Raw genomic sequence first — 57,671 nt, 5'->3', positions numbered from 1 at the left:
GCACGGTCATCTCCGACGTGCCGGTCAGCTCGGCCAACTCGGCGACGCTCAGCCGGCCGACCTTCCAGACGGCCTCGGCGATCTGACGGTGTCGCTCCACGCCCCCTATTGAACACCGGATCGCACTTTCGAACAAGCATCGTGTTTGTTACGTTCGTTCGCGTGAACAGAACCCTGCGGGCCGCGCGCCTGGCCACGTTCGCCTACTTCGCGCTCAACGGCTTCGTGCTCGGTGTGTGGGTGGTGCACATCCCCGCCGTCGAGCAGCGCGTCGGCGTCGACCACGCCGTGCTCGGCTGGCTGTTGCTGCTGCTCGGCGGCGGGGCGTTCACCGGGATGCGGCTCGTCGGGCGGGTCGCCGACCGCTACGGCGCGCGGCGGGTCATGCCGCTCTGCGGAGTGGCGTGCGGCGCCGCGCTGGTGCTGCCGGCGTTCGCGGTCGACGCGTGGACGCTCGGCGCCGCGCTGCTCGTGCTCGGCATCGGGCTCGGCGCGCTCGACGTCGCCATGAACGCACACGCCGTCCAGGTCGAACGCGCCTACGGCCGGGCGATCATGTCCGCGTTCCACGCGGTCTTCTCCGTCGGCGGGGTGTTCGCCGCGCTGGTCTGCGCGCGCACGCTCGCCTGGGGCTGGAGCGCGCCGCTGACGCTCGGCCTCGTCGCGGCGCTCGGCGTGGCCGCCTCGGTGGCGTTCCTGCCGCTGCTGCTGCCACCGGCCGAGCGCTCCGCCTCGGCGGCCACCGCACGGCCACGCACCGCGCCGGCGCGGATCTGGGTGCTGGCCGCGCTGGCGTTCGCGCTGATGCTCAGCGAGGGGGTGGCCAACGACTGGAGCGCGCTTGTCATGCGCGACGTGCTCGACGCGCCGGCCGCGACGGCGGCGTTCGCCTACGGGGCGTTCTCGACGACGATGACCGTCGGGCGCTTCCTCGCCGACCGGATCGTCGGGCGGTTCGGGCCGGTGGCCGTGCTGCGCTGGGGCTCGGCGCTGGCGGCCCTCGCGCTGGTGGTGATCGTCGCGGCGCCGTCGGTGCCGGTGGCGCTGTTCGGGTGGGCGCTGTTCGGGGCCGGGCTCAGCGGCACGATCCCGCAGCTGTTCAGCGCGGCCGGGCACGCCGACCCGGAGGCCGCCGGCAACAACGTGTCCCGGGTCGCCGGGCTCGGCTATCTGGGGATGCTCGCCGGACCGGCGGTGATCGGGCCGCTGACCCATCTCATGCCGCTCAACCGGACGCTGGTGCTGCCCCTGGTGCTCTGCGTGGTGGCGGCGCTCGCGGCGCACAGCGTCCGGACCCCGGAAACCGGGGCCGGCGCGACGGACCAGGTGGAGGAAAGCGGGACGGCTACTGTCAGAAGGGTAGAAGGAAGCCGCCCCATGGCCTCCACGCCGAAACGCTAACCGGTCGCAAGCCGCCGCCGCAACGCCGTTCCGCGACCCGGGCGGACTGCTCGTAGACTCCCCGCTCGTGACCACACCCGCCGCCCCGGTCGAGACGGCCTTCGCACTGCTGCGCGAGGGCCGCCTGGTCGACGCGCAGGACCTCATGACCCGCGAACTCCAGGCCGTCACCGCCCGCCACGGCCGGGGCGGCCCCGAGTGGGCGGCGGCCCAGTGCGACCTCGGCAACGTGCTGCTCCACGCGGACCAGCTCGACCGCGCGATCGAGTGCTTCCGCCACGCCGCCTCGGTGCCCGGGCACGACCACGAGTCCCGCAAGGACCAGCTCACCTACCGGATGAACCTCGGCACGGCCCTGCGGGCCGCCGGCCGGCTGGAGGAGTCGGAGAAGGAGCTGCGCCAGGGGCTCGAGGAGCGGCTGGCGTTCTACGGCCGCGAGCATCCCGGATACGCGTTCGGGCTGGAGCCGCTGGCGGATCTCCTCCTGGCGCGGGGCGACGTGCGCCAGGCCCGCCGGATCGCCGACGAGGCGGTGCTCAACCTGTGGCGCAACGGGCACGAGCGGGTCGCCGCCGTGCTCGCCCTCCGCGCGGCCGCCATTCACGCCGCCGGCACGGACGAGCCGATGTTCGAGGGACTCGATCAGCTCCCGGACGCCATGGTCGAGCGCCTCTCGGCATACCTGATCGAACGTCTCGACCACCGCGACCCGGCCGCCAAAGGTCTGCTCACCGCGCTCGTGGCCGCCCTGGAGGAACGGCTCGGCGCCGACCACCAGGCGACCCTCAACGCCCTGTCGACCCTGGCGAACCTCGGCCGCGACCTCGGCGACCAGCACGGCCGCGTGGAAGTGATCACCCGCGTGCTCGCCTCCTACGACCGGCAGGGCCGCGACGAACCGGCGCTCATGGCGGCCCTGGCCCTGGCGATGGCGCAGCACGAGGCGGACGACGACGAGGCGGCCCTGCGCACCTACGAGTCGGCGAACGCCCGCGCGGAACGCATCGGCCGCCCCGAACTGCACAGCGAGGTGCTGCGCAACTGGGGCATCGCGCTCAAGGAGGCCGGCCGTCCGGAGCCCGCGGAGCGGCGGCTGAACGAGGCGTTGGCGCAGGCGCGTCGGGGCGCCGACTACGAGACGGTCGGGCGGGCGGGTGTCGCGCTCGGCCTGTTCCTGCAGCACGAGGGGCGGCTGCCGGAGGCCCGTCAGGTGCTGGAGGAGGGGCTGGCCGTCCTGAACCCGGCCCACCCGGACGCGATCGTCGGGCGCAGCCACCTCGGCGCCGTGCGGGAGGGGCGCACCTGCGGCTGCGGCGACCTGTCGGGCACCGTGGCCGACGCGTTCCGCGAGTTCGTGCTGACGCGGATACCGGCCGACCTGCTGGACCGGCTCGAGGTGAGCGTCGAGGACGGCAATTTCAAGGTCGGTGTGCACCTGCGTCGCGAGCCGGCCGAGGGAGAGCTGGAACGGCTCAACTACGTCATGCAGGCCGCGCACGCGGAGTTCCGCCGGCGGGTCGGGGAGCCGCGCTACGCGGGTTGACCCCGCACGTCGTCAGGACCCCAGCCGGTGCCGAACGGCGTCGGCGTCCGCGTGGCCGAGTTCCTCGAGGATCGCCAGTGCCTCGCGCCAGGCGCGCGCCGCGGCATCGGGGTCGCCGACCGCGGTGCGCAGGTCGCCGAGGTGGGTCAGGGTCTCGGCCTCCTGGTAGCGGTCGCCGAGCTGCCGGAACAGCACCAGCGACCGTTCGTAGCAGTCGACCGCCTGCTCGTGCTCGCCCAGGCTGTGGTGGATGCCGCCGAGGCTGTCCAGGGTGGCGGCCCGGCCGGCGGCGTCGTCGAGCCGTTCGTGCAGTCGCAGCGCCTCGGTGCAGTACGCGGCGGCCTCGCGGTGCCGGTTCAGTTGGGTGCTCTCCCAGCCGACCATGTTGAGCGCGTTCGCGCAGCCGGAGAGATGCTCCGCGGCCCGGTACAGGGCGAGGGCCTGCTGAGCGGCCTCCAGCGCGCGTTCGTGCTGACGCTGGCGGTCGAGGACGAAGGCCTCGTAGAGCCTGGTCTGCGCCTGCCCGACGACGTCCGACGACGCGGCGTACAGCCGCAACGCGTGCCCGAACTCGGTGTGCGCCCGGTCGAACTGGCCGAGCTGGGCGAGGCCGCGGCCGAGGCTGCGGTGCGCGCGGGCCTGGGCGGCGGTGTCGTCGAGGCGCCGCGCGGCCGCCACGGCGATCGTCTGGCACGTGACCCAGTCCTGCCAGCGGCCGGTGCGGTGCAGGTAGTCGGTGACCGTCCAGGCGAGCCGTTCGGCGTGCGGGTCCAGCCCCGCGTCGACGGCGCGGCGGATCGCGGCGAGGAGCACCGGATGTTCGGCGTCGAACCAGGCGCGGGCCTGATCGTGGCCGTCCGGGCGCTCCGGCGTCACGCCGGCGGCGGGTGCGGGCACCTGGATCGGGTTGCGGACCGGGTAGAGCTGCAGCGCCGCGGCGAACGCGGTGTGCAGGTAGTGATCGAGCAGCCGGCGCAGCGCCGCCGCGCGTTCCGCGGCGCTGTCCTCGGCCTCGCCGAGTTCGACGGCGTAGGCGAGCAGCAGGTCGTGCGAGGTGCCGCGGCCGGGGGCGGTCTCGACCATCAGGTGTGCCCGCAGCAGCTCGGCGACCAGGTCGTGCGCCTCGTCCGGTTCGACGACGGCGAGGCTGGCGACGGCCGCCACGCTGATGTCCGGACCGGGGTGCAGCCCCGTCAGCCGGAACAGCCGCGCGGCCGGCCGGCTGAGCGAGTGGTAGGACCAGGACAGCACCCGGCGCAGGTCGGTGGCGGCGTCGCCGCCGTCGGCCAACCGGGCCAGCGGATGCCGGCTCGTGCGCAGGTCGGCGGCCAGGCTCGCCAACGTCCAGGCCGGGCGGCCGGCGGCGCGGGCCGCGACGACCGCCAGCGCGAGCGGCAGCCGCGAGCAGAGCGCGATCAGCTCGTCGACGGCGTCCGGTTCGCGCTCGGCCCGCGGCCCGATGCGCCGCGCGAGGAACCGCCGCGCGTCGGCGCTCGGCAGCAGGTCGAGGCCGACCATCGTGGCCCCGCCGATGATCAGGCCGGTGAGCGCGCTGCGGCTGGTGACGACCGCCAGGCTGCCGGGCGCCCCGGGCAGCAGCGGGCGGGCGTGCTCGGCGTCGTGCGCGTTGTCCAGCACGATCAGGCGCCGGCGTCCGGCCTGCACCGACCGGTAGAGCGCCGTTGCGGTGGCCTCGTCGTCCGGGATCTGTTCCGGTGGAACGCCGAGCGAGCGCAGCACCTGCGCCAGGGCGTCGACCGGGCGCACCGGCAGGCCGGGCCCGTAACCGCGCAGGTCGACGTAGACGTTCCCGTCGGGGAACCGGTCGGCCACCCGGTGCGCCCAGTGCACGGCCAGCGCGGTCTTTCCCACGCCGGCGGTGCCGGTGATCGCCGCGACGACGACCGGCCCCGCCAGCGTCCCGCCGGCCGGCAGCAGGGCGTCGAGCGCACCGAGTTCGGGTTCCCGTCCGGTGAAGGTCGACGCGTCGGCGGGCAGTTGCCACGGCACCGGCCAGGGCGCGGCCGGTTGCGGCGCCGCCCGGGGCGCGGGAACGGCGGCGGCGGGGCTCTCGCCGTAGCCGCGCAACAACTGCCGGTGGGTCTCCTGGATCGTCGCCGCCGGCTCCAGCCCGAACTCCTCCACCCAGCGCCGGCGAAGATCCCGGTAGTACTCCAGCGCCTCGGTGGTGCGGCCGCAGGCGTCGAGCGCGCGCATCAGCAGGACGTGCGGCCCGTCCCGCGCCGGATGCTGCTCGGCCAGCCCGAACAGGCGCGCCACCAGGCCCTCGTCGGCACCGACGTCGAGCCAGGCGGCGCAGAGCAGTTCCACGGCGCCGGCGTGCAACTCGTCGAACTCCCGGCCGACGCGCAGCCGCGCGTGGTCGGAGAGCGCGTCGGCCAGCAGCGGGCCGCGCCACAGCCCGACGGTCTCCTCCAGCAGCGCCAACCGGGCCTTCGGGTCGGCCACCGTCGCCGCCCGTTCGACGGCCGACCGGAACCGGTGCGCGTCGACGGTGTCCGGATCGACCTTCAGCCGGTAGCCGAGCCCGTCGGCGACGAGCGCCTCACCGGCACCGCCGAGCTGACCGCGCAGCCGCGAGACGTTGACGCTCAGCTGACGGCGGGCTCCGGGCGGCGGATCGCCCTCCCACAGCAGCGACAACAGCCGGTCGGCCTGCACGGTGGCGCCCGCCGCGAGCAGCAGAAGTCCCAGCAGGCCGCGTTCCCGCCGCCGGCCGATGTCCAGGCGCCGCCCGTCGCCGTAGACCTCGAGCGGCCCGAGCACTCGGAAATCCACGTTCGTGATCATATCGCTGAGCTGCCCGTTAATCCGATGGCAACGGCACGGCAGGCGGTGCGGGCGACAGTGGTCGGGCCGGCGAAGGCAACCGGCTCGGGGGGTGAGCAGCATGTGTGCGGTCGAATCCTGGAACCTGCTCTGACGGCATGGGCGGCGCTATCCCGCCGAAGATGAGGCCAGAGGCTGACCGCATCCAGGCCTAGCGTGGTGGGCATGGATGACAACGCACCCGCCGGATACACCACCGTCGCCCCCTGGGTCGTCACCGACGACACCGGCGCCTTCCTCGACTTCGTCGCAGCCGCGTTCGACGGCGAGGAACTCGGCCGCGTCCCGCTGGAGGACGGCTCCATCGGCCACGCGGAGATCCGCGTCGGGGACACGGTCGTGCTGGCGTTCGACCGGCGGCCGGAGTGGCCCCGCATGCCGTCGCTGCTGCGGGTGTTCGTGCCCGACGCCGATGCCGCCATGGCGCGGGCGGTCGCGCACGGGGCCCGGGTCGTCACGGAGTCGGCGACGCACGCGTTCGGGATGCGGGGCGGCCGGGTGCGCGACCCGTTCGACAACATCTGGTGGGTGAGCGCGGTCGTGGAACGGGTCGATCACGCCGAGGGGATGCGGCGCCTCTCCGATCCCGTCTACGCCGAGGCGATGACGGTCGCGCAGGAGACCCTCGACCGGGAGCTGGGCGGGCATGGAATAGGTCCCGGGGCGCGGCCGTTGCCGATCACGTGAAGCTCGAGGTGTGGTCGGACGTCGTGTGCCCGTGGTGCTACATCGGGAAGCGGAGGCTGGAGACGGCGCTGTCGCGGTTCCCGCACGCGGATCAGGTGGAGGTGATCTGGCGGTCGTTCGAGCTGGATCCCGGCATCCCCGCCGATCGGACCGAGCCGACGCTCCCCCGCCTCGCCCGCAAGTACGGCGGTAGCGAGAAGCAGGTGCGCGGCATGATGGCCCACGTCGAGCAGCTGGCCGCCGCCGAGGGCCTCTCCTACGACCTGCCGAACGGCGTCAGCGGCAACACCCTCCGCGCCCACCAGCTGATCCACCTCGCCGCCGCGCACGACAGGGCCGGCGACATGAAGGAACGCCTCCTGCACGCCCACTTCGAGGAGCGCACCTCGGTCTTCGACGTCGACGCGCTCGTGGCGCTGGCGGCCGACGTGGGGCTCGACGGCGACGAGGCGCGTGCCGCGCTGGCCGACGGCCGCTACCTGCCCGAGGTGCGGGAGGACATCGCGACGGCCCGCGCGCTCGGCATCGACGCCGTGCCGTTCTTCGTGGTCGACCGCGCCTACGGGGCCGCCGGTGCGCAGCCCGCGGAGGTGCTCGTCCAGGTGCTCGAACGCGCCTGGGCCGACAGCCATCCGCTGCGCACCGTGCCGGCCGCGGAGGGGTGCACCGACGACAGCTGCGCGATCTAGGTTCTTGTGGGTCGCCGGCTTCCCGGTGCGGGAGGTGCCGTCCGCGTTGCCCACAGCGCGATGTCGATCCGGCTCCGCAGGTCGAGTTTGCGCCGGACGCCGGCCACGTGGCTGGCGACTGTGCGTTCGCTGATGCCGAGGCGCGCGGCGATCTGCGCGTTGGTGAGGCCGCCGGCGATGTGGTGAACGATCTGCTGCTGGCGAGGGGTGAGTGCGCCCGGCCCGTCTCCGCCCGCCGGCGCCGTGCCGTGGATCGCATACCTCTTGAGGTCCGCCATGGTGAGGGCGCGGCCCCGGTCGGCCGCTGCCCGGGCGGTCGCCGGTCCGACGGCGCGTTCCGCGGTGCGCATGGCCGCCGCCAACTGCGCGTCCCGGAAGCCGTTGAGCTGGTAGCCGATGCCGGCCGCGCCGGCCGCCAACGTCAGGGCGCGCTCGTTCCTGCCCTGCCGCGCCGCGAGGAACGCGAGGCATTGGAGTGCGCCGACGACGGCGTGGTGGTGATGGAACCGGCCGGCCAGCACGGCGGTGAGATATTCGACCGCCGTCGCGTCGTCGCCCCGCGCGATCGCCACGTCGGCGGCCGTGGACAGCAGGAACGCGGCCCAGTGATCGGCGAACCGGTCGGCCATCGGCAGCGTGGGGTCGGCGCCTTTCTCGTGCAGTGCCAGGACTTCGGCGACGGCCTCCTGCGCGGCCTCGACATCGCCCCGGCCCATCAGGAGCGAGGCCTGGATGGTGAGAACGCGGCCGAGTGCGCCGTGCCGACCCGTCGCGCGAAGCCGGCCGAGCAGCTCGGCGCCCACGTCGATCCCGCCGTCGACGTCGCCGTTCAGCCCGCGCGCGATCATGACGCTGATCAGCGCCGCCGTCAGGAGGTCAGGATCATCGAGGGACCGCGCGAGCGCCTCGGCGACGTCGGCGTGCCGGGTCGCCGCCGCCGGATCACCGAGACGACCCGCGTTGACGGAGGTTATCCACGCGGCGCAGGCCCGGTCGGCGGTCGACGTCCGGGGGTCGCCCGTCAGGCCGGTGAGCAGCAGATTGGACTCGGCCAGTTCCTGGCGTGCGCTGAGGAGATACGCCAGCAGCAGGACGAGCGTGGGACGGCGGGCATGACCGATTGCCTCTGCGACGTACACCGCGTACCGGACGTTGTCCATCTCGCCGGCCATCTGGTTGTCCTGGGCGGTGAATGTGCTTCCCCAGTAGTTCCCGGCCAGCCGCTCGAACGTGGCCAGCCATTCGATCAGCCCGGACTGCGCCGCCAGCAGGTCGTCGCCGGCGAGCATCTCCTTGCCGAAGGAGCGCAGCGACTCCAGGATCCGGGACCGGCCGCCTGAGGTGATGACCATCGACTTGCGGGTGAGGTCGGCGAGCAGCGCCCACAGTTGCGTTCCGGTCAGCCCTAGATCCGCGGTGACGGCGGCGGCGGTGTGCTGATCGAATCCCCCGGGCAGGATGCAGAGGCGTGCGAAAACCGCCTTGGCCGTGTCGTCGAGCCCGTCGTAGCTCCACCGGATGGCGTCGCGAAGGCTGCGGTGCCGGGCGGATGTCCGGCCGGTGAGCACGTCCAGGGGTTCGGTCAGGCGGGCCCGCAACTCGTCCGGCTCGAGGAGGTCGCTCTGCCGCGCGGCCAGTTCGATGGCCAGCGGCAGCCGGTCGAGGCTCTCGCAGATGTCGACGACGACGTCGGCCCACCTGTCGGTGTCGAAGTCCGGCCTGACGTCGCGCGCGCGGGCGGCGAACAGCCTGACCACGTCGGCGCCGCGCGCTTCGCTGAGCCGCCGGCCGGCCGAGGGCAGCGGCGCGAGCGGCATGACCGTCTCGCCGGCGGCGCGCATCGCCTCCCGCGTGGTCGTGAGCACACGCATCCGCGGCGCCGCCGTCCGCAGTTCCGTGACGAGGCGAGCCACGGCTTCGATGAGGTGTTCGCAGTTGTCCAGGACGAGCAGGAGCGGACCGGCCCTGGTCAGCTCGGCGGCGACGTGCCGGACCTCCCGCCCGGCGTGGGACGGCCCGGCCGCGGCGCTCACCGCCGGCCCGACGAGCCACTCCCGCGTCACCACGGTGAGATCGACCCACCACACGCCGGCGGGAAAGGCCGGCCGGATCCGATGAGCGAACTCCAGGGCGAGCCGGGTCTTGCCGACGCCCGCGGGCCCCACCAGGCTCACCACCGGAGAGCGGCGCAGCAGGACGGACAGGTCGGCGAGTTCGTGCACCCGGCCGACGAAGAGGTCGACGCTGGGCGGCACGCTCGTCGGCCGCACCTCGAGATCTCGCACCGTCGGCGCCGCGGCGGTCTCCCGCGTTGTCGCGACGGCGTCGCCCTGACCGAACTGCCGGTGCAGGGACGACGCCGGCACACCGAGCACATCGGCCAGCGCGCGCCAGCTCAGGCCACGTGCCCGCCCGAGTTCCACCGCTGAGCGAAGGCCCCGGCCCGCGGCCCGCTGCGCCTCCGCGAACGCCGCCATCATCGCCACGGGGTCGCCGGCGGCGAGTCCCGCCGCCGTTCCGGCCGCCATCAGCCGCCGCAACGCCGCCTCGGCCTCCCCGGCCTGCCCGTCGTCCTGCTCCCGTGCGCGAGTCACGCTCAGTCGCCCGAACCCCACAGCCGATCGGTGGCGATCCGCGCGCCGTCGCGCATCGCTTCGAGCTTCGCCCAGACGACGGTCGGCACCACCGCGCTCATTCCGGCGACCGGCCCGAACCCGCAGTCGGTGCCCGCGACGATGTTGTCCCGGCCCACCACGTCGGCGTACCGGACCAGGCGCTGCGCCACCACCTGAGGATGCTCCACGACGTTGCTGCCGATGTCGATGACGCCCGGGATCAGGTATTTGCCCTCCGGCAGCCGGGCCTCCTCGAACACCTGCCACTCGTGGGCGTGGCGGGCGTTCGCCGCCATCACCATCAAACCGGCCGGCTTCGCCGCGAGCAGCAGATCGATGATGTGATGCAGTTCGATATCCGTGGTCCGGGGCAGTTCACCGCCGCCCCAGCAGACATGCATACGCACGGCCTCGGCCGGAATGCCGGACAGCGCGTAGTTCAATGCCTCGACCCGCATCCGCACGTGCCGCCGGAAATCCCCGACCGAATCGAATGCCGGTGCGCTCATCGCCAAGTCCGGACAATCCACCTGCAGCACGAACCCGGCCGCGTGGATCGCCTCGTACTCGGTGCGCATCGCCTCGGCGAGCGCGGTGAGGTAGTCCTCCTCCGTCGCGTAGTAGCGGTTCGGCGCGCCCTGCGCGATCAGGCCCGGCGACGCGGAACTCAGGAACGCCGATGACGTTCCGGCCGCCGTCGCGGCTGCCCGCAGGGTGGCGATCTCGGCCTGCAACGGGTCGTGCCCCACGTACGACACCGGCCCCTCGCACGCGCGCACCCGGATGCCCGAGGCCGGCGCCATCACTGTCATGAGCCGCTCCGCGTAGTCCGGGAAGTCCCGGATCGCCACCCCCATCCAGGCGGTGGCCTCGGCGATCGACACGCCCTCGACGAACCCGGTCAGCCGTTCGGTCGCGTAGGTGAAGTAGGCGGCCTTGTCGAATTCACCGTCGTTGAGCAGGTCGACGCCGGCCGCCGCCTGCCGACGGGCGACCTGCTCCACCGCGGTGCGCACCTGTTCGCGCAGCTCGGTCTCGTCGACATCCGCGCCGGCCTCCCGGGCCATGACCAGACTCAGCAGTTCCTCCGGTCGCGGCAGGCTACCGGCATGAGTGGTCGCAATGCGGTCGGCATGTCCGAGCAATTCTCTTCCCTTCCCAGAACAGTTCGCCGCGCGTGTTCCACGAAGAACCGGCAGCTCACGAATGCCACAACTCTGGCAGGAAGGCCCGGCGCGGAAAATCCGCAAACAAAGCAACACGCATCGCCGGCGGAGCACCCGCGCACGGTGACCGCGGCGGCCGAAGCCGCACCTCGGACGGGGTTCCGCCGGTCCGCCTGTCCCACTTCGGGACAGGGGCTCAGCCGATATACCACTTGTGCTGCTGGGCGTTGCCGAGGCAGACCCAGGCGTACACCTCCGGGCCGTCGAGTTCGTAGACGCCGTGCCAGCCGTCGGCGCACTTGCCGCTGGCCACGCCGACCATCATCTCCTGGTCGAAGCGGAACTTCTGCTCGGCGGCGTTCGTGCACTTGACGGTGCGCAGGTTGGTGCCGTCCACCGGGTTGGCCGGGATCTCCAGGCAGAGGCCGCGGTTGCGGATGGTGCCGTCGGTCTGCACGTTCCACTGCTGGTCGGCGGCGCCGGTGCAGGGCTTGATGTGCGCGTTGCCGTTCTCGCCGGTGCTCGTCAGGCAGCGGTTGGAGGCGCGGTTGAGCAGCCTCGGCATCAGCGGGGCGGGCGGCGACGGGGACTTCGTCGGCGATGCCGCGGCAGAGGCGCTCGGCCGCACCGACGGGGAGGCGGAGGTCACCGGCGTCGGCGACGGTGCGGGGCCGCCGAGGCGGCTGTCCTGCGCGTAGTAGCCGACCAGCGCGTGCACCTGTTCCGAACGGTCGCCGGTCGCCCTACCCTCCTTGCCGGGCACCTGCCGGGCCGCGTCCGTGCCGACCTCGAACGCCGCCACGGCCAGCTTCACGGGGTCGCCGGAGACGCCGTTCAGCTCCGTGAGCAGTGCGCACAGGGTGCTGCCGAGCACCGGGATCGCGCTCTTGGGGTCCCATGCGGAGGCGTCCTTGGGCGCGTGGGCGTTCCACACCTCGGGCTTGAACTGCGCGATCCCGCGCGCCCCGTCGCCGCCGAGCTTGTTGGGGTTGAACCCGGAGGCGACCATCAGGTGCGCGGCGACGAGCGCGGGCGTCACCTGCGGGCAGACGGAGCCGGCCTGTTTGACCGGCGCGACGTACTCCTCGGGGACCGGCTTGGCGGAAAGGTCGGCGGTGCGGGCCCCGCCGAACTCCGGCTGTTCGGCGTACCAGGCGGCGTAGGCGTTGACCTCGTCGACGTAGCTCTCGGCGCGGTCGGGGATGCCGCCCTCCTTCTTCACCGCGTCGATGCCCAGGTGGTAGGCCGCCAGCGCGGTGCGCCACGGGTCGCCGCCGACCCGGGCCAGGCGCAGTTGCCCGACGATGTCGCACACGTGGTGGGCCAGCGCGGTGATGTTGGCGCCCTGGTCGGTGCGTTCCGCCTTGGGCCAGGGCACCCATGCCTTCCAGGTCTCCTGCGCCAGGCCGGCGATGCCCTCCCGGCCGGTCGGTTGGCGCGCCTGGGCGTTCATCCGGGAGTTCGCCATGAGTTGCCCGGCGAGTCGCGCGGAGCTGAGCGTCGGGCAGGAGCGCGCCGCCGTGACCACATAGGACAACAGCTCCGGGGGAACGGGCAGACCGGCCTTCGGCTCGGGATCCGCGTTAGCGAAACGGGTACCGCCGGTGGCGACGACCGTGCCGGCCGCGGCGACAGCGACCGCCGCGGCGACGGCGACGGCGATCCGGGCGCGGCGCCGCGCGAAGAACCGTGCCAGCGGGATCCGTCTCATGTGTGGCCGCCCTCCTGAACTCCGGACGGCACAACGGGTGCGGCGGCGGCCGGTTCAGCTTGATCGATCTCCCGGAATGTGATCCGGGTCACTCCCGGGCCGCCTCTCCCGCACAGGCGTCACCGTAGCGCCTGGCGTATGGGGTGGAGACGCTCGACGATTCCCGGCCGGCGGCCGCTGCAGTTGACTGGTCGCATGTTCGCACTACGGGTGACCGCGCTGATCGCGGCGACCATGACGACCGGGTTGACGGCCGGTGTGTTCGGGCTCTACCAGCACACCGTCATGACGGGATTGGGCCGCACCGACGACCGCACCTTCGTCGGCGGGTTCCAGGCGCTGGACCGGGCGATCATCAATCCCTGGTTCATGTTCAGCTTCCTCGGCGCGCTCGCGTTCACCATCGCGGCGGCGTTCCTGAACCCGGGCCGGCAACTGCTGCCCTGGATCCTCGCCGCGCTCGCGCTGTACGCGATCGTCTTCGTCATCACCATGGCGGTCAACGTGCCGATGAACGACGCCCTGAAGGCCGCCGGCGACCCGGACTCCATCGCCGACCTGGCGCAGGTGCGGCGGGCGTTCGACGAGGCGCGCTGGACCGCGTGGAACCTGGTGCGCACGCTCGCCACCACGGCGGCGTTCGGCTGCCTGTGCTGGGCGCTCGTGATGCGCGGCCAGTTCCGGTAGGAACGCTGAAACTATCGGAAATCATTCATCGAAACGCGATCAAGTATCCGCAGGTCAGCGCCACTTAACCGGGGAAGCATCGACATCCACCGTTGACTTCTGGGCGGAATCGGCCGAAAACTGTTACGCACTTTTACGGCCGCCACCCTCATGAGGAGGATGCAGCTACATGAACGAAACCCCCGCCCGCCCGAAGGGCAGGACCGGCCGCCGCCGCCTGTTCATCGGGGGCATCGCCACCGCGGCACTGGTCGCGGCCGCCGTGAGCCTGCTCGCCCCCAGCGCGCACGCCGAGGCCGACCGCACCCTCACCTCGAACCTCACCGGAACGCACAACGGCTTCTTCTTCTCGTTCTGGAAGGACAGCGGCAGCGCGAGCATGACGCTGCGCGAGAACGGCCGCTACTCGAGCAGTTGGAACAACGGCACCAACAACTGGGTCGGCGGCAAGGGCTGGAAGCCGGGTAGCAACCACACGGTCACCTACTCCGGCACCTACAACCCGGGCAACCAGAACACCTATCTGGCGCTCTACGGCTGGACCACCAACCCGCTGATCGAGTACTACATCCTGGAGAACTGGGGCAGCTACAACCCGGCCTCCCAGGCCACCCGGATGGGTTCGCTCACCACCGACGGCAGCACCTACGGCATCTACCGCAGCCAGCGGGTCAACGCGCCGTCGATCATCGGCACCGCCACGTTCTACCAGTACTGGAGCGTGCGCGAGTCGAAGCGCACCGGCGGCACGATCACGGTCTCCAACCACTTCAACGCCTGGCGCAACGCCGGCATGAACCTGGGCCAGCACGACTACCAGGTCATGGCGACCGAGGGCTACCAGAGCAGCGGCAGTTCCGACATCACGGTGCGCGAGGGCAGCGGCCCGCAGCCGACCAGCGGCCCCACGAGCAACAGCCCGAGCAACCCGGGCAACGGCAGCTGCACGGTCAGCGTCTCGCGGGCCGAGGAGTGGAACGACCGGTTCAACGTGACGTTCGCCGTCAGCGGCAAGAGCAACTGGACCGTGCGGATCAACGCCGGTAGCGGCCAGTCGCTGCAGAACAGCTGGAACGCCTCGATCTCCGGCACGTCCGGCACGCTGACCGCCACACCCAACGGCAACGGCAACAACTTCGGCATCACGCTCTACAAGAACGGCAACAACAGCACACCGTCGGCCAGCTGTTCCTGACCGCACGGCACGCAGCCGTAGTACCGCACCGCGTCCGGTGCGGTACTACGGTGTGCGGATGGCTGAAGGCTTCGGGGAGTTGGACGGCCTCCACGGCGTGGTGGCGCTGCGCGGCGGCGAGCCGCTCGTGGAGTGGTACGGCAGCGGCGCGGACTTCAGCTGGAACACCCCGCTCGGCGTGCGCGAGTTCGGGCCGGAGTCGCTGCACGACCTGCGTTCGGTCACGAAGAGCGTCACCGGCCTGCTGTACGGGATCGCGCACGGCGCGGGCCTCGTCCCCGGCCCCGCCGAGCCGCTGTTCGCGCACTTCCCGCAGTACCCCGACCTCGCCGCCGACCCTGACCGCGCCCGCCGCACCGTGGCGCACGCGCTGACCATGTCGCTCGGGCTGGAATGGCGCGAGGAGGTGCCCTACGACAGCCCCGCCAACGCCGAGATCGCCATGGAGATGTCCGCCGACCGCTACCGGTATGTGTTGGAACGGCCTGTGCTCGGGCCGCCCGGCGAGAAGTGGAGCTACTGCGGCGGGGCCAGCGCCCTGCTCGGCAAGCTCATCGCCGACGGGACCGGTAGGCCGCTTCCGGACTACGCGGCCGACGTGCTGTTCGGGCCACTGGGCATCACGCAGTTCGAGTGGCTGAGCGGGGCGGACGGGGTCGCGTCACCGGCCTCCGGGCTGCGGCTCACGCCCCGCGACCTGGCCCGCATCGGTGAACTGGTGCGCAGCGGCGGGGCTGAGGTCGTTCCCCCGGAATGGCTGGCGACCATGGTCGAACCGCGCCTGCGGACCGACTGGGGCGCGCAGTACGGATATCACTGGTACATCGAGAGCTTCGCGGGCCGGCGGACGCTGACCGCCGCGGGCAACGGCGGACAGCGCCTGCACGTGGTGCCCGAACTCGAACTGACCGTGGCGATCACGGCCGGCAACTACGACGATCCCGAGCAGTGGCGCACCCCGAACGCCGTCCTCGAACGCCTCCTGAAGACCTAGGAGCGCGGGTCGGCAGTACCGCGGGCCGATCCTCACCATGTCCAGCCGCCGGGCCAAATTTCTAGCGGCTGCCTCAGACTTCTAATGGTTGTCTCAGATTCGCTCGGTACGAATTCGGTGTCGGACAAGCGAGGTACCCCGCGCAGGAGGCCAGCGACGGCAGTCAACGGCGGCCGCACGGACACCTCACCACACAACAGCCGAAGAGAGACTGACATGAAGTCCATCGGACGCCGCGGCTTTCTGGCCGCCGCCACGGCAGTCGGCGTCGGTGCCGGCCTGTCCACACACGCCATCGCCTCGACCACGAGCGACAACGAGGCTGCGGACCAGACCACGGACGTTTTCCTGCGGGACCGCGACCTGCCCTTCATCGGCACGGAGGAGACCTTCTCCACCCGCGAGTTGATGGTGCTGAACGACAGGCTGTTCCTCGAGGACACCGGTCTTGCCGAGCTCGGCCCGCGCCGCATGGCTGCGATGAACGAGGCGGGGATCAACATCCAGATCCTCTCCGCGCATACGCCGGGCGTGCAGAACGTCCCTGGTCAAAAGGGCATCGACTTTGCGTATCGGCTCAACAAGATGCTCGTCGAAGGGCCGATGGCCACCTATCCGGGGCGGTTCAAGGCGTTCGCGACCTTGCCGCTACAGAATCCGGTGGCCTCGGCGAACGAACTGGAACGCGCCGTCAAGGAAGACGGCTTCCTGGGCTGCCTGACCAATGGAATCATCGGGAAGAAGTTCCTCGACCATCCCGACTTCGAGCCCGTGCTGGCGCGCGCCGAGGCCCTCAACGTGCCGATCTACATCCACCCGGGCCTGCCGCCCGACGAGGTTTTCCAGATCTACTACAGCAACATGCGGCCGGAATACCAGAAGGAGTTCCAGGACCAGGTTCTCAGCATCTCCGCATATGGATGGCACCAGGAAGTCGTCACCCAGTGCGTCCGAATGATCACCTCAGGGGTGTTCGACCGGTTCCCCAAGCTCCAGATCATCATCGGTCACATGGGCGAGGGCCTTCCGTTCTTCTACAGGCGCATCGTGGAGAAGATGAGCGAGGTCACCGAGAGCACCCTGAAGAAGCCGTTCAAGCAGTATTTCCATGACAACTTCTGGTTCACCACCAGCGCGTTCCCCCAGGACGAACTGCTCGACCTCCTGCTGATCTACTTCAGTGTGGACCGGGTGATGTTCGCGACCGACTACCCATTCGCGAACATGAAGACCCAGACCGACTGGTTCCGGGCAGTCAGGTTGCCACGCGAGGACAAGGAAAAGATCGCGTACCGAAATGCCGAAAAGCTGTTCGGAATCAAGCTCTGACCCGACGGCGCGATCGGCAGGGGTCTGCTGCGGAGCCCAGTAGCAGACCCGCGCTCCTAGCGACGGTAGTACGCCTCGACGGGCACGCGCGCCTCGTCGTAGAGCGCCGGCCCGCGCAGCGGCACCTCGGAGATCAACGCGCTGGCCTCCGCCGACTTGAGGCCCGACAACTGCTCGCCGGAGAGTGCGTACACGACCCGGCCGAGGCCGGAGCGTTCGATGGCGCCGGTGCACATCCCGCACGGCTGGCAGCTCGTGAACATCGTCGTGCCGGCCGCCACGTCACGGTCCAGCTCGCGGGCCGCCCAGCGGGCCAGCTTCAGCTCCGGATGCGCGGTGATGTCGCCGTCGGTGACCGAGGTGTTGCGCTCCTCGGCGAGCACGGTGCCGTCCGGGCCCACCAGCAGCGAGCCGAACGGCGGGTCGCCGGCGGCAGCGGCCTCGGCGGACAGGGCGATCGCCCGCCGCAGGAACGTCTCGTCCATGGTCTCCCCCTCAAGGACGTCGATGCAGGAACCACGCGTCGCCCACGGGCAGAACGGTGGCGAGTTCCCACTGTTGCATCTCGAGGTGGGTCGCGAGGGACCGGATCTGCCCGGCGAGCGCGAAAGCCTCCTCGCCCGGCGCCGGCGGGCGGCTCACGACGAACTGGAGCATCGTGCCCCAGGCGGCGACCAGTTCGGCGCCCCACCGCTCCCGCCATTGGAACAGCACGGCGGCCAACCGCTCGCTGTGCACGTCGAACAGGTACACCCACCGCGCCGCCAGCCACGGCAGTCCGGTGGGCAGCAGAAGGACTTGCACGCCGCCCGGCCTGTACCAGGCATCGGTGCGCACCAGGCTGCGGAGCGTGTCGCACACGTGAGCCGTGAGTCCGGGGTCGGCGAGCACGTGCGCGTAGGAGCGCCGTTCGAGCTGATCGAACGTCTCGGCGGGGTCCGGCGGCGGGGACAGAAGCCGGTCCAGATCGATTCCGTACACGCCGCCGGCGACCAGGTCGGTGAACTGCCCCACCGGTTCGTGCATCCAGGGTGAACCGTCGGCCCAGGGGTCGGTGGTACGGGCGGCCTCGTCGAAGGCGGCCAGTTCGTCGGCCGGCGGTGGTTCGGGATCGGCACCGGGGCGGCGGTCGTGGTCGTCGGTGATCAGGACGGGCCAGCGGCCGGTGCGCGGTACGAGATCGCGGGCCGCCCGCCAGGCTGCCAACTGGCCGGGCACGCTCGGATCGACGCCGTCGACCACCAGGGCGCCCTCGGGGCCGGTCCGGACGGGCAGGCCGGCGAGCGCGGTGCCGGTGAAGAGCGCGGCGAGGGCGTCGGGATCCGTGATCACCCGTCCGAGTCTCCGGCACGAGCACTGCCGCACAGGCTCATTCGGCGTATCGCACCGGCGGGAACCGGCGCGGAGCGCCGCTGCGGGGAGGTTGACGCGGTCAGGGCGCCGCCGCAGGCGTGAGCGGGACCAGGGGTGGGCGTTCGGCTGTGGTGCTCAGCTCGATGCGACGCCCCTCCGCCGCCGAACGCAGCAGCGCGGTCATCGCGTCGAGCACGTGCAGGGCCAGTTCGGCGCCGGCGCGTGGGGCTCGGCCGTCGGCGGAGATCTGGTCGAGCAGCCCGATGCCGCGGCCCGCGCCGGCGTAGCCGGCCGACGGTGGGAGCGGGAGCCAGCGTTCGCCGTCGAGGGGGAAGTGGCGCACCTCGCCGTCGAAGTAGTTGGGGTCCGGGACCGCGAGTGTGCCCGTCTCGCCGTGGATCTCGATCGGCGCCGCCGTCGTCCGCACTCCGTCAAAGCTCATCGTGAACGTCGTCAGCGCCCCACCGGCGTGTTCCAGCACCCCGGCGACGTGGCTGTCGACCAGCACCGGCACCCGCTGGCCGGTGCGCGGGCCGGAGCCGATGACGCGTTCGGGGCGCAGCCGGCTCGCCATGCCCGTCACGGCGCGGATCGGGCCCAGGAGGTGCACCAGGGCCGACAGGTAGTACGGGCCCATGTCCAGCACGGGGCCGCCGCCGGGCGCGTAGTAGAAGTCCGGGTCGGGGTGCCAGCGTTCGTGGCCGGGCGTGACCATGACGGCCGTGGCGGAGATCGGCCGTCCGATGAGGCCGGCGTCGACCGCGGCACGCGCCGTCTGGACGCCGGTCCCGAGCACGGTGTCCGGGGCGCAGCCGACGGTGCGCCCGGCCGTGGCGGCGCGGTCCACGATCGTGCGCGCCTCCTCGAACGTCACCGCCAGCGGCTTCTCGCCGTAGACGTTCCGGCCGGCGTCGATGGCGCCCAGGGCGATCTCGGCGTGTGCGGCCGGGGTCGTCAGGTTGAGCACGGTGTCGACGGTGTCGCTGGCGAGAAGACGTTCGACCGGAAGGGGCGATGCGGCGGGGAGGGCCGAGGCGACCGACGCGGCGCGCGTGGGGTCCAGGTCGGCGACCGCCGTGACCTCGACGGCGGGGTGACGGGCGAGGGTGGACAGGTAGGCCCCGGAGATGAAGCCCAGCCCTACGATGCCGACGCGGTGCGGGTCGCCCACAGCATTCCTCTCTCGATGATCGTGCGAACGGCCGGCTGTTCCAGCACGTCCAGGCTGTGTCCGGGCGTCGTCACCACGATCCGCCCGGCGCCCCACTCGCGGGTCCACACGGCGGGGCAGGTCACCGGCCGGTGCCACGGATGCCACGGCCGCGTCGGGTGGGTGGTCGTGGCGAGCACGTCGATCAGGTCGTCGTGCAGCACCCAGTACTGCTCCGTCTCCAGGGCGAAGTCGTCGAGCCCGGCCGTGATCGGGTGTTCCTTGCCGGCCGGCGTGACGCTCACCGTGTACGGCAGGTAGTTGTCCTCCTGGCCGCCGCCGCACTCGGTGGGCTCCTTGCTCGGATGCGTCGCGAACTGGCCGCCCACCAGGTGCAGGTAGTCCGACGAGGCGCGGTAGGAGTCGACGATGCCGCCGTGCCAACCGGTCAGGCCGGTGCCCGCCTCGACGGCGGCGCGCAGCCCGGCGAGCTGTTCCTTGGTGATCTCCGACATGGTGACGCACTGGAGGATCAGGTCTGTGCCGGCCATCGCCTCCGCGTCGGCGTACACCTCGGGCGAACCCTCGACGCGCACGGTGTAGCCGTGGCGTTCGAGGAAGGGGATGAAGAGGTCGGTGGCCTCGACCGGCCGGTGCCCCTCCCAGCCGCCACGGACGACGATCGCGCTCAGGGACATGTCGATCATTCTCATGCATCGACGGGCTGTCCTCAACCGGCCGTGTGCGCTCGGGTCGCCATAGGGTGGGCTGATGCCGTGGTTCAGCGCCGTCGAGCTGTCCGAGTCGATCCGCCGCCGGGAGATCAGCTGCGTCGAGGTGATGACCTCCTATCTGGAACGGCTCGACGCGCACAACCCCCGCGTCAACGCCGTCGTCGCGTTGCGCGATCCGGAGGAACTCCTGCGCGAGGCGGCCGATCGGGACGCGGCCCTGGCGGCCGGTGAGCGCGCCGGGTGGCTGCACGGGCTGCCGTTCGCCGTGAAGGACCTGGCCGCCGCGGCGGGGCTGCCGTGGACCGAGGGCTCCCCGATCCACGCGCGGCGGGTAGCCGATGAGGACGAGCCGTTCGTGAAACGGATCAGGGACGCCGGCGCGATCATCATCGGCAAGACGAACGTGCCCGAGTTCGGCCTCGGCTCGCAGACCTACAACCACGTGTACGGCCCGACGAGCACGCCCTACGACACCACCCGGACGGCCGGCGGGAGCAGCGGCGGGGCGGCCGCCGCCCTGGCCCTGCGCCTGCTGCCGGTGGCCGACGGCAGCGACTACCTGGGTTCGCTGCGCAACCCGGCGGCGTTCTGCAACGTGCTGGGCTTCCGCCCGACCTACGGCCGGATCCCGTCGCCGGGCTTCGTGCGGCATCCCTCGACGGTCGGGCCGATGGGGCGCACCGTCGAGGACGTGACGGCCCTGCTGGAGGTGATGTCGGGAGCCGCGCTGCCGCCGGCCGCGGAGACCGGCAGGAGGATCGCCTGGGTCGGCGACCTCGGCGGCCACCTGGCGACCGAGCCCGGGCTGCTGGAGGTGTGCCGCCGCGCGCTCGACGTCTTCGAGGAACTGGGTTTCGTCGTCGAGGAGGCGGTGCCGGACTACCCGTTCGACCGGCTGTGGAACACGGTGCTGACCTGGCGCTGGTGGGGCATGCTCGGCGCGCACGACGAGTTGTACGCGGACCCGGCGACCCGGGCGCGACTCAAGCCGGAGATCGTCTGGGAGATCGAGAACGGCCTGCGCCTGACCGCCCTCGACATCGCCCGCGCGGAGGCCGCCCGCACCGAGTGGTACGACACCGCGCTGAACTTTTTCAGCCGCTACGACTTCGTCCTGGCGCCCAGCACGCAGGTGTTCCCGTTCCCGGTGACGACGCCGTGGCCGGCCGAGATCGCCGGCCGTCCGATGGACAGCTACCACCGCTGGATGGAGACGGTGGCGCCGTGGTCGATGACCGGAATGCCGGCGTTGGGCATGCCCGCCGGGTTCGACGAACGCGGATTGCCGGCCGGCGTGCAGCTCGTCGGGCGGCCCGGCGCCGACGCCGAGGTGCTGCGGCTGGCGCGGGCCTACGAGGAACGCACCAATTGGGTCCGTGATCGTCCACCTCCCGCTTGATGCGGATTCAGCGGGTACGCGCTAGCGTTCCTGACCATGAGTTCGGTTGCGTTGGCCGAGGAGTTGCTACTGCTCGCGTACGACGACGAGTCGGGCCGGGCGATCGGTTCCCGGATCGGCCTCGACCTCGCGATGGCGGCGGGCGTGCTGGTCGAGCTGGCCCTGGAGGGTCGGATCGTCTACGTCGACAAGACGATCATCGCCCGGGACGCCACGCCGACCGGGGTGGCGATCGTCGACGAGGTCCTGTCGCGGGTCGCCGCCGACTCTCCGCACACACCCGACTCCTGGTTGCAGCGGCTGCGGCACGGCCTGCGCGATCGCGCGCTCGCCGACCTGTGCGCCCGCGGCGTTCTCTGCGACGTCGACGAGACCACCATGAACGGCTTCGTCCACCTGCACCGCTACCCGACCGTCGACCCGACGGTGGAGGTCGAGATGCGCGCCCGGCTGACCCGGGCGCTCACCGCGGACGAGGCCCCGGACGTGCGCACCGCCGCGCTGGCGACGCTCGTGGCGGCCGCCCGGATGGAGCCGACGCTGGGCCTCAGCGGCGACGAACTGGTCGCGGCGCACAAGCGGCTGGAGCGCATCGGCGACGAGGCCGGGTTCACCGGCAGCGTGAGCATGGAGGCCTCGACCGTGCGCCCGTCGGTGGCGCTGGTGATCGGTGTGCTGGTCAAGGCGATCCAGACGGCCCTGGGTACGCCGCGCACCGCGAGCTGAGTACTACTACTCAGGCGTGCGGGGCCGGGGCGTTCCTACCTTGGCGGCATGTCCGTCCGGGTCCGTTCGTTCCTGATCTCGCTGCCGGTGATCGCCGTGCTGTACGCGGCGCCGGTGGTGGCGTTCGTGGTGTGGGTGTCGAGCCTGCCCGCCGACGGTGGCTGCGCCGAGGAGGACGGCTCCGCCTGCATGCCGTCGTACGCGGGATTCCTGATCGTCGCGATCTTCTACGGGATTCCGGCGCTGCTGCTCGGACTGGTGGTGACGGCGATCGCGCTCGGGGTCCTGATCGCCGTGGAGATCCCGTCCGGGCTGCTCGCCGGATTCGTCGCGACGGTCGCCGGGTGGGTCGTGGCGGTGGTGGTCGTGGGTTCGCTGTTCGTCGTCACCGGCGGCGGTGGCTGACGGGCCGGCGGCAGGTGCGGCCGATGGCGACGGCGGGGCCCTGACATTGAAATCCGTGCATCCTTGAACCGGAGCATGCCGGCATCCGTCAATGGGCCATGCGAATCCCGCTCCGCCCGGCATGGCGGCCCGTCGTCGCCGCCGTCGCCTGCACCCTCGGACTCGTCACCGCCGTCGTCGCCGTCATGGACAGCGGCGAGGATCCCGCCCGGGCGGAGGTCGTCTTCCAGGGGCCCGGTCCGCGCACGATGCTCGTCCAGGCCAGTTCCGGCAAATGCGCCGACGCGGGAGCCGGCACGGACGGCACCCGCCTGACCCTGCGGACCTGCAAGGTCGACGCGGTCTCGCAGTGGTGGGACGAACCGGGCGACGGCACGCTCCGCTCCGCACGGACCGGACTGTGCATGGACGTCGCCGGCGCGAAGACCGCCAACGGCACCCGCGTCCAGACGGCCCGGTGCACGGAGAACCCGGCCCAGCGCTGGAGTTTCCAGTCGGGCTTCCGCACCACGAGCAGGCTCGCGGCCGGCAAGTGCCTGGACATCGCCGCGCAGTACGGCGAGAACCCGCCGGAGGGCACCGAACTGGCCATCCACTGGTGCGACGGCAAGGCCACCACCGCCCGCGCCAACCTCAAGCAGGCCTGGGGCCGGCGCACGAACGGCGCACCCGGCAACCCGCCCGTGCAGGCGCAGGCGCAGACCAACGGGGAGACGCAGCCGGCCCAGCAGCCCGCCCAGCAACCGGCCGCCGCCACGGGAAAGAAGGGCGTCGGCCTCAACGACTTCACCGGCGTCGCCCAGGCCCTCGGCGACTCCCGTTCGGCGTGGTACCACAACTGGTCCCCGGACAAGGGCGCGGCCGGCGCCTCGGGCGTGGAGTTCGTGCCGATGATCTGGGACGAACGGGCCGTCAACCCCGCCACGCTCAACCGCGCCAAGGCGGGCGGCCGGAGCCTGCTCGGCTTCAACGAGCCGGAGCGCGGCGACCAGGCCGCCATGTCCGTGGGGCAGGCGCTGGACCTGTGGCCGCAGCTGCAGGGCACCGGCATGCGGCTGGGCAGCCCGGCCGTGGCGACCGGCGCCGATCAGCCCGGCAGCTGGCTGGACCAGTTCATGAGCGGGGCGCGGGCGCGTGGCCTGAAGGTCGACTTCATCGCGGTGCACTGGTACGGCTCGGACTTCTCCGCGGCGGCCACCGGCCACCTGAAGAACTACCTCGACGCCGTCTACAACAGGTACCGCCTGCCGATCTGGCTCACCGAGTACGCGCTCATCGCGTGGCCGAACGGCGTCCCCACCTACCCGAGCCAGCAGCAGCAGGTGGACTTCATCCGGGCGTCGACGACGATGCTGAACGGCCTGCCCTACCTCGAACGCTACGCGTGGTTCATCCTGCGCTCGGGTGCCGACGGCGACACCGGCCTCTACCGCGACGGCGCGGTGGCCACGACGAACGGGACGACGTTCCGCGCGATCGGTTAGGTTCGGCGGCGTGCACGACGACATCCCGCTCACCGTCGGCCGGGTGACCCGCGTTCTCGCCGAACGGGTCCTGCCCGCGATCCACCCGGAGAGTGTGCCGCTGGACGTGGCGGCACATTCCCTGCCCGGCGAACCGGTCCCGCCGGCCGAGGGGATCGCGCTGTCCTACGCGCCGCACCCGATCGGCACGGCCTGGGGTCCGGCGTGGGGCACCACGTGGTTCCGGGTGCGCGGCAGCGTGCCCGAACGGTGGCGCGGCCGGCCCGTCGAGGTGCTCGTCGACCTGGGCTTCAACCGCAGTCTGGCCGGGTTCCAGTGCGAGGCGCTGGTGTACCGGCCCGACGGCACGCCGGTCAAGGGGATCAACCCGCAGAACAGGTGGATCCCCGTCGACACGGACACCGTCGAGTTCTACCTGGAGGCGGCGTCCAATCCGGAGTGGATGAACGACCGGCCGTTCGGCGTCACGACGCAGGGCGACATCCTGACCGCCTCGCCGGAGCCGCTCTACCACACCGCGGGGATGGACCTGGCGCTCTTCGACGAACGGGTCCACGAGCTGGCGCTCGACCTCGACGTCCTGCTCGCCCTGCAGGCCACCCTGCCGCCGAACGCCCCGCGCCGGATGCGGATCCTGCAGGCGCTGGACGACGCGCTGGACGCCCTCGACCTCCAGGACGTCAACGGCACGGCCGAGGCGGCACGCGACCGCTTGAGCGACGTGCTCGCCGCACCGGCGGAGCACAGCGCGCACCGGATCTCCGCGGTCGGCCACTCGCACATCGACTCGGCGTGGCTGTGGCCGACCCGCGAGACGGTCCGCAAGGTGGCCCGCACGGTGTCGAGCATGACGGAGCTGCTCGACGCGGACGCGGATTTCGTCTACGGGATGTCGAGCGCGCAGCAGTACGCCTGGATCAAGGAACACCGGCCCGAGGTGTACGCGCGACTGGTGAAGGCCGTGCGGGACGGGCGGTTCGTGCCGCTGGGCGGCATGTGGGTGGAGAGCGACACCGTCATGCCGACCGGCGAGGCGCTGGTGCGGCAGTTCACCTACGGGCAGCGGTTCTTCCGGGAGGAGTTCGGGGTCGAGTGCCACGGGGTGTGGCTGCCGGACAGCTTCGGCTACTCCCCCGCGCTGCCGCAGCTCATCCGCCGCGCGGGCTTCCGCTGGTTCTTCACCCAGAAGATCTCGTGGAACCAGGTGAACGTCTTCCCGCACCACACGTTCCTGTGGGAGGGCATCGACGGGTCGCGCGTGTTCACCCATTTCCCACCGATGGACACCTACAACTCGACGCTGTCCGGCGCGGAACTCGCGCGCGCCACCAACCAGTTCCGGGAGGCGCGGCGGGCCGGCGGTTCGCTGGCACCGGTGGGCTACGGCGACGGCGGCGGCGGGACGACGCGCGAGATGATCGGCCGGGCCCGCCGGGTGGCCGACCTGGAGGGCAGCGCACGGGTGCGCTGGCAGCACCCGGACGAGTTCTTCGCCGAGGCGATGGCCGAGTACCCGCACCCGCCGGTCTGGGTCGGCGAACTCTACCTGGAACTGCACCGCGCCACGCTCACCAGCCAGCACCGGACCAAGCAGGGCAACCGGCGCGCCGAGCACCTGCTCATCGAGGCCGAACTCTGGGCCGCCACGGCGGCCGTGCGCACCGGCGCCGAGTACCCCTACGACGAGCTGGACGGGCTGTGGCGGGAGGCGCTGCTGCACCAGTTCCACGACATCCTGCCCGGCACGTCGATCGCCTGGGTGCACCGCGAGGCGGTCGCCGCCTACGAACGCCTCCACGCCGCCGCCGAGGCCGTCATCGAACGCTCGTTGCGCGCACTGGTGGGCGAGGGATCCCATTCGATTTTCGTGAATCCCGCACCCCTTCCCCGCAACGGCGTAGCCGCGCTGTCCGCCGGCATCGCCGCGGTTTCCGCCGCCGAGGCCACAGTGTCCACAGTGGACGGCGGCTGCGTGTTCGACAACGGCGTCGTGCGGGTCACGCTCTCCGCCGAGGGGCTGATCACGTCCGCGCTCGACGTGGCCACCGGGCGGGAGGCGATCGCGCCCGGACAGGCCGGCAACCTGCTGCAGCTGCACCAGGACTTCCCCAACAAGTGGGACGCCTGGGACGTGGACCGCTTCTACCGCAACCACGTCACCGATCTGCGCGAGGTGGAGTCGCTGATGGTCGGGCCGGATCACGTGGTGGTGACGCGCGTGTTCTCGAAATCCGTGGTGCGCCAACGCATCTCGCTCGCCCCGGGCAGCCGCACGCTCCTCGTGGAGCAGGAGGTCGACTGGCACGAGACGGAGAAGTTCCTGAAGGTGGCGTTCCCGTTCGACATCCGGGCCGAGCACATCGCCGCGGAGACGCAGTTCGGGTACCAGAAGCGGGTCACGCACACGAACACCAGCTGGGAGGCGGCGAAGTTCGAGGCGTCGATGCACCGCTTCGTGCTGGTCGAGGAGCACGGGTTCGGGGCGGCGCTGGTGACCGACTCGACGTACGGCTACGACCACACGCGTGACTCCACAGTGGACGGTGTCACGACGACGGTGCGGCTGTCCCTGCTGCGCGCGCCGCGCTTCCCCGATCCGCAGACCGACCAGGGCGTGCAGACGTGCCGCTACGGGCTGGTCATCGGGGCGGACGCCGCGATCGCCACCGCCGCCGGCCTCGACCTGAACCTGGCCCCGCGCACCGTCCACGGTGGACACGGGTTCGACCCGCTGGTCTCCGTCAGCGGCGAGGGGATCGTCCTGTCGGCCGTGAAGCTCGCCGACGACCGCAGCGGCGACCTGATCGTGCGGGTGTACGAGGCGCTGGGCCGCCGGGCGACCGGGGCGCTGCACGCCGACGCGGCGTCGGTGGTGACCGCTTCCCTGCTGGAGAAGCCGATCGACGAGCCGTCCCCCGTCGACGGGGCGATCCCGTTGAGCCTGACCCCCTTCGAGGTGCGCACCGTCCGCCTGACCCGCTGAGTTGGCGGCTTTCCGGCATCCTGCGGCCGATCACCGGTGGCAGCCGGGCCGGCATCGCGCCGATAGTGGCCGGATGGTTCAAGCAGGGAAGCGATTCGGGTCCGCACGCCGGATCCTGGTGGCCGGCGCCAGCGTGGCCGGATTGACCGTCGCACACTGGCTCGACCGGTACGGCTTCGAGGTGACGGTGGTCGAACGATCCGCCGGCCTGCGTCCCGGAGGGCAGGCGCTGGACGTGCGCGGGCCGGCGCTCGAGGTGGCGCGGCGGATGGGTGTGCTGGAGGAGTTCCGCGAGCGCACCACCGCGCTACGCGGCATGTCGATGGTCGACGGTTCCGGAGCGGAGATCTACCGCACCACGGAGCGCACCCTGACCGGTGGCCGGCTGGACTCCGAGGATCTGGAGGTCCTGCGCGACGACCTGGTCGACGTCCTGCACGCGGCGTGCGGGTCGGGCGTCCGGTTCGTCTTCGGCGATCGGATCACCGCCCTGACGCAGGACGAGGGTGGGGTCGAGGTGGAATTCGAGGCGGGCGCGCCGGCGCGGTACGACGTCGTGATCGGCGCCGACGGCGCGCACTCGGGCACCCGCCGGCTGGCGTTCGGCCCGGAGGAGGCATTCGTGCGCTACATGGGCGGCTACGTGGCGATCATGACCGTGCCCAACTTCCTCGGACTGGACCGCTGGCAGACGTTCCTGATGGACGGCGACGTGGGCGCCGGGCTGATCGGTCCGGACGGCAGCGGCACGGCCCGCGCCTACCTCGGCTTCGAGAGCGCGGAACCGGTCGGGTACGACCACCGCGACGAGGACGCTCAGAAGCGGCTGCTCGCCGAGCGCGCCGCCGGGCTGGGCTGGGTCGTCCCCCAGATCCTGGAACACCTGCGCGACGCGTCGGGTTTCCACTTCGACGCCCGCATCCAGGTGGTCATGGAGCACTGGACGAAGGGACGGATCGCCCTGGTCGGCGACGCCGGGTACGCGGTTTCGCTCACCACCGGTCAGGGCGCGTCGATGGCCATGGTCGGCGCGTACGTACTCGCCGGCGAGATCGCCGCGTCGGGCGGCGACCCGGCCGCGGGCATCGCGCGCTACGAGGACGCACTGCGCGAGTACGTGCTGCGCAATCAGGCGGCGGCGCGCGACCTCAACGACCGTAACCACAACGACGACGACCGGTCCGGACCCGGCGACTTCACCGACTTCGGGACCCTGGTCGAGGAGATGTCGCTGAAGGACTACCCGGCCCGGCTCACCTGATGTCGTTGCGCAGGGCCGCCTGATATCGACCCGGGGTCTGGCCGACGACCTCGGTGAACGCCTCGATGAAGCTGGTCGGGTTCGACCAGCCGCACGCGGTCGCCGTCTCGGTGACCGAGCGGCCGCCGGTGAGGTGGATCAAGCCGTGGTGGATCCGCAGGACGGTGCGCCAGCGGTGGAAACTCATGCCGAGTTCGGTGTGGAACAGGCGGCTGAGGGTGCGCTCGCTCGCTCCCACGGCCCGGCCCAGCTCGAACAGGGTGGCGTTGTGGCCGGGGTCGGCGTGCAGCAGGTCGGTGACGGCGCGCAGCCGGTCGTCGCCCGGTTCGGGCAGGTGCAGGGAGTGGTCGGGGGTTTCCACGAGCTCGTCGATGGCCACGGCACGCAGTCGTTCGTAGGCGCCGGGGCGGGTCTCCGGCCGGTCGGTCAACGCCAGCAGGACCTCTCGGAGCACCGGGCTGACCGCGAACACACCGGGCCGCGCCACCAATGCGCCGCACAGGTCCACCGGGATCGCGACGAGACGGACGTCGGTCTCGCCGTAGAAGCGGTGCGCGTGCCGGAATCCGGGCGGCGTCCAGGTGACCCGGTTGGCGGGCGCCACCCAGGTCCCACGCTCGGTGGTGGTCGCCAGGGCGCCGGCCGCGGCGTACACCAGTTGCCCCTCGCCGTGCGAATGCGCGTCCATCCGGAAGCCGTGCGGCAGCCGGCCGGCGCCCCGCGGTGTCTCCGGCATCGGTGCGGCGGGCCGCGGAGCCGGCTGGCGGGTTTCCGGCATGAGCAGGAACTCTACCGGTATCCACATCGGGGCGATCATGGACCGATGGACTTGCGCCCGAGATCCGGCCTCACGAGGATGGTGCGATGGCCCGCGTGGAGTTCGACGTCAGCACCACAGTCCCGCCGGAGCGGTTCATCGCCGCCCTCACCGACTTCTCGCCGAGCCGCGCCGACGTGTGGCCCAACATCGACGCCGCGCATCTCAAGGTGCACAGCGTCGGTGAGACCACGGCGGACGTGACCGAGGGTTCCAACCTCGCCGGTGGCGTCTGGGAACGCAACCGCTACGACTGGTCCACGCCGGGCACCGTGCGGGTGGAGACCACTGAGTCCAACACCTGGAAGCCCGGCAGCTTCTGGCTGTACAACGTCACGAAGACCGACTCCGGCAGCCACGTTCGGGTGACGGTGGAGCGCAATCCGGCGAGCCTCAAGGGGCGGCTGATCGCGCTGCTGCTGAGCGTCGGCGGGCCGCGGCCGCTCAAGAAGGCGACCGAGGAAGTGGCGCGCAAGCTGGAGCGCTCGGCCGCCTGAGGTTCGCCGGCCGGACGCGGGTCGGCGGCGTCGGTCCCCCGTGACCCGACGCCGCCGCTGGGAGCGGACTACACGTCCCAGCCCCGCACCCAGTCGACCTCCGTGACGGCGCTGTTGCCCGGACCGCTGCCCTGGTCGTCGTTCTGGATGGTCAGGTGACCGGCCGGCATGCGGCACAGGTCCTCGGTGGCCTTGCAGTCGAACTCGTACCAGAGCTTCCCGTCGACGAAGCCGGCCATCCTGGTCGCCGTCCACTCGTACGCGATGTTGTGCCACTGCGCCGTGCCGCCGGCCGCGCAGTTGTCGGGCAGCTTCTCCTGCCGCTTCGGCGTGTGGCCGGGGTAGTGGATGTAACCGGTGTAGCACTTGCCGCCGGCCTCGTGTTCGCGCCAGTCGTACTCGCCGTTGGCCGGCCAGTCGCCGGGATCGGGCCAGATGATGAACAGGCTCATCCAGCCCGAGCCGGTCGACTTCACGCGCGCCTCCCAGCGCCCGTGGGTCTGCGTCCGCTTGTGCGCCATGCCGCAGGTGTCGCGGTTCGGTTCGGAGACCAGTTTCAGGGTTCCGCCGGAGACCTGGCAGTTCTCCGGTTTGCGGTTGCCGTGCTGGTGCCCGGGAGCGTCGTACAGTCCCCAGTCCTTGCTCGGCGCGTTGCCGGTGAAGTCGTCGGTCCAGGCGGGTGCGCCCCAGTTGAACTTCGCCGCGGCGGTGTCGCCCGACGCGGCCGGCGCGACGGGTTCCGCCGACTCGTCGGGCTCGGTCGAGGGATCGGCGGACGGGTCGGCTTCCGGAGGTTCGACCGGGGAAGAGGGATCGGCCGACGAAGAGGGCGGGGAACTCGGCTCGGCGCCGGACGCGCCCGGGTCCGGCGCGAGGTCGGCGGGCCGGTAGTCGCACGCGGTCGATGTCCACGCCATGCCGGCCGGGGCCTCGAGGCGCGCCGTCACGTTGGCGGTGGCGGCGTTCTCCGGCGCGGTGAAGTCGCCCGCCACGCGGGTCCACTTCTCCTCGGCGCTGCTGGGGACCGGCACGTCGGCGCCGTCGTCGTGCCCGAGGTTCTTGCCGGCCTCGTCGAACCAGTCGACCTGCATCCGCGCGGAGACACCGGTGGCCGGGCCCTTCACCCAGGTGTCCATGGCGAACGTCCAGGAGTCGCCGGGCGTCACGCGCTTCTGCGGCAGGTACATCTGCGGGTCGGCGCCGTTCGCCTTGGACTGGAAGTAGGCGTACTCGGCGACGACGTGCGCCTTGACCGGAACGCGGGCCGCCGGCGCGCCGTTGTTCTGCGGGCCCCAGCCCCACAGGTCCCGTTCCAGAACGGGATTGGTGCAGGCGTTGACCATCGTGCCGGTCCGACCCGACGCGGGATCCTGCCGCGCGGCCGCACCGGCGAAACCGGCCGCGGCGACCACCAGCGTCACGCCCACCGACGACGCGATCACGATTTTCGACCGTCTCCTCATTGCCGCCACGCTAGGCAGCGCCACCGGCGCACGGGGCGGGCTGACCGCTTCAGGCCAGCCGCGTCAGCGCGACCGCAGACGGGGACTAGTCCGGTCTAGACCAAAGATGGGACATCATCTACCGTGAATCGACCGGCACCTCCCCCCTACCGGTAGGCGAATCATTCCTGCCCGGAGGGCCGTGCCATGCGCTTGAGAACACCGCGTCTGAGAACACTCACCACCTCCATCGCCGCGGTCGTCATCGCGGCCGCCACCGCCACCGCGGTCGCGCTCAACGTCGGCACCGCCGAGGCGGCCGCCGGCCCGACCGCGACGTTCGTCAAGACGTCCGACTGGGGCTCCGGCTTCGAGGGCAAGTACACGATCGTCAACGGCGGCAGCACCCCCATCTCCTCGTGGAACGTCCAGTTCGACCTGCCGTCGGGCACCTCCGTCGGCTCGTTCTGGGACGCGCTGATGACGAGGTCGGGCAACCGTTACACGTTCACCAACGTCGGCTGGAACGGCACCATCGCCCCGGGCGCACAGGCCAGCTTCGGCTTCATCGGCGCGGGCGGCGGCAGCCCCGCCAACTGCACGCTCAACGGCGCGGCGTGCGCCGGCGGCACTCCCCCGACCAGCGCTCCGCCGTCCAACCCCCCGACGAGCAATCCCCCCGGCGTCCCCGGCGTGCCGGCCGACGTCCGGGTCTCCGGCACCACCTCCAGCGCCATCTCCTTGCAGTGGAACGCCGCCAGCGGCACAGTGACGGGCTACCGCGTCTACGAGGGCACCACCCAGAAGGCGAGCGGCACCGGCACCAGCGCCACGATCAGCGGCCTCGCCGCATGCACGACGCACACCTACACGGTCACCGCCGTCAACGGCGTGGGCGAGTCGGGCAGGAGCACGCCGGTGACCGCCACGACGGCCGGCTGCCCGACGACCACGCTCCCCAAGCACTTCCTCACCGGCTACTGGCACAACTTCGTCAACCCCGCGGTCGAACTGAAGCTGCGCGACACGCCGGCCGAGTACGACCTCGTGGCGGTGGCCTTCGCCGAGGCGACGACGACGCCGGGTCAGGTGACGTTCACCGTCGACAGTGGACTGTCGGCCGCGCTGGGCGGCTACACCGACGCGGACTTCCGGGCCGACGTTCGGGCCCTGCAGGCGCGTGGCAGCAAGGTGATCCTCTCCGTCGGCGGTGAGGCCGGCCGGGTCAGCGTCGCCGACAGCGCCTCCGCGAACGCCTTCGCCAGCAGCATGTTCGGCATCATCCAGTCCTACGGCTTCGACGGCGTCGACATCGACCTGGAGAACGGCCTCAACCCGACGTTCATGGCGCAGGCGCTGCGCAGCCTCCGCGCGCAGGTGGGCTCGAGCCTCATCATCACGATGGCGCCGCAGACCATCGACATGCAGTCCACCGGCGGCAGCTACTTCGCGCTCGCGCTGAACATCCTCGACATCCTGACCGTCGTGCACACGCAGTTCTACAACTCGGGCTCGATGCTCGGCTGCGACCAGTTGCAGGCGTACGGCCAGGGCAACGTCAACTTCATCACCGCGCTCGCCTGCATCCAGCTGGAGAACGGCCTGCGCCCCGACCAGGTGGCGCTCGGCCTGCCGGCCGGCCCCGGCGCGGCCAACGGCGGCGTGGTCGCCCCGTCGGTCGTCAACGACGCGCTCAACTGCCTGGCCCGCGCCCAGAACTGCGGCTCGTTCCGGCCGCCGCGCACGTACCCGACGATCCGCGGCGCGATGACGTGGTCGATCAACTGGGACGTGAGCAACGGCAACCAGTTCGCCCGCACGGTCGCCCCCTTCCTGGACACCCTCCCGTAAGCCTCTTCGTAACCGCGCAGTGACTCGTGGCCGCCCGGTGCCCAGCCGGGCGGCCACCGGCGTGTGCGGGCACACTGGGAGGCCATGGACCGGACCGAGCTGCGCAGCCTCATGGCGGACTTCACCCTGTGGAGTCGGCAGGCGACGGCTGTGCAGCGCCGGCACGGCACCGTCCGCGAGGCGGCCGAGGCGGCCGAACGCCTGCTGGAGGCGCGCGGCGTCGTGGTGCAGCACGGGCGGCGCAACGCCTGGCGGGTGGTGCCGCTCGAACGCAAGCACCAGTCCGTCGTGCGGCCGCTGCGGGAGCGCTCGCTGCTGCCGACGTTCACCCGCGGCGATCAGGCGCTGATGCGGCTGCTGACCGTCGAGGTGCCCCGCGCGCGGGCCGACGTGAACGCCGCCCTCGGGCTGCGGCGCCTCCTCGCCGGCCCGAAGCGACGGCAGAAGGCGGAGGCGGCGGCCGCGTTCCTGCGCCGTCAGCACGACGTGTTCATCCGCACCGGCTGGCCGCAGCGGCTGGAGGAACTGGCCGAGTCGCCGGTCGAGGAGGAGACCGGGTTCGACGCGCTCGTGGAGCCCGCGCTCGGCGTCGTGCCGGAGGATCCCGCGCACAGCCCCGAGGTGGTCGAGCGCTCCACCTTCGACGGGCTGCCCAAGGCGCTGGCCGCCATCGACAGGATCGTTCAGGCGGAGGCGGAGTACCGCGACGCGGCGAAGGAGGCCGCGATGCTCGTGCGCCGGGTCGAGACGCGTCGCGTGCTGCGCGAGATGTCGACCGACGCGCTGAAGTCCGCGACCCGCGACCGGCTGCGCCTCGGCGGCCTCGCCCCGGCCGGCATCCACACCGTGCAACAGGTGCTGCACCACGGCGCCACGTTGGAGACGCTCCCGGGCATCGGCGCCGTCTCGGCGCGGCACATTCTCGGCGCGGCGCAGACGTTGCGGCAGACGACGTTCGAGGAGACGCCGGTGCGCATCGACGTCACCCGGCGCACCCCGGAGACCACCGAACTGCTGAGCCGCCTCGCCGAGTGGGACGCCCGCCGCCGCACCAGGGGCGCCGCCGCCGACCTGGAACGCGCGGCCGAACTGGCACCGCTCGCCGAGCGGCTCACCTTCTCGACCACGCACCTGCTGGTCGTTCCGCTGCGCGAACTGCCGGCGAGCGAGCTGTGGGAGAGCGTCGAGGTGGTGCGGCTGCGCGCCGAGCAGCTGCGCCGCACCAAGCCGTCCGGCCCGCGCAAGGGTGTCAAGGACCCCTGGGACGACTTCCTCGCCCGGCCCGCCGACTACTTCGCGATGCTCGCCGAACTCGGCTTCCTCACCGGCGACGAGGAGGCCACGCACGGCAACCTTCCCGAGGACATCGTGAAGGCGGTGCGGGACCAGCCGCTCAACGGCGAACACCTGACCGCCTCGCTGCGCGGCTATCAGAGCTTCGCGGTGCGCTTCGCCGTCGTGCAGCGCAAGGTGATCATCGGCGACGAGATGGGGCTGGGCAAGACGTTCGAGGCGATCGCCGTGCTGGCACACCTGCGCAGCCGGGGCGAGAACCGCTTCGTCGTGGTGTGCCCGGCGGCGGTCGTGACCAACTGGGTGCGCGAGGTGAGCAACAAGTCGAAACTGAAGGCGTTCCGGGTGCACGGCGCGGAGCGGGACCGGGCCGCCCGGCTGTGGGAACGCGACGGCGGCGTCGCGGTGACCACGTTCGAGACGCTTGCCGCGTGGCAGCCGGGCGCCAACCTCGCGTGTGTCATCGTCGACGAGGCGCACTACATCAAGAACCCGCAGGCGCAGCGGAGCCAGCGCACCGCCGCCCTCGTCCAGCGCGCCGCCCGCGCCATCCTGCTTACCGGAACGCCGCTGGAGAACAAGGTCTCGGAGTTCCGCAATCTGGCGTCCTACGTGCGGCCCGACCTGACCGTCGACAGCGAGGGCGACGCGCTTTCCGCGAAGGCGTTCCGCCGGCAGGTGGCACCGGCGTACCTGCGGCGCAACCAGGAGGACGTGCTGTCCGAGCTGCCGGGGCTGGTGGAGGTCGAGGACTGGCTGCCGATGTCCAAGGAGGACGCGGCGGCGTACCGGGCGGCCGTCGACAGCGGCAACTTCATGGAGATGCGCCAGGCGGCGATGCGCCAGGGCGCCAAGTCGGAGAAGCTGCGGCGGCTGATCGAGATCGTCCGCGAGGCCGAGGAGAACGAGCGCCGCGTCATCGTGTTCTCCTACTTCCGCGCCGTCCTGGACCTCGTCGCGCAGGCCCTGCCGGGGCCGGTGTTCGGGCCGCTGACCGGCTCGGTCGACGCCGACGAACGGCAGCGGATGGTGGACGACTTCGCGGCGGCGGACCACGGGGCGGTGCTCGTGGCGCAGATCGTGGCCGGCGGCGTCGGGCTCAACGTCCAGGCCGCGTCGGTGGTGATCTTCTGCGAGCCGCAGCTGAAGCCCACGATCGAGGCGCAGGCCATCGCCCGGGCGCACCGGATGGGCCAGGTGCGTTCGGTGCAGGTGCACCGGCTGCTCTCCGAGGAGAGCGTGGACCAGCGCATCGTCGAACTGCTGGAGGCCAAGCGCAAGCTGTTCGAGGACTTCGCGCGGGGCAGCGACATCGCCGACGCCGCGCCGGACGCGGTGGACCTGTCCGAGGCGCAGCTCGCCCGCGAGGTCGTGGCGACGGAACGCAAGCGCCTGCTGGGCTCTTGAGGGACGGGGCCGGCGGGTCCATGCTGAGCGCCATGGGCGACAGCGAGCTTGCGGAAAGTTACGACCCGCTCGGCGCACATCTCGACGACCCGTATCCGTTCTACCGGCGGGCACGCGCCACCGAGCCGGTCTTCCACTCGCCGCGGCTCGACGCGTGGGTGGTGACGCGTTTCGCCGACGTCGACGCGATTCTCAAGGACCCGGCCGCGTTCTCCTCCGTGAACAGCATCCGGCCGGTGCGGCAGCTTTACCCGGGGACGTTCGCGGCGCTCGCGGGGGGCTATCCGCCGGCGCCGGACCACATCACCTCCGACGGCGAGGCCCATCGGCGGTTCCGTGCGCCGTACGCCAAGTGGCTGACCCTGGCGACGGCGAAGGAGCTCGAACCGGCGATCCGCGAACGCGCGGACGCACTCCTGGAGTCCATTGTGGACGGATCGACGGTGGATCTGGTGTCCCGCTTCGCCTCGCCGCTGCCGGTGCGCACCGCCGCGGTCGTGTTCGGGATCGCGCCCGAGGACGTCGAGGCCGTCCGGATCGGCAGCGAGTCGCTGTTCTCTTTGGGCAGCGCCGATCTCGACGAGGCGGCCGAGGCGCGGGCCGCGCACGACGTCGTGGCGTTCCAGCACATCGTCGCCGGCTACGTGCGACAGCGGCACGCCGCGCCGGGCGAGGACCTCATCAGCGCCGTCGTGGCGGCACTGGCACCGGGTGCGCCGCCTTTGCCGTTCGACCGGGAAAGTGAACTGGTCGGGACGGTCTGCAGCACGATCGGGGCCGGCCACATCACCACGACGGACACCATCGGCAACGCGGTCCGGCTGCTGCTCGAGGAGCCCGACCGGTGGCGGCTGCTGCGCGAGCGGCCGGAGCTGATCCCGAACGCCGTCGAGGAGGTGCTGCGCTTCGAGTCCCCGGTGCCCACCATCTTCCGCCGCGCCACCCGCGCCGTTACGGTGGCGGGCGTGGACATCCCGGCGGGGGCCGACCTCCTGCTCGTCTTCGCCTCCGCACACCGGGACGAGGAGCGCTACCCCGATGCCGAACGCTTCGACGTGACCCGCACGCCCAGCCGCCACTTCGGCTTCGGCGCCGGCCCGCACACCTGCGTCGGCGCGCCGCTGGCCCGCGCCCAGGCCCGCATCGCACTGCGGCTGCTCACCGAACGCCTGCCGACGCTACGGGCGGCGCCCGGACACGCGGTCCGCCTCAAGCGCGCCGTCAACGTGCGCGGCCCGCTGGCATTGCCTGTGACGGCATGACGCGTTCCGCCGCCGAGACCGCCCGGCTGATCGCCGACCGGTCGCTGTCCTCGCGCGAGGTGGTCGCCGCCTGCCTCGCCCGCATCGCCGAGACAAATCCCTCGTTGAACGCCGTGTGCGCGCTGCGCGCCGACGCCGCTCTGGCCGAGGCGGAGGCGGCCGACCGCCGGGCGGAGCAGGGTGAGGTCCTGGGGCCGCTGCACGGGGTGCCGTTCACCGTGAAGGACTGGCTCGACGTGGCCACGCTGTTCACGCCCTCCACCGCCACGCAAGGGTCCACTGTGGACGGTCGGGTGCCGGCCCGGGACGCCACGGCGGTGGCGCGGCTGCGCGCGGCGGGCGGCATCCTGTTGGGCAAGACCGCCGTGGGGCCGGACGACCCGGCGTACGGGCGGGTCAACAATCCGCACAACCCTGAGTACGGCCCGGCCGGGAGTTCCAGCGGGGAGGCGGCCGTCATCGGGGCCGGCGGCTCTCCGCTGGGGCTGGGCAGCGACTCCGGTGGGAGCATCCGGCAGCCGGCGCACTGCTGCGGGATCGCCGGGCTGCGGCCCACGTCCGGGCGGGTGCCGCTGACGGGGCATTACCCGTTCATCAGCGCGCTGAACGACCCGCGCACCGTCATCGGGCCGTTGGCCCGGCACGTCGAGGATCTGGCCCTCGCGCTGCGCCTGATCGCCGGGCCGGACGGCTGGGATCCGTCGGCTGTGCCGGTGCCCTGCCCCGATCCGTCCACTGTGGACCTGCGCGGAACGCGGGTCGGGCTCTACACGGAGCATCCCGACGCCGCCCCGGATCCGGCGTGCGTCGCGGCCGTGCACGCGGCGGGCCGCGCACTGGAGGCGGCCGGCCTGATCGTCGAGGAGGCGACTCCACCCGGCCTGTCCGAGGTGTACCCGTTGACGCTGGCCTACTGGCGGCGGCCGGAGTCCTTATCGCCCGACGAATGGGTGCCCGACGGCGGGTTCGACCCGGCGGTGCTCGGGCCGCTGGACGCCGAGGCGGTCGAGCGGTCCCTGTTCGAGTGGGACCGCTTCCGCCGGCGCATGCTCCCCTTCCTGAACGACCACCCGCTCGTGCTGTCGCCCGCCGCCGAGAAGCCGGCCGTGCGCCACGGCGAGGACCCGGGCGGCATCCCGTACACGCTCACGTGGAGCCTGCTGGGCAACCCGGCCGCGGTGGTGCCGGCGGGGTCCACAGTGGACGGCCTGCCGGTGGGCGTGCAGATCGCCGCCGCGCCGTGGCGCGAAGACCTGGCACTGGCCGCGGCCGCGATCATCGAGGCCGCACACCTGCGGTAGCCCGCCCCGCCCTGCATCGCCGCCGGCCTTGACGCGGCAACCTATATACTGAGTATCATACCCGGTATGAGCATTCGGCACGCGCTGTTGGCGCTGCTCAGTGAAGGCCCCAAGTACGGGCTTCAACTGAGGCAGGAATTCGAGTCCAGGACCGGAGAGGTGTGGCCGCTCAACGTCGGGCAGGTCTACACCACGCTGCAGCGACTGGAGCGCGACGGCCTCGTCGACTCGGAGAACTCCGGCGGCGCGGGCCCGCAGAACGTCTTCGCCATCACGCAGAGCGGTTCCGACGAGTTGACCGAGTGGCTGCGCACCCCGCCGGACGTGGTCCCGCCACCGCGCGACGAACTCGTCATCAAGCTGCTGGTCGCGATGCGGGTGCCCGGGGTCGACCTGCCCGACCTGCTCCAGGCGCACCGCCGCCACCTCGTGCAGGCGATGCAGGAGTACACCCATCTGAAGGGCGAGATCGCCGACGACGAGGTGGAGCTGGCGCTCATCGTCGACTCGGAGCTGTTCCGGATCGAGGCCATCGTCCGGTGGCTCGACACGGCCGACGCCCGCCTGAAGCGCCGGCCGGCGCAACCCACCGGGGACAAGCCCCCGTCGGTGGCACGCCTCGGCCGCAGGATCGCCGGGGTCCGGCGATGAGCGCCGCACTCGAACTGCGCGACGTCTCCAAGCGCTACGGCGCGGGCCCCACCGAGGTGCACGCGTTGCGCGAGGTCGACCTCACCGTGCGGGTCGGCGAACTGGTGGCCGTGATGGGCCCGAGCGGCTCGGGCAAGAGCACCCTGCTCACCATCGCCGGCACCCTCGAGGAGCCGGACAGCGGCGAGGTGCGCGTCGCCGGGCAGGAGGTGGCGCGGCTGTCCCGCAACGAACGCGCGCGGCTGCGCCGCCGTTCGATCGGCTATGTCTTTCAGGACCTCAACCTGCTCGCGGGCCTGACCGCGGTCGAGAACGTGGCGCTGCCGCTGGAACTCGACGGCATGAAGGTCAAGGCGGCCCGGACGGCGGCGATGGAGGTGCTCGACCGGCTCGGCCTGTCCGAGCGGGCCGCACACTTCCCGGACGAACTGTCCGGCGGCGAGAGCCAGCGGGTGGCGATCGCTCGCGCCGTCGTCGGCGAACGGCGCCTGCTGCTGGCCGACGAGCCCACCGGCGCGCTCGACTCGTTGAGCGGCGAGGCCGTGATGCGGATGCTCCGCCTGGCCAGTCACGACGGGGTCGCCGGCGTGGTGGTGACGCACGACGCGCGGATGGCCTCCTGGGCCGACCGGGTGCTATTCCTGCGCGACGGGCGGCTGGTCGACCAGACGACGCCGAACCCCGGCCCCGAGTCCCTGCTGGCGCCGGGAGCGCACGCGTGAGCCGTAACGGCGGCCTGCCGGCCCGGCGCGCGGTGGTCCGCTGGGCGTGGCGGCTGTTCCGGCGCGAGTGGCGCCAGCAGGCGACGGTGCTGGCGCTGCTGGCCGTCGCGGTGACGGCGGCGGTCGTGGGAGTGACGGTCGGGTACCACTCGACGACGCCGGGCGCCGGCAGGTTCGGCGACGCCCGACAGCGGTTCACGCTCGACGCGGACCGGCCGCTGGAGGCGCAGGTCGCGCAGGCCCGGGAATGGTTCGGCACGATCGACGTGATCGGGCATCGGGAGGTGCCGGTCCCGGGCTCCACGGACCCCGTCGAACTGCGGTCGCAGGATCCGCACGGTCCCTACGGCCGGCCGATGCTGCGCCTGTTGACCGGCCGCTTCCCGGGCACGGCCGACGAGGCGGCGCTGACCGACCGGGTGGCGGCGCAGGCGCGGGTCGGCGTCGGTGGCGTGCTGACGCTCGGCGACCGTTCGTGGCGCGTGGTCGGGCTGGTCGAGAATCCCGGCGACCTGTACGCGGAGTTCGTGCTCGTGCCGCCGGTGCCCCTGGCGCAGGCGGAGTCGGTCACCGTGCTCACCGACGCCGACCCGGCCCGCTTCGCGCAGTACCGGGAGCGCCACGGGCAGCCGGTGTTCGAGGTGCGCCGCACGGGCGAGTGGGTCGAGGCGGCCGCCGGCGTGTTCAGCGGCTTCGCGGTGAGCATGCTGCTGGTGTGCCTCATCGCGTCGGCCGGGTTCGCCGTCGTCGCGCACCGCCGGCTGCGCCAGCTCGGCCTGCTCGCCGCGGTCGGGGCGACGCCGCGGCACCTGCGGCTGGTGCTGCTCGCCGACGGTGCCGCGGTCGGGGGCGCGGCAGCATTGATCGGCGCCGTCACGGGGGTGCTGGTGTGGTTCGCGGTGCGGGGCCGGTTCGAGCCGGCGGTGGGGCACCGCATCGACCGGTGGGACCTGCCGGGCTGGCAGATCGCGCTCGTCGTGGCGCTGGCCGTCCTGACGGCGACGGCTGCCGCGTGGCGACCGGCGCGGGCCGCCGCCCGGGTGCCGATCACCCGCGCGCTCTCCGCCCGCCCGCCGCATCCCAAACGGGCACGCCGGTCGGCGGCGACCGCGGCCGTGCTGCTCCTGGCCGGCATCGGTGCGCTGCGCCTCGCGCAACGCGGCACCGCGGGAGCCGACGACCAATTGGCGACGACCGACGTGGCACTGGTCGTCGGGGGCACGCTGGCGATCGGGCTCGCGCTGCTGTTCGTCGGCCCGCTGGCCATCCGGCTGCTCGCCGCCGCCGGCGCGCGGCTCCCGGTCGCGTCCCGGCTGGCGCTGCGGGACCTGGTGCGCCACCAGGCGCGCTCGAGTGCCGCGCTGGCCGCGATCAGCGTGGCGCTGGCGATCCCGACCGCGGTCGTCGTCGCGGCGCGGGTGCTCGAACAGGGCGCCGGCGAGGGCAACCTCTCCGACCGTCAGCTTCTCGTCTGGATCGACGAGCCGGGCACACCCGTTCCGGAACGCACCCCGGAGCGGCTCGCGTCGATCGAGGCCCGGGTGCTGCGGTACGCGGCCACGCTCGCCGACCCGACCGTCGTCCCGCTCGACCTCGCGATCGATCCGGCCGAGTCGCCGCGCGCGGATGCCGACAGCGGTTCGACCGGAAGGATCCCGATCGGGGTCGGCCGGGACGGCGGGTCGCGGACGGTGGGGTTGGTCGCCACGCCCGAGCTGTTGCGCTTCTACGGCGCCGATCCGGGCGGCGTCGGCCCGGCGACGGACGTGCTGACCACGCAGCCGCGAGCGGGCCTGAAGCTGCTGTCCGCGACCGGCGGGACGCCCGGGGCGAGCGCCGAACGGCTGCCCGACCCGCGCTACGGGTCGCTACCGACGACGCTGCTCACCCCGGCGGCTCTGCAACGCCACGACTGGACGGCGGTGCGCACCGGCTGGCTGATCGAATCGGCCCGGCCGTTGACCCAGGAGCAGCTCGACGCGGCCCGCGACGTGGCGATCGCCGGCGGCCTGACCGTCGAGGACCGCAACAAGCGCGGTGGGCTGCTCGCATTGCGCGCGGCCGCGACGCTCGGCGGCGGCCTGCTCGCGCTCGCGATCCTCGCCATGACCGTCGGGCTGATCCGGGCCGAGGCGGCGGGCGACCTGCGCGTGCTGACCGCGACCGGCGCGACGGCGCGGATCCGCCGCCAACTCACCTCGGCCACGGCCGGCGGGCTCGCGCTGCTCGGCGGGATCCTCGGCATCGGCGCCGCCTACACGGTGATCGTGGCGGGCTCGTCCCGCGCCCAGCTCGACGAACTGACCCGGGTGCCGGTGGTGGAGTTGCTCGCGATCGCCGTCGGGGTGCCGTTCGTCGCCGCGGCGCTGGGATGGCTGCTCGCCGGGCGGGAGCCGCGGTCGCTGGTGCGCGTACGGCTGGAGTGAGGTGCTCCTCAGTCGGTGCAGACCGGCTCGATCGCGCCCCACAGCGCCCGTTCGTGCAGCCGGTCGAGGTGGTAGCGACGGTCGGCCGAACGTTCGGCGGCGACGAGCGACACATGGCACCGCACGGTCCTGCCGCGCAGCCGTTCGGTGGCGGACAGTTCGGCGATGAACTGTCCGGTGATCCGGTCGAGGATGGGCCGGACCTCGGTGGCCAGATCGGGGCGCTCGGTGGGCGCCAGTTCCGGATGGGCGGTCCACAGGTCGAAGAGCCCGCGCTGGACGAGCTTGCTCGACTCGATCTGGGCCCGGAAGAACGCGACGGTCTCCTCGACGTCGAGGCCGGCCGCGGCGGCCAGCGACGCGGCCTGGTCGAGCACGACCTGTTCGCGCGCCGGATCCTCGATCGGGCTGGTGGTGCCGAACTTGGCCGCGGCGACCTTGTCGGCGACCAGGATCCGCTCGGCGGAGAGCCCGACGAGCGCGGTGAGCCCGCCGTGCGACGTCGCCTGGCGGGGCTGCGCGGCCGCCGGTGCGGCGCCGCCGGCCAGGGCGCCGACGATCACCAGGCAGCACAGCCCGACGCGAAGCGTGCGGGACCCGAGGCGGTTGACGGACAAGGTGGACTTCCCTCCTGTGCGCATGCGAATCGAAGATCCACATTGCCGGCCAACGGTATCGGAGGGGCAGGAAGGGGGCAAACGGTTCAAGGTGCTTCACCGGTGAATCACTAGCCCGGGCGGATCGGGTCACGGCCATCGCGCGCCGATCAGCGCGATCGCCTCGACGGCGTCGGCCACCGCCCCAGTGCCGTCGAGGTCGGCGAGGACCGGGGCGAGCGCCACGCCGAGGGCGAGACACTGCGCGCGGGAACGCCCTCTCAGCACCGCACCCGCCAACTCGCGCAGCGGGACGGTGGGGTCCTCGCGCCACAGCCGGTGCGCCCTCGTCAGCAGCGCGGCGAGTGTTTCCGTCCGCGTGGCGAGCGCGATCGCGCGGGGCAGTTCCCGCTCCGTCAGCAGCGGCGCGAGTGCGGTCAGGACGGCGGGAGCCTCCTCGATCCGGTCGAGGAGTTCCGTGCGGTAGGGCGGCGGCAGGTACGGGGCGACGGCGGCGAGTTTGTGCAGCCGGTACGGCGTGGGCGGCATCGCGCGGGCCGCCTCCCACGCCTCGGCCGCGACCGTGGGACGCACCGGTAGGAGCGCCGTCAGCAGTTCGGTGCGGCGCAGCGGGTCCGGCTCGGCGCGGGCGTCGGCCAGCAGTGCGGTGACGGCGGTGTCGTTCAGCTGGGCGAGCAGTGCGAACCGGGCCGCGAGTGCCGTGACCGGATCCGTCAGCCGGTCGAGCCGTTCGACCTCCGCGGCGATCTCGGCCTTCGCCACCGCGGCGGGCAGGTGAGCCGCGACGGCCGCCAGTGCGGCGGCGCGGGCGTCGGGTCGTTCGATGCCGCGGATGGGTGCGAGTGCCGTGCGCAGCAGGTCGGCCGGCAGGTGCGCGGCGAGTTCGGCCAGCGTGCGGGTGGACCGCTCGCCGCGTGCGACGTCCTCGACCACGCCGTGCAGGATCGCGGCCGGCCACGGCTCGGGAACGTCACGCAGGGCACCGACGAGGGCGGCCTCCTCGTGGCAGTACCGGGCCACGTCGAGCGCCTGGTCGAACCGTTCGGCGGGCAGATACGGCGCCAGCAGGACGGCCAGCCCGTCGGGCTCCACACTGTCGGCGGCCGCCGCGAGCGCCTCCCCCGCGAGCGTCGCGCGCTGCGCGGCCGGTACCACGGGCACGAGCCCGGCCAGCGTGCGGGCCCGAACGTCGGGATCGGTCAGCGCGCGGGCGTCGGCGACGAACGCCGGAATCGCCTCCGCCGGCAGCAGTTCGGCCGCACCGGCGCGCACCCACGCCAGCTCCGGCCGGCCGGTCGACGGATCGAACGGTGGCAGCGCAGCGTGGACGAGTGGCGCCCGGGTCGCGGCCGGCAGGTGACGGGCCAGCACCGCCAGTGCGCCCGCGCGGGCGGCCTCGTCGTTGAAGCGCCGGGCCGCCGCGTCGACGCTCGGGCGCTGTTCCGCCGGAAGAAGAGCGGCCAGCGCCGACAGCACCCGCGCGCGCACCGCCGCGTCGGCGAAGGCACGCGCGTCGATGAGAACCGCGGGCAAGGCCGCGTGCGGCAGGTGCGGCAGCAGCGCCACCATCGCGTCGCGGCGGGCCCCTTCCCGGATCAGGTGCCGGGCGAAGTTCCAGGCGCGCTCGACCTGTTCACCGAGGAACGGCGCGAGTGCGACGAGTGCCTGGGAGCGGCCGAAGTCCTCGGACCGGTCACCGAGGTCCGCCTCGAACGCGTCGAGCACGCCGGCCACCTCCGCGCGCCGTTCGGGCTCGGCCAGGTGCGGCACGACGAGCGATCCGAGCAGGATGCGTTCGGACGCCGTGACGGCGGCCCGCGCGAGGGAGCGCGCTTCGGCCACCGGGCCGTCCATCCGGCCGCCGAGCGCCAGCAGCAACGGGATCCGCCGGTGCGGGCTGTCGACCCGGCGCGCCCTGGCGAGCGCGTCGGGCAGCAGCCGGGCCGGCAGGTAGGGCACCACCGACCCGAGGATCCCGCACCGGTCGGTCACGTCGCGGACGTTCACGGCGACCGCATACGCTTGCGCGGCGGCGTGCGTCGCGTCGGACGCCCGGCCTTCGCCGGCCAGGCGCACAGCGGCGGCGGCCAGCGCCTCGGCCCGCTGCCGCACACCGCGGCGGCCGCGCGCGGCGGGCGGCGCCTCGCGCGAAGCCTTGGCCGAGACGGCCTTCGCGGAGACAGCCTTCTCGGTGGCAGGCTTCGCGGTGGCAGGCTTCTCGGGCGGCGCGAGGCTCGCGGCGATCAGGGCGCGCCGGTACTCCCCGGCCAGATCCCCGCGCACACTCACCCGGTGCACGATAGGCACCCGATGCGATTCGTAGGATCGTGCGGGTGATCGCCGTTTCCGCGCCGCGCCGCCGTGAGCCCGGCGTCCTGCTCGCCGTCGGGCTGGTCGCCCTGGCCGTCTCCGCCGTCGAGGCGAAGTCGACGGGCACCTGGCTGCTGGAGGTGCTCGCGGCGATCGTGGCGGCCGTGATCCTGGTCCGCACCTACCGGCGCTTCCCGCTCAGTCCGTCGGCGTACCGGCTGATCCTGGTGCACGCGCTGGTGCGCCGGACGCCGTTGCGGCCGGGCCGCCGGCTCGCGGCGCTGACCGTCTGCGTGGTGCTGGCGATCGGCGCGATCACCAGCCTCGTGCTGCTCAGCCGCGTTCACGATCGGCAACTCGACGCGCACGGCCTCGTCGGCGACGCCGGTCAGTCGGGGATCAGTTCCGGCAGCCGGGCGAGCGGGTAGACCGCGGCGTCGTCGGCGACGTGTTCGGGGCGTTCGAGGCCGATGAAGGTGGCACCCGACGGGACCGGGTCGTCCGGCGTCCACTCCGTGACGTCCGTGCCGGCCCGGCGCATCAACGCCACCAGGTCGGCGACGCGCAGGTACGAACGTTCGACGATGGCGCGCAGGAGCAGCGAGGCGGTGCCGGCGGAGTTCTCCACGGCGTTGAACTCCGGCGAGGCCGTCATGTACAGGTGCAGCCACCGCACGGACCAGCCGCCGTCGTCGTCGCGCACGAACACCAGCGGCAGCGCGACCCGACCGGTGCCGGCCAGGGTCGAGCGCATCCGCACCGAACGCGCCTCGAACGGCTTGCCGAGCTGCTCGGCCTCCCGTTCCATGTAGCCGAAGAACGACTCGCGCACCTCCTGGAAGCCCTCGCCGGAGTACACGTGCACCATCGGCAGGATGTAGCGCGCCGACACCGTTCGCAGGTCCAGGTCGATGAACTCCGACGCCCCGTCCGGCGCCTCGGTGATGTCGCCGGAGTGCGTGCCGCCGTAGCCCCGGAGACTGGTCCAGGAGAGCTGCCCCGCCGTGCGGAACCCGTCGTCGAGCAGCAGCGCGGAGAGGTCGAAGTCGGTGCGCCGGGCGTTCTGGTGCCAGTACACGAAGAAGCGCGCGTGCCCGGCCCCGACCGGCGTGCGCGACCCGCGCGGCAGCACCCCGAACCCGGCCGCCGTGGAACGCTGCGACAGCGGCAGCGCCACGGGCAGCACCGCCGGGTCGACGAGCACGCGGCCACCGGCCGGAAGCCGGCGCACGATCTCGGCGTCGAGCGACTCGACGAGCCGTCCGACCACTGTGGACGGTAGCGGTGCGCGCGCGTCCGGGGCGACCCACAGCCGGCCCCGGCGGTTGGCGAAGCCGCGCGCGGCCTCGGGAGCCGTGCGGTTGCCGAGATGTTCGCGCAGGGAGAGGATCACGCGACCGGAGACCCGGGCGAGGTTCTGCTCCAACGATTCCACGATGCGGTGGGACTGCTCCGGGGTGGCCCCGCGGAGCAGGCGGTCGGCCGCCCGCACCAGCATGCCGGGACGCGTCGCCAGCAGGTCCAGCGCGCCGGAGAGGTCCCCGCCGGCGAGCGCGGCCTCCACGCGGGCGGCGAACGAGCGGGCGCTCCGGTCGCCACGCGCCACGGCGAAGACCTCGGCGGCGCCGGGCAGGTGCGGGTACTCGTGCGGATGGAGGCGTTCACCGAGCCGCTTCCACGCCTCGCGGTGCGGCCCGACGTCGGCGAGCTTCCGGTCGTCCTGCCGCACGAGGTGGTGCAGCGCTTCCAGGAGCACACGGCGTTCGGCGCGGCGCAGCGACCGGAACCGCGTCGGCTCCCGCAGCCCCACGTCCCCCTCCGACACCGCGCACGCCAACCGCAGCACGTCCGTGACGGTGTCCACGAGCAGCGGCACTCCGGCGGCCAACCGGGCCCGGTTGACGACCGCCCGCACCTCGCGTACCGGAATCGCCTTCGGCTGCGGCCCGTCGACGCAATATGCCGCCAGGTCGGCCAGCAGCGCCAGGTCCTCAGTGGACAGTGGCACCGGGGTCGCCGCCAGTTCCAGGTAGGTGCGGCGCGCCTCCTCGTCGGGCGTGCCGCCCGGGTGCAGCAGCGTGACCCGGTCCTTCAGCGACGGGACGAACTCCGCGTGCGCGGCGAGCAGTTCCTCGTAGGAGTGTTGGTAACGGCCGTACTTCGGCAGGGCGAGCAGGTTGACCGGGCCGTCCGGTATCTCGTCGCCGAACGTCTCCCGGATGAGTCCCGTCCAGAACTCGACGGTATCCGGCACACCCGCCGGGAAGTCGCGGAAGTAGGCGTTGTGCCGCTTGTCGTCGCCGACGAGCCGCGCCACCACGGCACAGACGCGTGCCCCGATCGCCCGCACCTGGACACCGTCCATAGTGGACAGCCGCTGGAGAAGTTCCCCCGAGAGCTTGAAACCGGCCGACATGAGCGCGACGTCGAACTGGCGCGCGGCGGCCGACCCGTCCCCGGGTGCGGCGGCGAAGGCCGGGACCCGCAGCGTCCGCGCGAGGACCGCCTCGGTCAGCGCCGCAGGCGGGGTCACTGCTTGGCCGCCGTGACGCCGAGCCGCTCCAGGAACGCGAAGAACGTCTCCTCGGCCAGGACGTTCTCGCTGTCGAGCAGCGCGGCGACCTCCTCGGCGGAGACCGGAGCCAGACCCGCCTCGCGGGCCCACGCGACGGCCGCGCCGGCACCCTCGACGCCGCCCGGGGCGTCGGCGCGCAGCCGCTCCTCCAGGGCCGCGCTCGCGGCCTCGTACTCCGGGTCGGCCCAGTCGGGTCCGAGATAGTTGCCGTCCTCGTCGAACGGCGGGGGCGGCGCCAGCAGATAGCCCAACGCGTACTGCAGTTGCAGCCAGACCTGCCACGGCGGCGTGTCGACGCCGGCCGCGCACACGTACGCCGCGCTGCTGTCGAGCACCCGCGCGGTGAGGGCCGGTGCGTCCGTCACGTCCCGCAGCCGGGTCAGGAAGTCCTCCGGCAGCTCCCCGTCGGAGTCGAACACCCGCGTCACCGACCATCCCTCGACGGGCCGGCCGGCCGGCTCGGCGCCCCGCAAGGGTTCCAGGTCGGCGAAGAACCCCGTCAGCGGCCGCGCGCCGCGGTGCACCACGAACGTCCCCCAGAATCCCACGGCCGCCCCTCTCGCCAGCACAGTGACGGCTCAGTATGCCGGGCCGGTCAGCTCCAGAGCGCCCCCGCGCCCAGTTCTTCGCGCGCGACGTCGGCGAACGCCTTCTCCGCGCGCCGGCAGCGCTCCAGGATCTCCTCCGGCACACCGCCCGCGGGGTGCACGGCGCGCGCCTCGGCCAGGGCGATGGTCGCACGGTAGGCGTCCCGCGCGGCCGTGGGCACCCGCGCGGAGGGGGCGCTCAGTTCGATCTCCATCCGCAGTCGCAGCACGTCCAGCGCGGCCTGCCCGCCGTCCGCGTGCGGCTTGCGGGAGAACGTCGACGCGGCCATCACGTGCACGTCCGGATCCATGACGGCGGCGCGCCAGTGCCGTTGCGCGGCAAGGAAGTCGGCGTAGACGCGGCGGCGTTCCGATGTGGCCCGCGCCGTCTCACCGAGGTGCCAGACCCGGGTCTGCGCGCGGGCGGTGAGAGCGGCGCCGAGCGCGACACCGAGCAGCGCGCCGGCGGTGGAGAGGACCACCTCCATCATGGCGGCATTCTTCCACCGCCGGCGCGGCCGGTTCAGCTCGTGCGGCAGCTGACGCTCGGTCGTGCGCCGCTGTTGCCGTTCATCATCGTGGTGAAGCCGAAGCTGTTGCCGGAGCCGTTGGGGCGCACCGTCGCCACGTTGGACGCGCTCCAGGTGAAGTTCGCGTTCCACGTCGTGCTGATCTGCTGCGGCGAGGTGAGCGTGACGGTCACGATCCAGGCGCTGGAGCCGGAGACGTTCACCGTGGTGTTGTAGCGGTCGCCCCAGACGGTGCCGGGGACGATCGTCGCGGTGCAGCTGCCCCCGCCGCCGTTGGTGGGCTGCGGGCTGGTCGGGCCGCCGGTGGGCTGCGTGCCGCCGTCGGGCGCCACGGCCCGGCCGGTCTGCGGCGAGATCATGCCCGGGCAGAGGTTGCGGCTGGTGAGGTTCTGCATGATCTGCGGGATCGCGTTGATGGTGTTCTGGATACCGTCGTGCATCAGGATCACCTGGCCGTTCTGCAGCCGGCCGGCGGCCTGCACGATGGCGGCGGTGCTGGCGCCGTTCCAGTCCTGCGAGTCGACGTCCCAGAGCACCTCGGTCAGGCCCAGGGACGACTCGACCCCGCGCAATGTCCCGTTGGTCTCCCCGTACGGCGGGCGGAACAGCCGCGGCGTCTGCCCGGTGGCGTTACGGATGGCGTCCTGCGTGCGGGACAGTTCGGACTGCATCTGCGACTGGCTCTGCTGGGTCAGGTGGGCGTGCGTGTAGCTGTGGTTGGCGACCCACATGCCGGCGGAGACCTGCTGCTGCGTCATGCCGGGGTTGCCGGCCACGTTCTGCCCGACGTTGAACATCGTCGCGCGCACCCCGTTGGACCGCAGGGCGTTGAGCAGCTGGCTGGTGCTGCCGGTCGGCCCGTCGTCGTAGGTGAGGCCGACGTATCCGTTGCAGGCGGCGGCCGAGGCGGAGTGTGTCCCGGTGGCGAACACGGTGGCGCCGGCGGCGATCACGGCACCGGCGACGGCCAGCAGCGTGGTCAGCCGGCGCCTGAGCGGGCGGGTTGAAACGATCATGCGGGGCTCCTCCGGGGGGTGTGACAAGCGGATGCTCGTCGCACACGCCGCCGCGCGCGTTCGACCGGCCGAGTATGGACTTACGTCCGTCAATCCCGCAACAAGCCCGGAATCTTTCAGGAAAGGACACCCCTCAATCGTAGAAACTTTCGCCCTTCCACCAGCTCAGAGCGTTTCGCCAGGACCGAAAGTTCCCCGAAAGATATTGACCGCGGTGGGCGCCGATGCCAGGCTTCGCAACACCCCAGCGCGCATCACGGCCGTCCGCCGCCGGCCGTGATGCCATCCCGAGCCTGGCACGCAGGAGGGGAGGCTGTGGGGCGGTGCCGGCCGCCCCACAGCCGTGCCGCACGTTTGGCCGTCGCGCGATCCGGGAACCGCTTTCGGGTACCAGTCCCTCGCGCACAAGGACACGGACATGACTGTCGGCGGACTTCTCTCGGCCCTCGTGGTGGGCCTCGTCATCGGCGTGCTCGGCCGGATCGTCCTACCGGGCCCGCAGCGGATCGGCATCCTGCTGACGATGCTCGTCGGCGTCGTCGCGGCCTTCGTCGGCACGGCCATCGCCCGCGGCATCGGCGTGGCCGACACGGCCGGCATCGACTGGCGCGAGGTCGCCATCCAGGTGGTGGTCGCGGCGATCGGCGTCGGCGTCGTCGCGGCCGTCATGGGCAGGCGCGCCACCCACTGACCCGGCTCCTCCCCGGCCGCACGCCCGTCGCCACCCCGGACGGGCGTGCGGCTCTTTCTACGGGCTTCCGTTTCGCACGTCCGCCGGGCGCCCGACCGCCGTGACGCCGCACGGGTGTGAGTTCAGCGCGAACGTGTGTGAGCTCAGGGCTGTTTTTCGGCCTGTTGACCTCCCTGGGCTCACACACGTTCGACGGGAACTCCCACAGGGACCACCTACCGATCGGTACAAAACTTGCTACCGTTGACCTGCAACCGACAGCTGACCGCCGGGTCCGCTCAGAAGTAGGTGGAACGAGCCATGACGACAATCGGCATCATCGGCGCGGGCGAAGTGGGCAGTCACGTCGCCCGAGCCGCGATCGCACGCGGATACCGGATCGTCATCGCCAACTCGCGCGGCCCGCAGACCTTGACCGGCCTGATCGCCGAACTCGGCCCGTCGGCGTCCGCGGCGACCGCCGCCGACGCTGCGGCGGCCGGGGACTTCGTCGTCGTGGCGGTTCCCCTCAAGCTCGTCAACGACATGCCGGTCGACGAACTGGCCGGAAAGATCGTGCTGGACACCAACAACTACATGATCTGGCGCGACGGCCACTTCCCGATCGTCGACTCGGGCGAGAAGACGGTCCACGAGCTGCGCCAGGAGCAGCTGCCGACGTCGAAGGTCGCGAAGGCGTTCACCCACATCCAGGCGCCGCGGATTCTCACCACCGGCCGGCCCGCCGGCGCCCGTGACCGGATCGCGCTGTCGGTCTCGAGCAACTTCCCCGATGCCGTCGAGCTCGTCACGCGGTTGTACGACGAGTTCGGTTTCGACACCGTCGACAACAGTCCGCTGAGCGAGTCCTGGCGCACCGCACCCGGCCAACCCGCTTGGAACCGGATGGCGTACCAGAATCGCGAAGAGCTGGCCGCCAATCTCGCCAACGCGGTCCGTCCCGGCGCGACCGCGAGCAGGAGCGCTCGTTCCTAGCACATCGATCGCGCGGTCGCGACCGGCCGGCGGGCGGTCTTCCTGCCCGCTGTCGGCGATCACGACGGCCGCCGGGCGGGGCTAGGTTGAGGTGCGTGAAACGCGCCGCCGCACTCCTGCTCGCCACCGCACTGTTCGCCGCCGGCTGCACCGATGACGTCGACCCGGCGGCCCCGAAGGCTAACGGCGCCGGCGGTGGAACGCTCGAGTACGACGCCGTCGCGGCGCTGACCCTGCAGCGGCTCACCAAGGACCCGGACTGCCCGATCGGCAAATGGGCCGACAACTCCACCGGCGTGGACGAGAAGTACCGCGCCGACGTGACGCAGTTCAAGCAGTTCGACTGCTACCTCACCGAGAGCCAGCTGCTGCCCAACCGGGGCCAGCAGTCGATCTACGTGAGGTTCACCTCGGCGGAGACCGCGAAGGCGTACGCGACCGACCAGGCGAAGCTGTACCCGGTGCTGCTGGTCGGCAGCACCGCCGTGGTGGCCGGCAGCGGGCTCGAACAGGTCGACATGAAGCAGTACCTGTCGGCCGTGCGCGACCTCGCCGGCGGCACCGGAGAGGTGCTGGGCAAGTAAGCGACCGCCGAGTGCTCAGGACTACTGTCGCTTGGACAACCTGATAACTGGCCGCGCCGCCGGTTTGATGAATCCGACCCGTGAGCGCCGCGCCGCCGGCAGTTTCGGCAGTGTAATGCGGTCCCGACCCTCCAGGGCCGAGAGCCACTCGGCAGCGGTCGGGCGTGGTTCGCTTCCGTCCGACGACACCCTGGCAAGGAGTTCCCTGGCCTGTCGGGGAACCGGTGATCGCTCAAGGAACGGATCGTCGACGGCATCCTCGGGCCTGGCCTTCGGCCGTTGCAGCAACACCCGCAGGATGACGAGCGCAAGCTTGTAGCGGTCGCTGTCCACGCTCGCGTACTGGTCATCAATCGTGGGATCATCCCAGTCCGGCGTCTCGACCGTCGGTATGGCGCTGTTGTTGCCGACCCTGCGTATCCCGTCGCAGTCAATGAGAAATACCGACGGCACCGGATCCCGTTTCCACAGCAAATTTCGCGCACTCACGTCACCGATGACGAGTTCGTTGCGGTGCAACGTGTCGAAGAGTCGCGCGACATCCTGCAGATACACGAGCCGTTCCTCCAAGTCGAGCAGTTCGATGCTCGACCACTTCGCCTTCGGAGGAAACGCTAGATACTGAAGCTCGAGCAGCTTGACGTTCTTCCCTACCTCCGCCCAGAACTCTTCCGGCGCAGCGTTCATCAGAAAGCCGGCGCATCGGCCCGAGTCGTCCCGGACAAGTTCCGTGGGCATGGCGGAGCGTTGCCGAAGGTAGGCGCGGTCGTTCGTTGGCATGGAACGGCCGGCTTCGATCAGTGCTGCCAGCCGTCCGACGTCAACCGGCACGGTGGGCAGGTACTGCTTGAACAGCACACCGGGACGGTTCGACAGCCGAAAGACCTTGCCCTGTCCGCCCTCGTCAAGCTTGTCAAGCGGGCCGAGATCCGAAACGGCACGCACCGTCGACCGCTTCATGATTGACCGGCCGTAGCCCAGACGGCCACGACAGTCCGGTCATCGTCGTAGCTCTTCGCCACGAACTCGACGTCTGCGGCGAAGGTGGCCGGAGCGACAGGTGCCCGCCAGTGTTCCCCGAAATACCGAGCTGGCTCGTCCTGCGTCGCGAGCGTCGCGAACCCGTCGGTGGCGATCAACAGAACCTCTCCGACCGCCAGTTCACCGGCATAGTGGCTGCAACTGTCCGCTTGCCACGGAAGTGCTGCCGTCGCCGACGAGTGCACTTCTGCGGCGACCTTCGGGGCCAACGGTCGCAGCGCCCCTCCGACGCCGAGCTTGAGCACCGGGCTGTCGCCGACGCCGCCGACGACATAACGATGACTGCCGGCCTCGGCCGTGGAGTCGATCGCAAGAACGGTGATGGTGGTGGCCAGATCGGCCAGTTCGCAATTCCTACGGTTCATGGCTTCCGCCCGGAGCGCGGTCGTGGTCCTCTGCACCGCGTTGGAGAGCTGCTGTCGAAGATCTTTGTCGGTCTTCGACAGCGACTCGGTCAGCTCCCACACGGCCCGGTTTGCGGCAACCCTTGCCCCAATGTCGGACAGACGAGCGGATCCGACACCATCGCACACCGCGGCAACGAGCCAGCGACCGTTCCGAGACCGGCTAAGTGCGAACGCGTCCTGCCGTACGGACCCCTCGCACCGGTGCGCTCCACCACGCGCCGAGACAGCACGTAGCTCGATGCGGCCGGTCCGGGTAGCGTCGATCACCGTATCCGGGACGTAGGTGCCATCTATCGGTGGTACGACCCATGGGGCAAGCGCGGCCCTTGATGGACGGCCGAGATACGGCGGCAGCGGCTCGGAATCGAAGCCCCAGGATCCCGATCGCCGCTCGGTGATGGTCGAATCGTTCACAGCGCATCAACCGCCAATTCCGTAAAGCCGTCGATCTCCTCCGGCATCTGCAGCTTCACCAGGTTTGGGGTGGCGGTGGTGCCGGACTTCACGATGGACTTAGTCAATGCGGAGGCGAATTCTGTTAGCGCCTTCGCCGGGCTGACTGCCCCGTCGGCGATAAACGCCTTGAATGTCGCGACCTTGGAGATGGTATCGGCGTCGGCGTCGCCCAGGCCGAAGGCAATGATGTTCGGCCGGTACTTCCAGCTGGCGTCAACCACCCGGTCGTGCGCGGCCTGCCAGTCGTGTTCACTTGGCTGCCCGTCGCTGAGAAAGAACGCCGCTGGCCGGAAGACCACGTGTCCTGCGGCCTTCAGTGCCGCGACATCGCGGTCGATCAGGTCACGCAGGAGGTCGAAGGCAGCGGTGTAAGAGGTCATACCGCGCGCCATGAGGGCCTCGATGTCATCCACCTCGCTCAGGTCGCTGAGTGGAAGGAGCTCACGTGCATCGTCCGCAAACCCGATGATCGAGAATCTGGTCTTGTCCGCCACCACCGGATTGGTACCGATGGCCTCGTGCAGCTCAGGCAGCAAATCGTTGTTCATCATGTCGATGAGTGCCGCCATAGAGCCGGACTCGTCACACACCAGGTAGAATGGAAGTACTTGTTCGGTCATATCTCCTCGCTACGGTCAGGTGAACAGGTACAGCTCGACACTCACGACGCCGGTCGCGTCGCCTCCGTTGTTGTTGCCTTTCCAGAAACTGCGCTGGGCGGAGCCCTGGAAAATCTCCGGCACCGACTCCAGTAGCAACCGGTTGGCACGTTCCGCAAAGGCCGTGCCGGTATTGACGACGGGAGCCGTTCCGAATGTCAGTACGAAGGCCGCGCGTCCACCCGAGTGGATCAGTCTCGCGTACCGTTGTCGGAATTCCGCGCGAAGCTGGTCGTCCGAGCGGCCGTTCACTTGAAACCGTTCGATCATCGGTGTAGGCCGGACACCCTTCGGAGAGGTGTCTGAGGGCGTTGGCACGGGCGACGATGCCGACGGGCCAGCGGATGGTGCGAGTGTCGCCGCGACCGCCGGTTTGCTGCGCCCGGGCTCGCTTGCCAGACCGACGAGCGCCAAGCCGACCATGGAGTCGGCGAATAGCCATCCGGCCAGTAGTACGACTGCGCCGCGCCTCACGCCGCAACCCTGTCGGGAGAAGGAACGTGCTGCTTTATCAAGTTGACCGGCCGGCCCGCACCTTGCCGGAATGTCGTCAACTCAGCGATCGGCGAACGCAGTGCCTCCACCATGGACCTCAGCTCGCCCATCATTCCGTCGTACCAGGCGGCCAGTTCGACGCGATCCCGCTCGCGGTCGACGTCGACGCGCTCCAGGTGTCCCGCGATGGTGGACCAGGCGTCGACAACGCCGCCGAGCGAGCGGTCCACATGGCCCAGCGTTCCGTCCAGCGTGCTCAGTTTCCGAGCTGCCTCCGTGTGCGCGACGAGCAGCTCGCCGCTGCTGTTCCGGTGGTCGACCATGACGTCAAGCCGGGCCGACACGTCCGACACCGCTCGACCGATCCGGTCGTAGGTGACCTCTGCGGACGACATCGCACGGGTCGACTGACCGATGAGCTCGTTCGCGGCACCGACGATCCAGGCCGACGAGCGCTCGACATGCTCGGCCAGCTTCTGCGAGTTGTCATGCAGGCGCCCGGCCACGTCGTGCAGCACCGTCTCCATGTGCTTGCGCGCGTCGTCGTGGGCCGTGACCACCAGTTCGCCGCTAGCCTCGATCTGCTCCTCGACTTCGGCAAGCAGCACCTGGATCCGCTTGTCCATCGTCTCGACGGCAGCGGCAGCCTCCGACACCACACGGCTCATGGCCTCAGTGCTGTCGGCGCTGACGCTGAGCGCGGACGTGACTCCACCTTCAATGGTGGACAGCGCCTGGGTTACCGAATCAGCCGAGCGGGCAACCGCACGACTGTTCTGAACAGCAAGCTCCGCCAAGGACTGTGTCAGGCCTGCCTCAACGGCCTCGACCGCGCCGGTCATCTTTCGCGCCACATCGACGACCGACTCCGTAAGACGGCCGATGCTTCGCTCGCCGGCGACGGTGCTGTCTTGAACGGAGGCGCGGACCTGGTTCCTAAGCTCCCCCACCGACCCGTTCACCCGGTCCACGGATGCGGATATGGTGCCTGCCGCGGTAACCGACAGTTCGACACCGGCTTCAAGCCGTCCTGCAACCGCTTCGATATGGGCGAAGCTGGAACGGAGCCCGGCCGTCACAGTCTCGGCCTGTTCGACCACGTGCCGAAGCTCATCCGCAGCGGCGGCGATCGTCTTGCGCATCAGTTCGGGCGCACTCGGTTTGCGATCGTTCAGGATGTATGCGGCTTGGAGCAGAGTGGGCCGCAAACATAGATGCGCCTGCCGTGCCGAGCCTCTGACTCTGGCCAGATCCACGTCGCGGATCACACTGATGGCAATGATCAGGGCAAGGACCAAGCCGATGAAACCCGCAATCCGATCCAGTCCGAACGCGGTATGACCGTGGAACCCGTCGAACCACAGCTTCAGGAATGCTTCGTCCCGAGACGACGGATCCGATGCCACAAGTTTCTCGTAGGCGCTACCGGCGACCACGAGACCGAGCCACGTGGCCAGGATGGGCAGGAAGATCAGGGCTGTCCGAAGCAGATCGAGATACCGGAGACGTCCCCTATCCTCCCCGAAGTCCTCACTGTCGCCGTTGCTACCCAGCACGCTGACGATGTCAACGTCCGTCCATGGCGAGAGGTCCTTGTCCGACTTCAGCGCCTCCGCGAGGTGCATCAGCCCTTGAGCCCTGTCCGCTAAGGCCGGGTGCTCGGCAAGTCTTTGAAGTTCCGCCGCGACGGCGGCCGGATCACACGAGAATGCCTTGGGCGGAGTGACCACCGCTGTGGGTCTACGCCAAATCCTCTTCACGCGATCTCCCAGCCCGTGCCGCTCAGCACGCCCCCCGTGCCTACCGCGAGGTTGATCGGACCCCGGGCAACAGCCTTGAGCACTTCACGGTTCTAGGACCGATAGCAGAACCGGGAACCGGTCAGGCGCCTCTAGAATCGCTCGATGACGTTCGAGGAACGCCTTGCGACACTCGACGCGCTCTGGCAGGCCTGGGCGGAGCACGGCGCCGCGCTGACCGACGACGACTGGCGGCGCCCCACCCGGCTCGGCACCTGGGACGTGCGCGCGCTCTACGCCCACCACGGCGCGTGGCCCTCGATGCTGGCCCACGTGGTGACGCAGGTGCGCGACGCCGCGCCGACGCACACGGCCGCGTCGCTGCTGCGCGCGTTGAACGCCCCGGGCGGCATCGCGCACAGCCGGCGGGACGCCGTGGCGAGCGGGGCGCACGAGGACGCGGCCGCGTACACCACCGCACAGGCGCTGGGGCAGTTCACCGGCGTGGGGCCGCGGGCCATCGAGGAGGCGCGCACGCGTGGCCCGGTCACCGTCGACTACCTCGGGATCGGCCTGCTGCGGCTGGACGAGGCGGTCAGCGTCGGCATCATGGAGGCGACGGTGCACCTGCTGGACCTCCGGCGCGCCCTGGACATCGAGCCGGATGTCCCGCACGCGGGGCTGGCGCACACGGCCGCGCTGCTCGCTGACGTCGCCCCGCCGGTGGCGTTCATCGAGGCGGCCACCGGCCGGGCCCCCGCCGACTTCTTCCCGGTGCTGAGCTGAACCTGCTCAGCCGACCGTCACGGGATGCGCCACGACGGCATCGAAGAGATAGCCCTGGGTGTTGAACTCCGCCACCGCCGGCTGGCTCGCCCCCGTGACGTCCGTGGCGCGCGCCCGCAGCGTGTAGGCACCCGGCGCGGCCGGCCGCCACGGATACTCCCACCGCTGCCAC

At 71.6% G+C, this 57,671-nt stretch carries 50 protein-coding genes (2 of these 50 running past the window's edge); 27 read left to right on the top strand and 23 right to left on the bottom strand.

The features are described 5' to 3' along the window. A protein-coding gene (locus tag Val02_RS10600) for a DeoR/GlpR family DNA-binding transcription regulator (protein WP_203898813.1) crosses the window boundary here: on the bottom strand, window positions 1-109 show its 5' end (the start). 650 nt of this gene lie to the left of the window's left edge; only the first 109 of its 759 coding nucleotides appear in the window; its start codon is at window positions 107-109; the stop codon falls past the left edge of the window. Window positions 110-162: 53 nt separating this feature from the next. Here Val02_RS10600 and Val02_RS10595 point away from each other — a divergent pair, with 53 nt between their 5' ends. Continuing rightward, window positions 163-1,401, top strand: coding sequence for an MFS transporter (locus Val02_RS10595; RefSeq protein WP_203898779.1), 1,239 nt, complete (start codon window positions 163-165; stop codon window positions 1,399-1,401). A 67-nt stretch (window positions 1,402-1,468) separates the two neighbouring features. Next, window positions 1,469-2,944 (top strand): tetratricopeptide repeat protein, encoded by a 1,476-nt coding sequence (locus tag Val02_RS10590; protein ID WP_203898778.1) that lies wholly within the window; start codon window positions 1,469-1,471, stop codon window positions 2,942-2,944. A 12-nt stretch (window positions 2,945-2,956) separates the two neighbouring features. Here Val02_RS10590 and Val02_RS10585 read toward each other — a convergent pair whose 3' ends face one another. After that, the gene (locus Val02_RS10585) at window positions 2,957-5,743 is read right to left on the bottom strand and encodes an AfsR/SARP family transcriptional regulator (protein ID WP_203898777.1); all 2,787 of its coding nucleotides are present in this window, start codon (window positions 5,741-5,743) and stop codon (window positions 2,957-2,959) included. A gap of 216 nt (window positions 5,744-5,959) precedes the next feature. Between Val02_RS10585 and Val02_RS10580 the strand changes: the two genes are divergently transcribed. Both Val02_RS10580 and Val02_RS10575 read left to right on the top strand, forming a co-directional pair. Further along, the gene (locus Val02_RS10580; protein WP_203898776.1) at window positions 5,960-6,481 is read left to right on the top strand and encodes a VOC family protein; all 522 of its coding nucleotides are present in this window, start codon (window positions 5,960-5,962) and stop codon (window positions 6,479-6,481) included. Next, window positions 6,478-7,170: a DsbA family oxidoreductase gene (locus tag Val02_RS10575; RefSeq protein ID WP_203898775.1), complete on the top strand. Its 693-nt coding sequence runs from the start codon at window positions 6,478-6,480 to the stop codon at window positions 7,168-7,170. Before Val02_RS10580 ends, Val02_RS10575 begins: the two co-directional genes overlap by 4 nt. On the opposite strand, the gene Val02_RS10570 is transcribed toward Val02_RS10575, so the two are convergent. From Val02_RS10570 to Val02_RS10560, 3 genes are all read right to left on the bottom strand, one after another. Continuing rightward, on the bottom strand, window positions 7,167-9,764 hold the full coding sequence (locus tag Val02_RS10570; RefSeq protein ID WP_203898774.1) for an ATP-binding protein: 2,598 nt from the start codon (window positions 9,762-9,764) through the stop codon (window positions 7,167-7,169). The genes Val02_RS10575 and Val02_RS10570 overlap by 4 nt on opposite strands. A gap of 2 nt (window positions 9,765-9,766) precedes the next feature. Further along, complete coding sequence (locus Val02_RS10565; protein ID WP_275415560.1) at window positions 9,767-11,047, bottom strand: cobalamin-independent methionine synthase II family protein; 1,281 nt, start codon at window positions 11,045-11,047, stop codon at window positions 9,767-9,769. 100 nt (window positions 11,048-11,147) lie between these two features. Beyond that, the gene (locus Val02_RS10560; RefSeq protein ID WP_203898772.1) at window positions 11,148-12,662 is read right to left on the bottom strand and encodes a ricin-type beta-trefoil lectin domain protein; all 1,515 of its coding nucleotides are present in this window, start codon (window positions 12,660-12,662) and stop codon (window positions 11,148-11,150) included. Between the two features lie 195 nt (window positions 12,663-12,857). Between Val02_RS10560 and Val02_RS10555 the strand changes: the two genes are divergently transcribed. From Val02_RS10555 to Val02_RS10540, 4 genes are all read left to right on the top strand, one after another. Beyond that, a complete protein-coding gene (locus Val02_RS10555) occupies window positions 12,858-13,349 on the top strand; it encodes an anthrone oxygenase family protein (RefSeq protein WP_239152676.1) in 492 nt (163 codons plus the stop codon). A gap of 169 nt (window positions 13,350-13,518) precedes the next feature. Next, window positions 13,519-14,544, top strand: coding sequence for a glycoside hydrolase family 11 protein (locus Val02_RS10550; protein ID WP_203898771.1), 1,026 nt, complete (start codon window positions 13,519-13,521; stop codon window positions 14,542-14,544). A 58-nt stretch (window positions 14,545-14,602) separates the two neighbouring features. Continuing rightward, entirely contained in the window at window positions 14,603-15,538 is a 936-nt protein-coding gene (locus tag Val02_RS10545; RefSeq protein WP_203898770.1) for a serine hydrolase domain-containing protein, read from the top strand. Between the two features lie 216 nt (window positions 15,539-15,754). Continuing rightward, complete coding sequence (locus Val02_RS10540) at window positions 15,755-16,867, top strand: amidohydrolase family protein (protein WP_203898769.1); 1,113 nt, start codon at window positions 15,755-15,757, stop codon at window positions 16,865-16,867. Between the two features lie 56 nt (window positions 16,868-16,923). Here the strand turns inward: Val02_RS10540 and Val02_RS10535 are convergent, their stop codons facing one another. From Val02_RS10535 to Val02_RS10520, 4 genes are all read right to left on the bottom strand, one after another. After that, window positions 16,924-17,352, bottom strand: a complete 429-nt coding sequence (locus Val02_RS10535) for a nucleoside deaminase (protein WP_203898768.1) — start codon at window positions 17,350-17,352, stop codon at window positions 16,924-16,926. Between the two features lie 10 nt (window positions 17,353-17,362). Beyond that, a complete protein-coding gene (locus Val02_RS10530) occupies window positions 17,363-18,199 on the bottom strand; it encodes a DUF4253 domain-containing protein (RefSeq protein ID WP_203898767.1) in 837 nt (278 codons plus the stop codon). Between the two features lie 100 nt (window positions 18,200-18,299). Then, window positions 18,300-19,391, bottom strand: coding sequence for a Gfo/Idh/MocA family protein (locus Val02_RS10525; RefSeq protein WP_203898766.1), 1,092 nt, complete (start codon window positions 19,389-19,391; stop codon window positions 18,300-18,302). Beyond that, window positions 19,361-20,083, bottom strand: a complete 723-nt coding sequence (locus Val02_RS10520; RefSeq protein ID WP_239152674.1) for a ThuA domain-containing protein — start codon at window positions 20,081-20,083, stop codon at window positions 19,361-19,363. Before Val02_RS10520 ends, Val02_RS10525 begins: the two co-directional genes overlap by 31 nt. A 58-nt stretch (window positions 20,084-20,141) precedes the next feature. On the opposite strand from Val02_RS10520, the gene Val02_RS10515 reads away from it, so the two are divergent. From Val02_RS10515 to Val02_RS10490, 6 genes are all read left to right on the top strand, one after another. Continuing rightward, window positions 20,142-21,503: an amidase gene (locus Val02_RS10515; RefSeq protein ID WP_203898765.1), complete on the top strand. Its 1,362-nt coding sequence runs from the start codon at window positions 20,142-20,144 to the stop codon at window positions 21,501-21,503. Between the two features lie 36 nt (window positions 21,504-21,539). Then, window positions 21,540-22,229 (top strand): GOLPH3/VPS74 family protein, encoded by a 690-nt coding sequence (locus tag Val02_RS10510; RefSeq protein ID WP_203898764.1) that lies wholly within the window; start codon window positions 21,540-21,542, stop codon window positions 22,227-22,229. Between the two features lie 48 nt (window positions 22,230-22,277). Continuing rightward, entirely contained in the window at window positions 22,278-22,634 is a 357-nt protein-coding gene (locus Val02_RS10505; RefSeq protein ID WP_203898763.1) for a hypothetical protein, read from the top strand. A 98-nt stretch (window positions 22,635-22,732) separates the two neighbouring features. Then, on the top strand, window positions 22,733-24,118 hold the full coding sequence (locus tag Val02_RS10500; protein ID WP_203898762.1) for a glycosyl hydrolase: 1,386 nt from the start codon (window positions 22,733-22,735) through the stop codon (window positions 24,116-24,118). Between the two features lie 10 nt (window positions 24,119-24,128). Continuing rightward, on the top strand, window positions 24,129-27,101 hold the full coding sequence (locus Val02_RS10495) for an alpha-mannosidase (RefSeq protein ID WP_203898761.1): 2,973 nt from the start codon (window positions 24,129-24,131) through the stop codon (window positions 27,099-27,101). A gap of 73 nt (window positions 27,102-27,174) precedes the next feature. After that, window positions 27,175-28,362 (top strand): FAD-dependent monooxygenase, encoded by a 1,188-nt coding sequence (locus tag Val02_RS10490; RefSeq protein WP_203898760.1) that lies wholly within the window; start codon window positions 27,175-27,177, stop codon window positions 28,360-28,362. On the opposite strand, the gene Val02_RS10485 is transcribed toward Val02_RS10490, so the two are convergent. Then, a complete protein-coding gene (locus Val02_RS10485; protein ID WP_239152672.1) occupies window positions 28,355-29,167 on the bottom strand; it encodes an AraC family transcriptional regulator in 813 nt (270 codons plus the stop codon). The genes Val02_RS10490 and Val02_RS10485 overlap by 8 nt on opposite strands. 59 nt (window positions 29,168-29,226) lie before the next feature. On the opposite strand from Val02_RS10485, the gene Val02_RS10480 reads away from it, so the two are divergent. Continuing rightward, window positions 29,227-29,676 carry a hypothetical protein gene (locus tag Val02_RS10480; RefSeq protein ID WP_203898759.1) on the top strand — a complete coding sequence of 150 codons (450 nt, stop codon included), beginning with the start codon at window positions 29,227-29,229 and terminating at the stop codon, window positions 29,674-29,676. A 68-nt stretch (window positions 29,677-29,744) separates the two neighbouring features. Here Val02_RS10480 and Val02_RS10475 read toward each other — a convergent pair whose 3' ends face one another. Then, complete coding sequence (locus Val02_RS10475; protein ID WP_203898758.1) at window positions 29,745-31,139, bottom strand: glycoside hydrolase family 16 protein; 1,395 nt, start codon at window positions 31,137-31,139, stop codon at window positions 29,745-29,747. A gap of 192 nt (window positions 31,140-31,331) precedes the next feature. On the opposite strand from Val02_RS10475, the gene Val02_RS10470 reads away from it, so the two are divergent. The 7 genes from Val02_RS10470 to Val02_RS10440 all read left to right on the top strand — a co-directional run bounded on the left by Val02_RS10470 (window position 31,332) and on the right by Val02_RS10440 (window position 42,031). Continuing rightward, window positions 31,332-32,969 (top strand): chitinase, encoded by a 1,638-nt coding sequence (locus Val02_RS10470; RefSeq protein WP_373317880.1) that lies wholly within the window; start codon window positions 31,332-31,334, stop codon window positions 32,967-32,969. 84 nt (window positions 32,970-33,053) lie between these two features. Further along, window positions 33,054-35,669, top strand: a complete 2,616-nt coding sequence (locus Val02_RS10465) for a DEAD/DEAH box helicase (RefSeq protein WP_203898757.1) — start codon at window positions 33,054-33,056, stop codon at window positions 35,667-35,669. 32 nt (window positions 35,670-35,701) lie between these two features. Then, window positions 35,702-36,931: a cytochrome P450 gene (locus Val02_RS10460; RefSeq protein WP_203898756.1), complete on the top strand. Its 1,230-nt coding sequence runs from the start codon at window positions 35,702-35,704 to the stop codon at window positions 36,929-36,931. Further along, window positions 36,928-38,232 (top strand): amidase, encoded by a 1,305-nt coding sequence (locus tag Val02_RS10455; protein ID WP_203898755.1) that lies wholly within the window; start codon window positions 36,928-36,930, stop codon window positions 38,230-38,232. The genes Val02_RS10460 and Val02_RS10455 overlap by 4 nt, the downstream gene beginning before the upstream one ends. A 66-nt stretch (window positions 38,233-38,298) precedes the next feature. After that, window positions 38,299-38,883: a PadR family transcriptional regulator gene (locus tag Val02_RS10450; protein WP_203898754.1), complete on the top strand. Its 585-nt coding sequence runs from the start codon at window positions 38,299-38,301 to the stop codon at window positions 38,881-38,883. Then, a complete protein-coding gene (locus tag Val02_RS10445) occupies window positions 38,880-39,605 on the top strand; it encodes an ABC transporter ATP-binding protein (RefSeq protein WP_203898753.1) in 726 nt (241 codons plus the stop codon). Before Val02_RS10450 ends, Val02_RS10445 begins: the two co-directional genes overlap by 4 nt. Then, window positions 39,602-42,031, top strand: a complete 2,430-nt coding sequence (locus Val02_RS10440; RefSeq protein ID WP_203898752.1) for an FtsX-like permease family protein — start codon at window positions 39,602-39,604, stop codon at window positions 42,029-42,031. Before Val02_RS10445 ends, Val02_RS10440 begins: the two co-directional genes overlap by 4 nt. A gap of 8 nt (window positions 42,032-42,039) precedes the next feature. Here Val02_RS10440 and aroQ read toward each other — a convergent pair whose 3' ends face one another. Both aroQ and Val02_RS10430 read right to left on the bottom strand, forming a co-directional pair. After that, the gene (gene aroQ, locus Val02_RS10435) at window positions 42,040-42,672 is read right to left on the bottom strand and encodes a gamma subclass chorismate mutase AroQ (RefSeq protein ID WP_203898751.1); all 633 of its coding nucleotides are present in this window, start codon (window positions 42,670-42,672) and stop codon (window positions 42,040-42,042) included. Between the two features lie 105 nt (window positions 42,673-42,777). Then, window positions 42,778-44,937 (bottom strand): ATP-binding protein, encoded by a 2,160-nt coding sequence (locus Val02_RS10430; protein WP_203898750.1) that lies wholly within the window; start codon window positions 44,935-44,937, stop codon window positions 42,778-42,780. Between the two features lie 44 nt (window positions 44,938-44,981). Here Val02_RS10430 and Val02_RS10425 point away from each other — a divergent pair, with 44 nt between their 5' ends. Beyond that, entirely contained in the window at window positions 44,982-45,386 is a 405-nt protein-coding gene (locus Val02_RS10425) for a DUF2238 domain-containing protein (protein WP_239152670.1), read from the top strand. Here the strand turns inward: Val02_RS10425 and Val02_RS10420 are convergent. From Val02_RS10420 to Val02_RS10405, 4 genes are read right to left on the bottom strand one after another with little or no spacing between them, the layout of a single operon-like run. Next, window positions 45,347-47,491, bottom strand: a complete 2,145-nt coding sequence (locus Val02_RS10420; RefSeq protein WP_239152668.1) for a TerD family protein — start codon at window positions 47,489-47,491, stop codon at window positions 45,347-45,349. The two genes, Val02_RS10425 and Val02_RS10420, sit on opposite strands and share 40 nt — an antisense overlap. Then, a complete protein-coding gene (locus Val02_RS10415; RefSeq protein ID WP_203898749.1) occupies window positions 47,488-48,081 on the bottom strand; it encodes a hypothetical protein in 594 nt (197 codons plus the stop codon). The genes Val02_RS10420 and Val02_RS10415 overlap by 4 nt, the downstream gene beginning before the upstream one ends. Before the next feature lie 47 nt (window positions 48,082-48,128). Further along, window positions 48,129-48,611, bottom strand: a complete 483-nt coding sequence (locus Val02_RS10410; protein ID WP_203898748.1) for a hypothetical protein — start codon at window positions 48,609-48,611, stop codon at window positions 48,129-48,131. Window positions 48,612-48,643: 32 nt separating this feature from the next. Continuing rightward, complete coding sequence (locus Val02_RS10405) at window positions 48,644-49,666, bottom strand: polysaccharide deacetylase family protein (RefSeq protein ID WP_203898747.1); 1,023 nt, start codon at window positions 49,664-49,666, stop codon at window positions 48,644-48,646. Window positions 49,667-50,084: 418 nt separating this feature from the next. Between Val02_RS10405 and Val02_RS10400 the strand changes: the two genes are divergently transcribed. The 3 genes from Val02_RS10400 to Val02_RS10390 all read left to right on the top strand — a co-directional run bounded on the left by Val02_RS10400 (window position 50,085) and on the right by Val02_RS10390 (window position 51,916). After that, window positions 50,085-50,357: a GlsB/YeaQ/YmgE family stress response membrane protein gene (locus Val02_RS10400; protein WP_203898746.1), complete on the top strand. Its 273-nt coding sequence runs from the start codon at window positions 50,085-50,087 to the stop codon at window positions 50,355-50,357. A gap of 300 nt (window positions 50,358-50,657) precedes the next feature. Beyond that, window positions 50,658-51,332, top strand: coding sequence for an NADPH-dependent F420 reductase (locus tag Val02_RS10395; RefSeq protein ID WP_203898745.1), 675 nt, complete (start codon window positions 50,658-50,660; stop codon window positions 51,330-51,332). Window positions 51,333-51,427: 95 nt separating this feature from the next. Then, complete coding sequence (locus Val02_RS10390; RefSeq protein ID WP_203898744.1) at window positions 51,428-51,916, top strand: hypothetical protein; 489 nt, start codon at window positions 51,428-51,430, stop codon at window positions 51,914-51,916. 21 nt (window positions 51,917-51,937) lie between these two features. Here the strand turns inward: Val02_RS10390 and Val02_RS10385 are convergent, their stop codons facing one another. The 5 genes from Val02_RS10385 to Val02_RS10365 all read right to left on the bottom strand — a co-directional run bounded on the left by Val02_RS10385 (window position 51,938) and on the right by Val02_RS10365 (window position 56,704). Further along, a complete protein-coding gene (locus Val02_RS10385) occupies window positions 51,938-52,876 on the bottom strand; it encodes a hypothetical protein (RefSeq protein WP_203898743.1) in 939 nt (312 codons plus the stop codon). Continuing rightward, entirely contained in the window at window positions 52,873-53,631 is a 759-nt protein-coding gene (locus Val02_RS10380) for a protein phosphatase 2C domain-containing protein (protein WP_239152685.1), read from the bottom strand. Before Val02_RS10380 ends, Val02_RS10385 begins: the two co-directional genes overlap by 4 nt. 143 nt (window positions 53,632-53,774) lie before the next feature. Next, the gene (locus Val02_RS10375) at window positions 53,775-54,440 is read right to left on the bottom strand and encodes a vWA domain-containing protein (RefSeq protein ID WP_203898741.1); all 666 of its coding nucleotides are present in this window, start codon (window positions 54,438-54,440) and stop codon (window positions 53,775-53,777) included. 15 nt (window positions 54,441-54,455) lie between these two features. Then, on the bottom strand, window positions 54,456-54,749 hold the full coding sequence (locus Val02_RS10370) for a hypothetical protein (RefSeq protein ID WP_203898740.1): 294 nt from the start codon (window positions 54,747-54,749) through the stop codon (window positions 54,456-54,458). 200 nt (window positions 54,750-54,949) lie between these two features. Continuing rightward, window positions 54,950-56,704: a hypothetical protein gene (locus Val02_RS10365; protein ID WP_203898739.1), complete on the bottom strand. Its 1,755-nt coding sequence runs from the start codon at window positions 56,702-56,704 to the stop codon at window positions 54,950-54,952. Window positions 56,705-56,878: 174 nt separating this feature from the next. On the opposite strand from Val02_RS10365, the gene Val02_RS10360 reads away from it, so the two are divergent. Next, the gene (locus Val02_RS10360; protein WP_203898738.1) at window positions 56,879-57,499 is read left to right on the top strand and encodes a maleylpyruvate isomerase N-terminal domain-containing protein; all 621 of its coding nucleotides are present in this window, start codon (window positions 56,879-56,881) and stop codon (window positions 57,497-57,499) included. A 6-nt stretch (window positions 57,500-57,505) separates the two neighbouring features. Here the strand turns inward: Val02_RS10360 and Val02_RS10355 are convergent, their stop codons facing one another. Further along, window positions 57,506-57,671, bottom strand: partial view of a sulfite oxidase gene (locus Val02_RS10355; RefSeq protein ID WP_203898737.1) — the end only. It continues 1,049 nt past the right edge of the window; 166 of the gene's 1,215 nt are visible here — the last part of the coding sequence; its start codon lies beyond the right edge, outside the window; its stop codon occupies window positions 57,506-57,508.

The organism is Virgisporangium aliadipatigenens, from assembly GCF_016863615.1.
In the GTDB taxonomy this organism is placed as follows: domain Bacteria; phylum Actinomycetota; class Actinomycetes; order Mycobacteriales; family Micromonosporaceae; genus Virgisporangium; species Virgisporangium aliadipatigenens.
The sequence above is the reverse complement of the archived record's forward strand: the minus strand, read 5'-3'. Positions and strand labels throughout refer to the sequence as shown.

Bases quoted from the DNA above. Each gene is read 5' to 3' on its own strand.
- Val02_RS10580 (WP_203898776.1), top strand. From the start codon at position 5,960: ATGGATGACAACGCACCCGCCGGATACACCACCGTCGCCCCCTGGGTC.
- Val02_RS10560 (WP_203898772.1), bottom strand. From the start codon at position 12,662: ATGAGACGGATCCCGCTGGCACGGTTCTTCGCGCGGCGCCGCGCCCGG.
- Val02_RS10555 (WP_239152676.1), top strand. From the start codon at position 12,858: ATGTTCGCACTACGGGTGACCGCGCTGATCGCGGCGACCATGACGACC.
- Val02_RS10550 (WP_203898771.1), top strand. From the start codon at position 13,519: ATGAACGAAACCCCCGCCCGCCCGAAGGGCAGGACCGGCCGCCGCCGC.
- Val02_RS10545 (WP_203898770.1), top strand. From the start codon at position 14,603: ATGGCTGAAGGCTTCGGGGAGTTGGACGGCCTCCACGGCGTGGTGGCG.
- Val02_RS10540 (WP_203898769.1), top strand. From the start codon at position 15,755: ATGAAGTCCATCGGACGCCGCGGCTTTCTGGCCGCCGCCACGGCAGTC.
- Val02_RS10535 (WP_203898768.1), bottom strand. From the start codon at position 17,352: ATGGACGAGACGTTCCTGCGGCGGGCGATCGCCCTGTCCGCCGAGGCC.
- Val02_RS10520 (WP_239152674.1), bottom strand. From the start codon at position 20,083: ATGAGAATGATCGACATGTCCCTGAGCGCGATCGTCGTCCGTGGCGGC.
- Val02_RS10515 (WP_203898765.1), top strand. From the start codon at position 20,142: ATGCCGTGGTTCAGCGCCGTCGAGCTGTCCGAGTCGATCCGCCGCCGG.
- Val02_RS10510 (WP_203898764.1), top strand. From the start codon at position 21,540: ATGAGTTCGGTTGCGTTGGCCGAGGAGTTGCTACTGCTCGCGTACGAC.
- Val02_RS10505 (WP_203898763.1), top strand. From the start codon at position 22,278: ATGTCCGTCCGGGTCCGTTCGTTCCTGATCTCGCTGCCGGTGATCGCC.
- Val02_RS10500 (WP_203898762.1), top strand. From the start codon at position 22,733: ATGCGAATCCCGCTCCGCCCGGCATGGCGGCCCGTCGTCGCCGCCGTC.
- Val02_RS10490 (WP_203898760.1), top strand. From the start codon at position 27,175: ATGGTTCAAGCAGGGAAGCGATTCGGGTCCGCACGCCGGATCCTGGTG.
- Val02_RS10485 (WP_239152672.1), bottom strand. From the start codon at position 29,167: ATGTGGATACCGGTAGAGTTCCTGCTCATGCCGGAAACCCGCCAGCCG.
- Val02_RS10480 (WP_203898759.1), top strand. From the start codon at position 29,227: ATGGCCCGCGTGGAGTTCGACGTCAGCACCACAGTCCCGCCGGAGCGG.
- Val02_RS10475 (WP_203898758.1), bottom strand. From the start codon at position 31,139: ATGAGGAGACGGTCGAAAATCGTGATCGCGTCGTCGGTGGGCGTGACG.
- Val02_RS10465 (WP_203898757.1), top strand. From the start codon at position 33,054: ATGGACCGGACCGAGCTGCGCAGCCTCATGGCGGACTTCACCCTGTGG.
- Val02_RS10460 (WP_203898756.1), top strand. From the start codon at position 35,702: ATGGGCGACAGCGAGCTTGCGGAAAGTTACGACCCGCTCGGCGCACAT.
- Val02_RS10455 (WP_203898755.1), top strand. From the start codon at position 36,928: ATGACGCGTTCCGCCGCCGAGACCGCCCGGCTGATCGCCGACCGGTCG.
- Val02_RS10450 (WP_203898754.1), top strand. From the start codon at position 38,299: ATGAGCATTCGGCACGCGCTGTTGGCGCTGCTCAGTGAAGGCCCCAAG.
- Val02_RS10445 (WP_203898753.1), top strand. From the start codon at position 38,880: ATGAGCGCCGCACTCGAACTGCGCGACGTCTCCAAGCGCTACGGCGCG.
- aroQ (WP_203898751.1), bottom strand. From the start codon at position 42,672: ATGCGCACAGGAGGGAAGTCCACCTTGTCCGTCAACCGCCTCGGGTCC.
- Val02_RS10410 (WP_203898748.1), bottom strand. From the start codon at position 48,611: ATGATGGAGGTGGTCCTCTCCACCGCCGGCGCGCTGCTCGGTGTCGCG.
- Val02_RS10405 (WP_203898747.1), bottom strand. From the start codon at position 49,666: ATGATCGTTTCAACCCGCCCGCTCAGGCGCCGGCTGACCACGCTGCTG.
- Val02_RS10400 (WP_203898746.1), top strand. From the start codon at position 50,085: ATGACTGTCGGCGGACTTCTCTCGGCCCTCGTGGTGGGCCTCGTCATC.
- Val02_RS10395 (WP_203898745.1), top strand. From the start codon at position 50,658: ATGACGACAATCGGCATCATCGGCGCGGGCGAAGTGGGCAGTCACGTC.
- Val02_RS10385 (WP_203898743.1), bottom strand. From the start codon at position 52,876: ATGAAGCGGTCGACGGTGCGTGCCGTTTCGGATCTCGGCCCGCTTGAC.
- Val02_RS10375 (WP_203898741.1), bottom strand. From the start codon at position 54,440: ATGACCGAACAAGTACTTCCATTCTACCTGGTGTGTGACGAGTCCGGC.
- Val02_RS10370 (WP_203898740.1), bottom strand. From the start codon at position 54,749: ATGATCGAACGGTTTCAAGTGAACGGCCGCTCGGACGACCAGCTTCGC.
- Val02_RS10360 (WP_203898738.1), top strand. From the start codon at position 56,879: ATGACGTTCGAGGAACGCCTTGCGACACTCGACGCGCTCTGGCAGGCC.